This window comes from Rhizobium sp. BR 317 (assembly GCF_047445835.1).
Lineage (GTDB): Bacteria > Pseudomonadota > Alphaproteobacteria > Rhizobiales > Rhizobiaceae > Rhizobium > Rhizobium paranaense.
In genome coordinates, this window is sequence record NZ_JARWLB010000017.1 from 55,918 (window position 1) to 111,770 (window position 55,853).

The window sequence follows — 55,853 nt, forward strand, 5'->3', positions numbered from 1 at the left end:
CATCGTCGACACTGAAACTGCAGCGCTTGTCGAGATCGATCATTCCGGCCGCCGCCATGAGGTCACGAGCCTGATCATGGGCACGCGCGAATTGCACGCGGATGCCGGCGGTGCGCATGGCACTATCGAATTCCATCAAGGCGTCGAGTGCGGAACTGTCGAGATCGAAGCTTTCTTCCAGACTGAGCACCACGGCCTTCAACCCCGCTTCCGCGCGGCTGCGGGCTAGAATTTCGCCAAGGATCATATCGGCATTGCCGAAAAACAACGGCTCGCCGGGGCGCCAGATGGCAATGCCGGGTGTCTCAATCGCCTCCGGATGGCGGCTGAGATCGACAAAATTGTGGCTGCTCCCCAATCGCCCGAGGCGGGCGACATAGGGAGAGGCCAAGCGATGCATCATCGCGACGAGCGAGAGCACGATCGCCAGCAGCATGCCGTTGAGGACACCGAAGAGCAGCACGCCGCCTGCCGCACCCAGCGCGACATAGAAATCGCGATGCAGCCGTCGCAGGCGAAGGATCGGACCGGGATCGAGCGCATGCGTGAGGGCCGCAATCACCACGGCGGCAAGCACCGGCTCCGGCAGCCGCGCCACCAGCGACCCGGCACAGGCAATCAGAATGGCAAGGCCGATGGCGGCAAAGACAGCAGTGGCGCGCGTCTTCGCACCCGCTGCCTCGCTGGCGAAACCCGCGGAAAAACCGGCGCCGACGGGCATGCCCTGGACGATGGCGCTGGCGATATTGGCGAAACCCAGCGCACCCAGCTCGCGATTGACCTCCAGAGGATCGCCATAGCGCAGCGCCAAGGCACGCATCGTACCCCAGGATTCGGCGAAGAGAATGAGCACGAGAGGCACGGTGAACTGCACCAGCCGCGAATAAGCGGTCCAGCCGGCATCGGGCAGCGAAGGCCATTGCGGCAGGACCTCGATCGTCCCGACCAGTTCGACACCATGGCCGCTAAGATCAAAGACAGAGGAGGCGAGGATGCCGGCGGCAAGCACGAGGAAGGCGCCGGGAACGCCCGGGAGCCGCTTCAGCAATAGCAGCGCGGCCAATGCCACGATGCCGACGGCGACGCTTGCGAGGTTCCATCGCGGGATCGCCGCCAACAGCGCGCCGGCATAGTTGAAGATATTGGAGCCTTGTACGGGGACGCCGACGAGAATCGGTAGCTGATGCAGGATGATGGTAACCGCCAGTCCCAGGGCAAAGCCCCGCAACACCGGGCGCGAGATGAAGCCGGTGATGCCGCCGAGGCGGAAGGCGGCTGCGATGACAAAGAGAATGCCGGCCAGCGCGACGGCGATGGTGGCGAGGCCTGCCTTGACGGTGGCATCGCCGGGAACAACCGCCAGCGTCGCGGCAAGGATCGCGGCGGATGAGGATGTCGGCGAGACGATGGCAAAGCGGCTGCGTCCGAAAATGGCGTAGACCAGGCAACCGGCGATGCCGGCGAGGATCGCCCTATGCGGCGGCAGACCGGCGATACCGGCATAGGCGACCGCTTCCGGCAGCATCAGGCCTGCAATCGATATGCCCGCGATCACGTCGGCTTTGTTTATCGCGGGCCAGCCGCTCAGTTTCATCATCGATCACCGACCACAGGAATCGCCAATCTGACTAGGTGTAGAGTTTCGCTGGCAGGCTGCAACAGGAAAGTAAGCATGACGAACCGTTGGCTCATGCGGCCCCGTCAGCCTCTCTCAACGGACACGTTCTGCCGATCGTCTCGCTGACAAAATCCATCACCGCGCGGATGGCCGGCGAGCGGCGCAGATCGGGATAGGTAACAAGCCAGAGGTCGCGCGTGGGTGACGGGATCTCCGTCGGCAGCCGCGTGAGGGCGGCTTCGCTATCACCGAGGAAGGCAGGGAGTGCTACGACGCCGAGACCGGCGAGCGCGGCTTGCATCTGACCGAAGACGTCGCCGGCGCGGAAAACGATGGGGCGGCCCGCAAGCAGGCTACGAAGCCAGGTCTGCTGCGTCAAATGATCGAGCGCCGCGTCATAGCCGATGAAAACCCAGCTATCCCTAGGCGTCGCCGCGACTTCGGGGATAGCATAGAGCCCGAAGCGCATGACGCCGATGCGCCGCACGAGAAGATCGCTTTCCTCGGGGCGTGACATGCGCACGGCAATATCGGCCTCTCCATAATTAAGGGCGGAGCGGCGGGTGACGCCGGCGATCGTCAGCGTGATATCGGGATGTTCGGCGCGAAAGGCGACCGCTTTCGGCGCGATGAGGTGCGCGGCGATGGAGGGCGGCGCGCTGATCATGACGGCGGCGGAAAGCCCCGCAACCGCACTTTTCGAATAGCGCCTGATCGCCTCGACATTGTCCTCCATGCCGGCCACCAGCTCGGCAATCGCCCGGCCATCAGCCGTCAGCGGCGAGGTGCGCGGCCGACGGTCGATGAGCCGCAGATCAAGCGTGCGTTCCAGCGCGGCAATTCGCCGGCCGACCGTGGCGTGGTCGACGCCAAGCTCGCGCGCAGCCGCCGAAAGCGAGCCGGTGCGTGCCAGAGCGGCGAAGTGAAGAAGGTCCTGCCAGTCGATCATCTGTGCATTATTGCACAGATGCAGTGAGTTCATACCGAATTTATTCAGACGCGGCTTTGTGATCAAAAATGCGTCTGAAAGGAGACTGTTCTATGCCTCTAGCCATCGCGATAACCAGCCCCGGCAGCCCTGAGACCATGAAACTCGTTGATCTTGCCATCACCGAGCCAGGACCCGGCCAGGCCCGCATCCGCCAAAGCATCTCTGGCGTCAATTTCGTCGATATCTATATTCGGTCCGGGCTTTATCCCCGGCCGCCCGGCCAGACTGTTCTCGGCTTCGAGGGTGCCGGCGTCGTGGAAGCGATCGGCTCCGGTGTCGAGGGCCTGTCGGTTGGCGATCGCGTCGCCTATGTCGGCCATCCGCTCGGAAGTTATGCCGAAGTGCGCACTTTGCCGGCCTCCCGGCTGGTGCGTCTGCCCGACGATGTCAGCGAACGGCTCGCCGGCAGCACGATGTTGCGGGGGCTCACGGCCCATATGCTGCTCCATAAGGTCCACCCACTGCAGCCGGGCGAATGGGTTCTGGTGCATGCGGCAGCCGGCGGTGTCGGGCAGATCGTAGCGCGCTGGGCCAAGCGGCTCGGCGCTAACGTCATCGCCACCGTCGGTTCGGAAGCCAAGGCCGAATTTGCCTATGAAGCCGGCGCCGACGCCGTTCTTCTGCATACGTCCGAGGATTGGGTGGAAGAGACGCGCCGCATCGCCGATCGCCGGGGCGTGCATCTCGCCGTCGACGGCATCGGCGGCGCGATGCTGTCGCAGACACTCGCCACTGTCCGCCCCTTTGGCATGGTCGCCAGCCTCGGCCAGGCTGGCGGCCCGATTCCTCCGATCCAGATCGAGGAACTGACCGCGCCCCGCGCCATCGGTCTCGCTCGCCCGAGCGTGCTGACCTATGCCAACGATCCCGATCTCTACCGGCAGGGCGCCGAGGCGCTCATGGCGGAATTGCAGGCCGGCCTGATCAATCCGATCGGCGCGGAATATGCGCTGAAGGATGCCGCCAGGGCGCATGCCGACCTCGAAGCAGGGCGAACGACGGCAAGCGTGGTGTTGACGATGTGAAGCCAGGGCAAGGTGGCGCAATCGTCACCTTGCCTCCCTTCCCATGGCAAAAACGCTGACCAGAAGTGGTGCGATCCCCTCGTCCGCTAGGACGCCGAACACAATTGCTTGAACGGGTCATCATTTTTTGCTGCAGAGCAGCAATTTCATTGACCCGACCTCTCCTCGCCTGTTACCAAACTGATCGCGACGTCGCACGGTCGTTCGGCCGCTGCCGCCGCTCCTATCCGGTACGAACCCCGATCCGTATGGCAAACAGTAAGGACACCGCACGCCGGTGCCCGCAGGCGATATCTCGTGAACACTGCCTCCCAAACCATCCAGTCCTCCTCGACCTTATCCCTCCTTTCCATCGTTGCGCTGACCTTCTTCGGCTATGTCGCCATCGGGCTGCCGCTCGCCGTGTTGCCGACCTATGTTGATAGCGGCCTCGGATTCGGTGTCGTCTGGGCCGGCATCACCATCAGCGCGCAGTATGTGGCTACCATCATCAGCCGCGCGCAGGTCGGCCGGCTGTGCGACCGGTATGGGCCACGCCGTTCGGTTTTCCTCGGCTTCTTCGCCTACGGATTTTCCGGCGCCCTGACATTGGCATCGGCACTGGTGGCGGGTACTCCCGCTCTGAGCCTGGCGCTACTGCTGCTCGGCCGATTGGCGCTCGGCGTCGGTGAAAGCTTGGTCAGCACAGCGGCGATCACCTGGGCGATCGGGCTGATGGGATCGCGCGAAACCGTGCGCATCATCTCCTGGAACGGCATCGCCACCTATGGCGGCATCGCGCTTGCGGCCCCCTTTGGCGCTTGGCTGGAGGGGCAATACGGCTTCTTCGCCACGGGCGCCGTGACGATCGGCCTGGCAATTGCGGGCCTGATGCTGGCGCAGACGCGGCCAGCGGTGCCCGGCGTCAAGGAGAAGGGCATCGGCACCGGCCAGGTCTTCAGCCGTATCGCGCCTTTTGGCGTGGCGCTGGCGCTTGCCTCCAGCGGCTTCGGCGTCGTGATGGCCTTCGTCGCCTTGTTTTTCCATAGCCGCGATTGGGACGGGGCTTCGCTGGCGTTGAGCGCTTTCGGCCTGGCCTTCATCGGCGTTCGCCTGGGGTTGGCGCAAGCCGTCGCCCGCTTCGGCGGCTTGCCGCTGGCGCGAGTCTCGCTGGTGCTGGAGATCCTGGGACTCATGGCGCTCGCCTTTGCTCCCTCGCCCACCATTGCCATCATCGGTGCGGCGCTCGCCGGAGCTGGCTTTGCACCGATCTTTCCGGCGCTCGGCAATGAGGCGATGGCGCATGTCCCACCACAAAATCGTGGCGTGGCGCTGGGCCTCTATTCGGTTTTCCTGGATCTGGCGCTTGGGAGCACCGGCCCGATCGCCGGCCTGCTCGCCAATCGGTTCGGCTATACCGCACCCTTTCTCCTCGGTGCCGGCGCCGTTCTGCTCAGCCTTGCGCTGATCATGAGCCTGCGTAAAAACGGCGGCCTATAATACGGAAGCAACGACAAAGGCTCAGCAACCGGAGCCCTTGTCTTTCGGGAGGCGGTGGAACAAGTTCTGATCCACCCGCGCGCCATCTTCCCATAATTATTGCGCGTGGCGGCCGCGACTTGGTATCAGCCATCGCAAGCAGGAGAAAAACACATGGACATCACGCATATCACCATCGACGGCGATACGCCTGGGATCGCGTGGCGGTTGCCTGTGTTGCATTTTGCCGGCAGCAAACCGGATGCGCCGAAGATCTACATCCAGGCGGCGCTGCATGCCGGCGAACTGCCGGGCACGGCGCTGACCCATTTCCTCTGCGAGCGGCTCAGGCAGGCGGAGACGGAAGGCGCGGTTCTGAGCGATATCATCGTCGTGCCGCACGCCAATCCGATCGGCGCGGCGCAATCGCATTTCGGCGAAATGCAAGGTCGCTTCGATTTGGGCACGCGCACCAATTTCAACCGTGACTTTCCGCTGATCTCGGCGCGCGACCGTCACCTGCTGATCGAGAATCTGGAACGCTACCCCGCCGCCGACCGGCTGAAGCGGCAGCTCATCCACATGGCGCTGGGGGCCGATCTGGTCATCGATCTGCATTGCGATGATGAATCCCTGCAATATGCTTATATCGACGAAGCCTTCTGGCCGGAGGCAGCCGATCTGGCGGCGGCGCTGAACATGGACGCCGTACTGCTGTCGGATGGCGAAAGCTCTGCCTTCGAGGAAGCCGTGAGCTTCGCCTGGAAATACGAAGTGCCCGGCGAGAAGAAGGCGCACCTGCCGGGAAAATTGTCGGTGACCGTCGAATTGCGCGGCACCCGCGATGTTTATCCGGAGATGGCGAAAAGGGATGCCGAAGGGCTCTGGCGTTTCCTCGCTGCCCGTGGCGCCGTCCGTGATGATGGCGTGAACCTGTCCAGCTTTAGCGGACCGGCCGTGCCGCTCGACAATGTCGAGATCATCCGTGCGCCGCAGGCCGGCACCGTGCTTTTCCATCGCAATATCGGCGAACGTGTCGGTGAAGGAGACCTGCTGGCGACGATCCTTACCGCGCCCGGCATGCCCGATGGCACGATCGATGTCCACGCCCCGCAAGCCGGCCTCATCGTCACCCGGGTGTCCGACCGGCTCGTCCGCCGCCGCGGCGACCTGATGAAAATCGGCTGCGACAAGCCGAGCGAAGCTACCCGCAAGCCGGGAGCGCTGGAAGACTGAGGCATCTCAGAGGAATCGTCGAACCTTCGCCCCGACTTTCGCTCGTCTCCGCTTGCGTGTTATGCGATGGCACACAGCAAGGAACGGATTCGGCATGACGATCACCATTTACGGCATCAAGAATTGCGACACGATGAAGAAGGCGCGGACCTGGCTGGAAGGCCACGGCATCGCCTATGATTTCCACGACTACAAGGCTGTCGGCATCGACCGCGACCATCTGGAACGCTGGACCGCGCAGGCCGGTTGGGAAACCGTGCTCAACCGCGCCGGCACCACCTTCAAGGCGCTCCCCGAAGGAGACCGCACCGATCTCACCAAGGACAAAGCCATCGCTCTGATGCTGGCCCAGCCGTCGATGATCAAGCGCCCGGTGTTGGAAGCCGACGGCAAATTGCTGATCGGCTTCAAGCCGGAGATCTATGCGGGTGCCTTCGAGGTGGATGCATAAGGGCTGCGCCATGTCCAAAACCACCCGTGCCACGCAGATGCTGACTCAGGCCAAGGTTGCCTTCACCGTCCATACTTATGAGTACGATCCGAATGCCGAGCGTGTCGGCATGCAGGCGGCGGAAGCGTTGGGCGAGGAGCCGCGTCGGGTCTTGAAGACATTGATGGCCGAAGTGGACGGCAAGCCGGTTTGCGTGGTCGTTCCATCAGACCATGAGGTCAGCATGAAAAAGCTCGCGGCCGCCTTCGGCGGCAAATCGGCGGCCATGATGAAGCCCGCCGATGCCGAGCGACTGACGGGGTATCATGTCGGCGGCATTAGCCCTTTCGGCCAGAAGAAGACCGTGCCGACGGCGATCGAGGCACAGGCGATGACGGAAGCCTATGTCTACATCAACGGCGGTCAACGCGGCCTGCAAGTGCGCCTTAACCCGCAGGATGCGCTGAAGCTTTTGAAGGCGAAGGCCGCGCCGCTGATCGCTTGATCGCACCAAAGCGCATCGCGATCTCTGAGAGTCGCTCCGTGCGCTTAGGTATTTGATTTTGCGCATGTCGTGATCGCAAAACCGCTACGCACTTTTGCGCGACAGGCTTTAAAAAACAAAACAGCCTTCATTTCCGGCGCAAACGGGTCTAAGTCTGGGACCGTTGTTCCGATCCTCAGCACGCAGGTTTTGCCATGACGTTCGCCTCCCCCAACCATCATCCCGTCGATCCCGCCAAGCTGGAAAAGCTTGCCGAAGTGGCCGTGAAGGTCGGGCTGCAACTGCAGAAAAACCAGGATCTGGTCATCACCGCCCCGGTCGTGTCGATGCCGCTGGTGCGGCTGATCACCCGCGAGGCTTACAAGGCCGGCGCCGGTCTGGTCACCACGTTCTATTCCGACGAGGAGACCACACTCGCCCGCTACGAATACGGCCATGACGGCAGCTTCGACCGCGCTTCTAACTGGCTCTATGAAGGCATGGCCAAGGCCTATGCCAACAATGCCGCGCGGCTCGCGATCTCTGGCGACAATCCGATGCTGCTCTCCGGCCAGGAGCCGGCCAAGGTCGCGCGCGCCAACCGCGCCAACTCTGCCGCCTACAAGCCGGCGCTGGAAAAGATCTCCAATTTCGACATCAACTGGAACATCGTTTCCTATCCGAATCCCTCCTGGGCGAAGCTGGTCTTCCCGGACGATCCGGAAGCGATCGCCGTTGCCAAGCTCGCCAAGGCGATCTTCGCCGCCTCGCGCGTCGACGTGCCGGATCCGATCGGCGCCTGGGCCGAGCACAATGCCAATCTACATAAGCGTTCGACCTGGATGAACGGTCAGCGCTTCGCCGCCCTGCACTTCCAGGGTCCGGGCACCGATGTGAAGATCGGCCTTGCCGACGGCCACGAATGGCATGGCGGCGCCTCGGTCGCCAAGAACGGCGTCACCTGCAACCCGAACATCCCGACCGAGGAGGTATTCACCACGCCGCATGCGCTGCGTGTCGAAGGCTATGTCTCCTCGACCAAACCGCTTTCGCATCAGGGCACCTTGATCGACAACATCCGGGTTCGCTTCGAAGGCGGCCGTATTGTCGAGGCGAAAGCGTCGCGAGGCGAAGAAGTGCTGAACAAGGTGCTGGATACCGACGAAGGCGCACGGCGCCTCGGCGAAGTGGCATTGGTGCCGCATTCCTCGCCGATCTCGGCCAGCGGCATCCTGTTCTACAACACGCTGTTCGACGAAAACGCGTCCTGCCACATCGCGCTCGGCCAATGCTATTCCAAATGCTTCATCGACGGCGCGACCTTGAGCCAGGAGCAGATCAAGGCCCAGGGCGGCAATTCCAGCCTGATTCACATCGACTGGATGATCGGCTCCGACAAGGTCGATATCGACGGCATCAAGCTTGACGGCTCACGCATGCCGGTCATGCGCGGAGGCGAATGGGCTTAGGGTCATAGATACCCCCGTTTCGATGGAGCGGGGATCAAATATCCAGATCCACCCACACGGCGGCGTGGTCCGATGCGCCCTGCTTCTCCGCCGTCAGCTCCGGATAGACGTCCCAGCGCTTCGGGCGTGAGCCCGGCCACAGGCCCCTGCGGAAAACACCGCCACCTTGAACCCTGTCGAAGAGCGTCGGCGACAGGAAAAGATAGTCGATCTTGCTGGTGGTGTTGCAGAGGCCATAGGTGCCGGGATAACCACCATCATCGAAGTCCGGATGGGTGAAGGCATCCTTCAGGGTGCTCGTCGTCAACGGCTTCAGCGGCTGGCTGTCGGGAAAGTCGTTGAGGTCGCCGATCAAGGCAACATAGTTGACACCTTCCGTCAGCAGCGCCTCGTAGATTTCCCGTGCCCGTTTCGCCTGAGTCCTTCGGCGGGCATCCGACGCTTGCACGCCACCATAGCCTTTGCTTTTGAAATGATTGACCAGAACGACGAGCGTCGCGCCGGCGGGCGTCGTGACGCGATATTCGGCGCAATCCCGTGAGAAGACCAGCGATCCATCCGGCATGCGATCATCGACATGGCTGCGCATGAACCCGATCGGGAAATCTTTCCGCGTCATAAGACCGACATCGATACCGCGCTCGTCATTGCCATCGATCACCATGACATGCGCGAAAGGATCGCCGCCGACCGCCGGCACGATCAATGAATTGAAAGAGGACAGAGCCGGCCGGCTTTCGACTTCGACAATACCCAGCACATCGGCATTGACATCGTTCATGACGCGGGCCGTGTTGCGCATCGCCTCTTCATCCACCGGCTCTTCGCGCAACTCCAGCGAGCCGACCCAATCGGCGCGACCGTCGGCGGTCACGACGACGCCGCCGGTTTTCGGCCGCGTCAACAGCGCACCGCGATTGCGCCGCAGAAGAACGAAGGGACCGATATCGCTTTTCTCCAGGCCAAGTGCGACGATCAATTCCGTCATTCTGCGCCGATCGGCGTCGCTGTAGCTCACCTGGCCGAGTAGGCCCTCAAGTGCGGCGAACTTCTCAAGGATCGGACGGCCTTCCTCCCAGCTATCGAGATTCATCGCCTTGGCGCGATCGAACAGGTTTTCGACGTTGTAAGAGGCCAGCCTCATCGTATGGCCCTCCCAAAAAAACATGGTGTTAGAATAACATACCGTCGCCAAAACCGCATATCAGCCGAATTGATTGCGAATTAGGTACTGGGGATTAGTTAGCTCAAAGCGACAGTGCGGCCAGCGCATTCCTGATGCGAGCGAGATGAGCAAGACGCTTGTCTTCACCGATCCGATCCATGTCGTGCAGGGTCAACATGCGGAAATCGAGCCGCTTTGAGCAGAAGGCGGCGATGCCACGTTTCAAGAGGCGACGCACCGGATTGCCCATATAGAGGTGCACGACCCACCAGGGAGAACCGGTCGTCGTCAGCGCCCAGAACAGGCGGATATTGCTCAACTGCGGCACGATACGACCGCCGGCCGGATCGTGGCGGAAAGCGATGCCGGGCGCGAAGACCCGATCGAAGAAGCCCTTGAGGATGGCCGGAAAATTGAACCACCACTGGGGAAAGACCAGTATCAGCCCATCGGCGGCCCGTAGCCGGGCAATGATAGTCTCGACTGCCGACGTATCATAGGGTTGATCGAAATAGCCGCGCCGCTCGGTTTCGGACAGGCGCGGGTCGAAATCCTCGCGATAGAGATCGAGCAGATCCACCTGATGCCCACCGGCGACAAGCGCCTCCTCCGCCGTTTTCGCCACCGCGGCCGCAAAGCTATCCTCCAGCGGATGGGCAAGCACGAGGAGGATGCGCATCAGAACAGGCTTCCCTGCTTCGGCGGATCGGCAGGATCGGCCGGTTTCGCAACCCGCTTCTTCTGCGGCGGCGTATCTGCCGGCGGCACCGTCGGCGAAGGAGCGGCAGGGCCGTCTCCGGTGACGGCACCGACGCGGCCATCGGCGAATTCGATGGAGATTGCGGCGCCTGTGGTGAGTGCTGCGGCCAGCGAAACGGGCCGGTCGGCTTCGTCGCGCACGACGGCATAGCCGCGCTTCAACACATTTTTGTAGGATAGCGATTGCAGAATCCGCTCCTGGGCCACCAACTCGCCACGCGCCCGCACGAGCTGATGACGTATCGCGGTGTCGGCATGGCGGGAAAGATTGCCGAGATGATCGCGCGCACGACCAGTCTGCGTCGCCAACCGCGATGGCAGCGTGGCGAAAACGGCATCGGCTCGGCCGATACGGGCGCGGGCGCGGTCGATCATCCGCTCGACGGTGCGTTCGGCGCGGCTCATCCGCTCGCCCAGCATCTGCCGGCGCTCGACAATACGGTTCGACAGCACGTCGGGCCGCAGATGCGAGGCGGTGCGTTCGAAGGCACGGCGCTTGTTGAGCGTGTTCAGCTCAAGCCCGCGGCCCAGGCCGGCGGCGGCCTCATCGAAGCGGCGGCGCGGCAGGGCCAGAAGCTGGTCGAGCGAGGGTAGCGCCCGAAGCAGCGCGCGCACCGACTGCCGGCGTTGATCCATTTGCCGGCCGACACCACCCTGCAGGCGGGCGGCCAGGCTTGCGAGCTGCGCCTCGAGTTCAGCCTTGACCGGCACGGCCATTTCCGCAGCCCCTGTCGGCGTCGGAGCACGGATATCGGCGGCATAGTCGATCAGCGTCCAGTCGGTCTCGTGGCCGACAGCGGAGATCAACGGGATCTCGCTCGCCGCGGCTGCGCGGACGACCGCTTCGTCGTTGAAACTCCAGAGATCCTCCAGGCTGCCGCCGCCACGGGCGACGATCAGCACGTCGGGACGGGGAACGGGGCCTCCGGGCATAAATTCGTTGAAGCCGCGGATAGCATTCGCCACCTCATCGCCCGAGCCCTCCCCCTGCACCTTCACCGGCCAGACCAGCACATGCACGGGAAAGCGATCGGAGATGCGGTGCAGGATGTCGCGGATGACCGCGCCCGTCGGGGAAGTGACGACACCGATAACCTTGGGCAAAAAAGGAAGCCGGCGCTTGCGGTCGGCATCGAACAGACCCTCAGCGCTGAGCTTGCGCTTGCGCTCCTCCAACAGGGCCATCAGCGCACCGGCGCCCGCCGGCTCCAGCGTTTCGATGACGATCTGGTATTTCGAGGAGCCCGGGAAGGTCGTGACTTTGCCGGTGGCGATGACTTCCATTCCCTCCTCGGGGCGGAATTTCAGCTTGGAGAATGTGCCTTTCCAGATCACAGCGTCGATGCGAGCCCGGTCATCCTTCAGCGAAAAATAGGCATGACCGGAGGAATGCGGCCCGCGGTAGCCGGATATTTCGCCGCGCACCCGTACCTGATCGAAGGCGCTCTCGACCGTACGCTTAATCGATCCGGATAATTCCGAGACCGAATATTCCGCGAGATTGGTCGGCGAATCACTCTCAAAGAAGCTGCTCATACGGTCTTTTTATCCGAAGTCGCCGCAAATGCGGAGCCATATACCCCTTAAATCGGAATCGATTTGAGGAAAGGATTATGCGCAGATCTAAAGCGCTGATGCGTCTTTGCCCGTCCCAACAGGACGCATGGCACAATGAGCTTCATCATGCGTTAACCTTGTCCACAAAGCCTTTCTTAGCCATCCGCGTGCAATTCTGTGCAAACTTGTTTTTGGTAAAGAGGAGGTGGAGCGATGATATTCGTAACCGCCATGATCATCGGAATTGCGGCCGGCCTGCAGCGTTCGGCGATCGGCTCGATCCTGGGCGCGGCCCTGGTCAGCATCGCCTTCATGGCAGCCGTTGCCGCCTCCGCGGTTCCGCCGCCTCTGATGACCTTGTTCGTTGCGCTCGGCGGCTATAACCTCGGCTTCATCGGTTATCTCGTCACGCTTGACAGGCTTGAGCAGCGCCGGGCCTGATCCGGGCGTTCGTGGCACAAAGCTTTGGCTACAGCCCCCACTTCGGGCCATCTTCGGACAATGTAATCTCAACGGGGTCACCGTTCACCTCGACGGACGGACCGCCGAACGCGTTCCAGCGAAACAGATTGAGATGCCATCCACCGGGGATCAGCCTTGACCGATCGATGATGCCGTCGGCACCGGCTGCTCTCGCAGCATCGGCCGTGCGCCATGAGGGCGGCTCCTCGCCGGCAGCCAATGCAGGGCGCCAGGGTAGATTGGAGGCATTCCGATCGATGCCGAGCCGTTCACATGCCCGCTGATCATGCTGATCGAGCACGAACGCGTTGCTCACCATCAGCGGCACAACAACACGTCGCCGACCGTCTTCGCGCATATAACCTGAAATCGCCATGATCGCCCATTCCGGCGAAGCGCTCATATAGAGGGCTGGCTGACCGAGCCGGTGATACCGGCCTGCACTCGTCTGGTCCGGAGGATCGAGGACATGATCGAGGCGTTCGACAAGCACGGAACGGAAGAAGCACCCGCTCACCTCGCGAAAAATGCTCGACGATCCACTTGCTGGCGGCTGCTCTTCCATAAGGCCTCGTTGATCAGACAGCTAAAAAACACAGGCTATCGGGGCACCGTCAATCCGTCGGTGCGAACCGGAAGAACTGCACATCCGACTTCGCCGCCACTGGGATCGGCTGAAGATAGGCTGGCACATGCCCCTGGCTGAGTTGAGCATAGAGCCCATCCGGCTTCAGCTTGGAAACTTCTTCAACCTGCGGGTCGCTGGGGCAAAAGGCAAGCAAGGTTACATGGGCGCCGCGCAGGAAAGCTTCCGCCTCCTTCGGTTCCGCCAGGCCGATGTGCAACTCGGTCAGCATGCCACCCTGATCGCGATGATAGGGACCGGACAGCACGCGATGTGGCGTGAAGCGCAGGATGGGCGAACCCATGTTGGACGGCGCGGAAACGACACCTGGAGCGAGACCGGCGAGCGGCGCCAGCGCGTCTTTTGTGATGCATACCCCCGTCTCTTCCGCCTTGGCGACCGGCGCGGAGAAACTGTTTGCGATGCCGTTGTTGGCAAGTGCGCCGCCGACGGCCCAGACGGCGGGTGCCGAGAGCAGCGTGGCGGCGACATAAAAGAAGGCTGCGCCCATATCTTCCGTATCGGCGACGGAGATGCGGCGAAGTTCGGCAAGCAGTAGTGCGAGCGGCGGAATGGCGAGCAAATTGGAAAACTCGGCACCGCGCACCTGCACCAGCGCAATGATCCAATTGACGCCCACCAGAGCCAGAAGAACGAAATGCAACCGGGCGCGCTCGCCGCGCATCATGCGGAAGAGGCAGACGACGATCGCCATGAAGCCAGTGGCATAGAAGGCACCAAGCGTTTCCGGCTGATTACGGGACAAGGACAGGATCGACTGCGCCTCGGAGACGCTGTTCAACCATAGCTGAACCAGCAACGGGTCGAGATCGGCGAGCGGATTGCGCAGGCATTGCGGCGCGATCGCCAGTGTCGTGGCGAAGACGACAGCGCCATTGGCCGCCAGCATCGCCAGACGCCAGGGCCGCGACAGACGGCTGGCGAACAGTGTTGATAGCAGCAGGCCGGCGCCGCCGATGCTGATGATGCTGTAGAAGCCCAGCGAGAGATTGTCGCAGGTGACTGCGGAATAGAGATGCGGCGGCACCAGCGCCAAGAATGCAGCACTGACGGCGATCGTCAGCGTCAAGGCGAAGGCGCGGGCAGCGGGCGCGAAAATCTCGCCGTCCCAGGCCCAGAGCCCGGCGACCGCTACGCAGGCGACGGCGACGAACGGCGTCGTCTCCGCTCCGATGCCGAGGGCGATGGCAAGCGCGATGGCCGCGATGACGAAATTACGCGGCCTATAGGTCTCGTCGGCCAGCATGGCGACGGTGAGCGCGACCAGCCCGAGCTGCACATTGTCATGATCGATGGAACCCGGCTTGAAACGGCTCGACACCAAAATGAAGAGCGCCGTCAGACCGAGCGAGAAATGCATGCCTTCCGTGCCGGCGATGCGGCGCCCGGCGAGGCCCATGGAGAACATCAGCGGCAGCACGAGCATGAGCGGCCAAACTGTAAGCGCCGCTGCTTCCGCGCCTTCCGGTGTAAGAAACAGCCGAAAGAAGGCAATCAGGCCGGCGATCGGCAAATCGATGAAACGCGACCAGTGCATCAGCGTGCCGCCATCGAGGCCGAGGCGGTATTGCACCATGTCGAACCAGCCCTGGCCTCCCAGGAAATCGCGCACTTCGACGAGACGCATCATGTCGTCATTGTCGGGCCCGACATAGTCCGTGGCGTGACGATTGAGGATCAGCAGGGCGGCGATGATGATCAGGCTGTAGATCAGCGCGACGAGCCATAGCCGCGACCAGCGCGAAGGCGCCGTCTGCGTGGCCGCCAATGCCGATCCGCGCGATATTCCCACCGCCTGCACCATTTCGATGAAACCCCGTGTTTGAAGGACATGCAAGGGCGCCACGCTAACGGCTGCCAATCAAGAAAGGGTAAAGCCAGGCCGCGCTGCAGCCGATATCACGATAATGTTCCCGCGGAGATCACAACCTGCCATTTTTCACCCGCAGCCATAGGGTCTTATTAACGCGCAGCGGGATAAGTTCTCATCCAAATTATCCGTCGAGGCCTCAAGTGAACGTCATGCGTAAGAATTGGCCAGAAACCATGTGGAGTGAGAACCTGAACATCGCCGTTCTCCTGCCCTGCTACAATGAGGCCGCAACGATCGGCCAAGTCGTGCGCGGCTTTCGCGAGGCGCTGCCAAAGGCTCGCATCTACGTTTATGACAACAACTCCACCGACGGGACGGCGCTGCAAGCCATGCTTGCCGGCGCGACCGTCGTGCGCGAGCGCCGCCAGGGCAAGGGACATGTGGTGCGCCGCATGTTTGCCGATATCGACGCAGACATCTACCTCATGGCCGACGGTGACGGCACCTATGCGCCCGAGGATGCGGAGGAATTGATCCGCACGCTGCTGACCGAAGGTTCCGACATGGTGGTGGGCACGCGCCGTGGTGTGCACGACGATGCCGGCCGGCAGGGTCATGCCTTCGGCAACCGGATCTTCAACTGGCTTTACCGGACGATCTTCGGCACCGACTTCACCGATATTTTCTCCGGCTATCGCGCTTTCTCCCGGCGCTTCGTCAAGAGTTTCCCGGCCGTATCCGGCGGTTTCGAGATCGAAACGGAAATGTCGGTGCATGCCTCGCGGCTGAAGCTGCCCGTCAGCGAATTGGAACTCGATTACGGTCGCCGGCCTGAGGGTTCGCACTCCAAGCTTTCGACCTTCCGCGACGGCTGGAAGATCCTCTGGATGTTCGCGATGCTGATGAAGGAAACGCGACCCTTCGCCTTCTTCGGCATTTTGAGCGCCATTTTCATGGAGGCGAGCATCGGCTTCATGATCCCCGTCTTTGTCGAATATTTCGAAACCGGCCTGGTCGCCCGCATGCCCACCTGGGTGCTGTCCATGGCATTGATGATGATTTCCATCATGATGTTCACAGCCGGGCTGATCCTCGATTCCGTCGCCCGCGCCCGCGCCGAACAGCTTCGCATCCACTATATGAGCTTGGCCAAACCGGTATCCCGGCAGATTGGCGACGAGCAAACGGTCTATATCGCCGAACATGAAAAGCCGGCGAGCCGGCGGAAAAAGGCCAAGGCTGCATGAAGAAGCTTCTGCGCTTCCTGATCGCCGGCGGCGTTGGCTTCGTGGTCGATGCGGGCGTGCTGCATTTGCTGCTTTGGTTCACGCCCTTCGGCCCATTCGTCGGCCGCGCCCTTTCCATACCGAGTGCGCTGCTCGCGACCTGGTTTCTCAACCGCAATTTCACCTTCGGCCGTTCCAATCGCTCGCTTGCGGCTGAAGGCTTCCGCTATGGTTCGGTCGGTCTGACCTCGGCACTGCTGAACTACGCCCTGTTCAGCTCGCTGCTCGTCTCCATGCCGACGCTCCGGCCGATCATCGCGCTGATCCTGGCGTCGGCGGCCGCGACTGCGTTCAGCTTCTTCGGCTATTCACGCTTCGTCTTCCGCCACCGACAAAATCCTTGAGGAACCAACTCACACCGGTTCCCAGCCATCCTTCTCGCTGGCGCGATAGATGGCATCGATGACCTTCTGATTGAGCTTCGAACTTTCGAGCGTCACGACTTCCGCATCCTTACCCAATGCCGCCGAGGCAAAAGCTTCCGCCTCACGCTTGTACTGACGGCTGTCGGGGAAACGGAAGATCTGTGATTCCGAATGGTTGCGATTGGTCAGCTCCAGCTCTTCGGCGCCGTAGCGATCGGCATTGAAGGGGGATTTCACCTCGATGAAACCGTCCGTACCGTGGAAAACCATGACCTGGCGGGCAGCCATCTGCGTCGAGATATAGAAGGTCATTTCGAAATCGCCGAAATCAGCCTTGACGCTGGAGTAGATATCCGTGCTGAATTCCGGATCGCGCTCTGTGACCGCCTGGATGCGCAGGGGCTCGCGACCAGTGACGAAGCGGGTGCTGATCATCGGATAGACGCCGATATCGGGCAGGCCGCCGCCGCCGAGTTCCGGGATGTTGCGCATGTTGCCGGCATCGCGGTTGAAATAGGTGAAGGCGCCCTGAATATGACGCAACCGGCCGATGGCGCCGGCTGCCAGCAGCGAGCGCACTTTCTGCCAGACCGGCGTATAGGTGACCATATAGGCTTCCGTCACCAGCACCTTGTTGCGGTCGCGGGCAGCGATCAGGCTGTCGATCTCATCGGCCTTCAGCGCAATCGGCTTTTCGCAGAGGACATGCTTGCCGGCATCGGCCGCCTTGATCGTCCATTCGACATGCTGCGAGGTCGGCAGCGGAATATAGACGGCGTCGATCTTATCCGAGGCGAGCATTTCCTCGTAGGAGCCAAAAGCATGCGGCACGGAGAAGCGGTCCGCCATTTCGCGAGCGCGTGCAAGGTCACGGCTGGCGATCGCCGTCACCACGCAATTTTCCGCATCCTGAATGGCCGGCACGACCAGTTCGCGGCCGATCTTTGCGGTCGATAAGATTCCGAAACGCAGCATGACTTTTCCTCCTGGAGCACGATCCCGAAGCAAACAACCGCAGGGCAGAAAGCGCAGAGCGGCTTTCGGATAGGACCTTGTGAAAGTGATGGATGGAACGAAACGATGGGTCATCTCGCTCGCGATAGAACCGGAGGCAACTGTATTCGGCCCTTATCCAAGGTGCAATGCCATCGAGCAACCCCAAGCCAGAAACTCGCCATCGTTCTGAGAATTTCGATGGCCGGATTTGTCCTCATTTTGTCCGGCATGTGGCTTTTGTGGCTAGCGCTATGGATCTAGCTTCGGCTATCCTTCAATCACAGGAGATACGAAAATGTCCTATGCCGACACTGCTTTGCTGGTTATCGATGTTCAGGAATCCTTTCGCCAGCGCCCTTACTGGCAAGCGGACGACCTGCCGGATTTCGTAGACCGGCTGCAGGCTTTGATCGACGGCGCCAAGGCCCGTGGCATTCCGGTGGTCCAGATTTTTCATGTCGACGGCGACGATCATTTCAGCCTGGCAAGCGGCTATGTCCGCAAGCTCGAGGAGATTACGCTCGAGGCTGACGCGGTATTCCACAAATCCCGCCATTCCGCGCTCGTGGGGTCCGGTCTCGATGTCTGGCTGGTGGAAAACGGCATCCGCAAGCTCATCGTTTCCGGCATCCGCACCGAGCAATGCTGCGAAACGACGACGCGCCACGCCTCCGACCTCGGCTACGATGTCGACTACGTCACCGAGGCGACGCTGACCTTCCCGATGACGCATGCGTCGGGTACGGTGTTCAGCGCCGACGATATCAAGAAGCGCACCGAGCTGGTGCTATCGGGCCGTTTCGCCCGCATCGCCACCGTGGAAGATGCGCTTGCATCCGTGGCGATCAGGAGTGCTGCATGAACCAAGGCGACAGATACCTCCGGGTCATTCCCGTCTATGTCCTCCTGCCGCCCTACACGCTGCTGATGGATGTCGCGGGGCCGGTGGAGGTTCTGCGCCGCGCCAATATCGAACAGGAGGATATCCTGTTCGATTACCGCTTCATTGCCGCCCGCCCGACGCAGACGACCTCGATCGGCCTGACGGTCGCCGATCTCCTGCCGGTGCCCGATTGCATTCCCGAGGGCGCCCTGGTCGTCGTCTCCGGCAGCGTCACACCGCCATCCGACGCTGGCGACATAGAAGAGGAGAACGGGCTGCTCGCCACCTGGCTGAGGACATCGATCCGCCCGGGCGTCACCCTCATCACCATCTGCTCAGGCGCTGTGCTTGCCGCCCGCGCTGGCCTGCTCGAAGGATACGCCTGCACGACGCACGCAGCCTGTATCGAGGAGGTCCAGCACTATGCTCCCACTGCGCGGGTTCTCGACAACCGGCTCTATGTCGAGGACCGCGAGCGCTATTCCAGCGCCGGCATCTCAACCGGCACGGACCTGATGCTGCACATCGTCTCCAAGCTCACCTCGCCGGTGACGGCGCTGACGATCGCCCGCCACATGGTCGTCTACATGCGCCGCACGGGCGCTGACCCGCAGCTTTCGCCCTGGCTCAGCGGCCGCAATCATGTGCATCCCGCCATTCACCGCGTTCAGGATGCGATCATGGCCGATCCCGCCCATGGTTGGTCGCTCGCGGAGCTTGCCGGCATCGGTGCGATGAGCGCGCGGCATATTTCCCGGCTGTTTCAGGAGCATGCCGGGCTTTCGGTGACCGCCTATGTCAATCTGATGCGCGTCACGCTCGCCCGCGATGTGCTTGCCAATTCGCGGCTGGACATGGAGCGCGTGGCGGAAAAATCCGGTTTCGCCTCGCCGCGGCACATGCGGCGCGTCTGGTCGAAATATAATGAGCTGTCGCCCAGCCATTACCGACGGTCGGCGGCCGAATAAAATAATCGTTAGTGGCATTTCCAATGGTAGGACGATAACTTGCATCGACGTCCCCTCCCTTTCCGGCCTTTTCGATGCCGGTTTTTGCTCAGATAATTTGGAGAGCCACCATGGAAATGCGCAAGCTTGGACGAACCGATCTTTTCACCGCGCCGATCGTCTTCGGCGGCAATGTCTTCGGCTGGACGGCCGATGAGAAGACTTCCTACGCTCTGCTCGACGCCTTCTTCGGTGCCGGCTTCAACACGATCGATACAGCCGACGTCTATTCAAGCTGGGTTCCCGGCAACAAGGGCGGCGATTCCGAGGAAATCATCGGCAAGTGGCTGAAGCGGGGCCGCATCGCCCGCGACAAGGCCATCATCATCACCAAGGTCGGTTCGGAAATGGGTCCCGGCAAGAAGGGGCTGAAGGCGAATTACATCCTGCGGGCGGTCGAGGATTCGCTGAAGCGGCTGCAGACCGACTATATCGATCTCTATCTCTCGCACTGGCCGGACCCGGAAACGCCGCATGAGGAGACGCTCAGCGCCTATGCCAAGCTGAAAGAACAGGGCAAGATCCGCCATGCCGGCTGCTCCAACCTCAATGCGGAGCAGTTGCAAGCCTCGTTCGACGCCGCCGCCAAGGCCGGCCTGCCGCGTTACGACGTGCTGCAGCCGGAATATAATCTCTATGCGCGCGAAAGCTTTGAAGGCCCGCTTGCCGATCTCTGCGTGAAAGAGGAGATCGGCGTCATCACCTATTTCAGCCTCGCGGCCGGCTTCCTCACCGGCAAATACCGCAGCAAGGCCGATACCGAAGGCCGGGCGCGCGAAAACCGCGTCGCGTCTTACCTCAACGACAAGGGCTTCCGCGTTCTCGCCGCGCTCGATACAGTTGCCGCGGAAACCAAGTCGACGCCAGCCGATGTCGCACTTGCCTGGCTGCTGCGCAAACGCGGCGTCACAGCGCCGATCGCCAGCGCCACCAGCCTCAGCCAGCTCGACGCGCTGATCAATTCGGCGAAGCTTTCGCTTTCCGACGAAGCCATGAGCCTGCTCGACAAAGCCGGCGCATAAAACAGACGGGAATGAACCGATGACCGTGGTGATCCGCGATGCCAAGCCCGAAGACGAAATCCGCTGGCGCGAGCTCTGGGCCGACTATCTCGCCTTCTACCGTGTCGGCATCGCGCCTGATATCACCGACAAGACATGGCGCCGGGTCTTCGATCCGGCGTCCGCCATCTTCATGCGCATCGCCGAAGTCGATGGGGAGGTCAAGGGTTTCACGCTCTGCCTGACCCATGAAGGCACCTGGGTGCGTACGCCGGATTGCTATCTGGAAGATCTGTTCGTCGATCAAAGTACGCGCGGTCGTGGCGTCGGCCGGGCGCTGATGGACGATCTCGTCGCTCTCTGCAAAAAGAACGCCTGGGCGCGGCTCTATTGGCATACGGAAGAGAGCAACGCCACGGCCCGTAAGCTCTATGACAGCTACGTCGAGAGCGACGGGCACATTCGTTACCGCATCAGCTTTTAAGGCATGATCTCGAAAAGTGTGACGCGATTTTTGGATAAGATCATGCCCAGTCAAATAACTGGCTTCGGAAGCCCTTCGTAGAGGGCCGAATGATCGCCCTGCCAATTTGCCATGCCGCGCTTGGTCAGCATGCCGCGAGGCCGGGCAAAGCTCTGGATCGTCCGTTGCGGCCGCTCGTGCCATTGGATGTTGACGGCCCATAATTTCGGGAAGAAGCAGAGCGAGGCGTAGGGCAAGTGATCGTGGATCCACCAGGCAAGCTTCCGCCAATCGCCCTCTTCGCGACAATTATCGATCAGCCATGGCACGACGATGCAGACTGCCGCGCCCATGCAGCCATCGAGATCGCGCATATCCCAGATATGATGCGCGGCGGTGTGGGCATTCGTCGAGCAATTCAAGCCGTTCCTGTTGCCGAAGGCATTAACGGCAGGCGCGCGGTAGCCTGAGCGGATATGCAGCCGGCCGAAGGTCGCCTCCAGCGGTTCCAGCAACTCCTCGCAAAGCCGGCTGCCGGATTCGATCGCTAGCTCCGGGTCGTCGGGGATATTCGGAATGCGATAGAAATCGGCGATTTCCGAATGCAGGAAATCGCGGAAGAAGAAGTTCTTCGATAGCCTGACGCGGCCGAGCTCCTCCAGCCCCTTCATCGATCCCGGCTTCTTCATCGTCTCGTCCCTGTTCGTGCGGCTGGTGCTGACATTCTATCTCACACCACGAATCCGAATTCCGTCAGCAGCGGCAGACGGGCCTCACTGCTCTCCTATGGCCCGGTATATTTGAAGAAATCGATGAAAGCCCTGAGTGCCGGGCGCATCTGACGACGACTGGAATAATAGATGCAGAAGCCAGGATAGGGTGCACACCAGTCCTCCAGCACGCGGATGAGCTTGCCCTCATCCAGTTCCTGTTGCACGCGGATATCGAACAGATAGGCGAGGCCGGCGCCATTGACTGCCGCCAGAACCGCGAGCCGATCCTCAATCACAATCAAGGGGCCATCGACGGCTACGATCAGCTCACGGCCGTCCTTCTCGAATTCCCAGCGATAGAGAGAGCCATCGGTAAATCGTCGCTTGATGCAGCGGTGATGGACGAGATCGCGCGGATGCAAAGGCTTCGGATTCTTCTCGAAATAGGCCGGAGAGCCGGCGATGACGGTGCGGATATCCGGCGAGACCTTCACCGCGATCATATCCCCCTCGATGCTCTCCTCCAGCCGAATGCCGGCGTCGAAGCCTTCCTTGACGATATCGCTGAAGCCGTCTTCGTTGGCGATCTCCAGCGTGATGTCGGGATAGGTATTCAGGAAATCGCCAAGCCGCGGGGCAAGCAGCAGGTCGGTCGCAAAACGCGGCGCGGTGATGCGAAGGTTGCCGGCCGGACGCCCACGGGCGGCAAGCGTGTCCTCCAATGCAATATCGATCTCCTCTAGTGCCGGCGCCAGACGCTCCAACAGCAGCTTGCCCTCCTCGGTCGGCGCCACGCTTCGGGTGGTGCGGGCAAGCAGCCGCACGCCAAGGCTTTCCTCCAGGCTCGAGACCGCATGGCTCACTGCGGAAGGTGCGATCGACAATTCCTTGCCAGCGGCACGGAAGCTTCGATGGGCGGCAACGGCGGCAAAGACCGCCAATTGGGAGAGCTGAGTTCTGTTCATTGATCTAATCAATAGAACAGCCCATTTGAGTTTGCATGCATTTTCATTCGTTATCGGCAGACATAATTTCTCTCTCGTCACGCGACCGACGAGAATGGTCGTCGCGGACCAGAATTAAGCTCAAAAGGATACGACTATGAAAACCCGTAAACTTGGCAAGGAACTTTCCGTCTCCGCTGTCGGCCTCGGCTGCATGGGCATGAGCTTCGCCTATGGCGCAACCGACGACAACGAATCCATCAAAACGCTGCATCGGGCCGTCGATCTCGGCGTCACCTTTTTCGATACCGCCGAAACATACGGACCCTTCACCAACGAGGTTCTGGTCGGCCGTGCGCTGAAGCCCGTCCGCGATCGCGTCGTCATCGCGACGAAGTTCGGCTTCAAGCTCGATCCGGAAAAATCCGGCCCGGCGGCGATGATCGGCGTCGACAGCCGGCCGGAGCATGTGAAAGAAGTGGCGGAAGCCTCGCTGAAGCGTCTCGGCACTGATGTTATCGACCTCTTCTACCAGCATCGCGTCGATCCGAACGTTCCGATCGAGGATACCGTCGGTGCCATGGCCGAGCTGGTGAAGGAGGGCAAGGTGCGTGCGCTCGGGCTTTCGGAAGCCGGTGCCGCCACCATCCGCCGCGCCCATGCCGTGCATCCGATTGCCGCCGTGCAGAGCGAGTACTCGCTGTGGAGCCGCGATCCGGAGGAAGAGGTGCTTGCCGCCTGCCGTGAACTCGGCATCGGCTTCGTGCCCTATAGCCCGCTCGGCCGTGGCTTCCTGACCGGTGCGATCCGCAATGTGAGCGATCTCGCAGCCGACGATTTCCGCCGCGCCGTGCCGCGTTTCCAGGGTGAGAACTTCGATGCCAACGCAGCCCTCGTCGCCAAGCTCGAAGCCCTCGCCAAGGACAAGAACGTCACGGCGGCGCAGCTCGCACTTGCCTGGGTGCTGCACCAGGGCGACGACATCGTACCGATCCCCGGCGCCCGCAAGCTGCACCATCTGGAGCAGAATGCCGCCGCTGCCGACATCACGCTCTCGGCTGGCGAACTTCAGGAATTGAGCAACGTCATCCCGCTCGATCTGGTGGCCGGCAAGCGCTATTCGGATACCTCGCTGGCAATGACGAACCTGTAGGAGCGTCAGCCACTCTCGCGCAACATCGACACCGGCGCCCGCCGGTGTCGATGAACACGTAACACATCTATTCGATGACAAACTGAACGCGATCCCCAGCAACCATCGTCATAAGGATGAAACAGACGCTCTGTAAAGCTCCGTACTGCGAAACTAGGCATCGCCCTTTTCTAAAATAAGCTTTTGATTTTGCTTCGCTTGTCCGTACAGAATGACATCTTCGGCACTTGCAGTCCGCTGTGAACCGGATGATTGGGTATTCCTATCGGACGCTCTGTCAAAAGCATTGAAAAGCGTAGACCAAAGTCGCAATTTTTGATCGAAGACATCGCACCAAACAGATCGGTATAGTCGAAATCGCGCGTTTGCATCTCGACGCTCGGTTGACAAATTAGCCCGAAGTTTGAAGAGTGCGGCCAATCGAAACGGGCAGCGTTGGGGGGACTTATGTCTAAGCGCGCGTTTATCGGACTTTCCGCTTTTCTTCTCGCCACCTTCGCCGCTTTGACGCCCGCGAGCGCCGCCGATGCCAAACGGCAAGTGGTCACTACGCCGGACGGCGATTACTTCGGCTTCGATCTGCGCACCGAGCAGAATGTCACGCTGGATCAATGCTCGACGTCCTGCGTCGGCGACAAGTCCTGCAAGGCCTTCACCTATAATCCCAAGGTGAAATGGTGCTTCCTGAAGTCCGATTTCAACCAGCTCAACAGCTTCCCCGGCGCTGTTGCCGGCAAGATCGTCGAAACCGCAGCAGTCAGCGAGCCGGATATCGGCGCCGCACCCGCTCTCCCCTTCCTTTCCGACAATTTCGTACAGAGCGCACGCGATGCGAAGAGCAGGCTCACGCTCGGCAATGAGTTGAAGGGACAAGGCGTCGAAAGCCTGACGGCGCTCGGCCGCATCGAGCTGACCTCCGGCAACGTCAACAACGCATTGAACGCCTTCCAGGGTGCGCTGTCGCTTGCGCCTGACAATGGCGCGCTCTGGGTCGAGATGGCGCGGGCCGCCAACACGATCACGAACGACACGACGGTCGCCACCCAGGCGGCCTATGCCGCCCTCAACGGCTATCAGCTTTCCCGCACGACGCGGAGCCGCGCCGACGCGCTCGCCGTGCTCGCGACCTCGCTGCAGAACGCGCAGAATTATCGCCAGGCGCTCAGCGCCTATAAGGCAAGCCTTGCTCTGGCCGGCTCGCCGACGATCCAGGCCGCCTATGAGGATCTGAGAGCACGCCAGGGCTTCCGTGTCACCGGCAACACGCTGGACAACGACAACGCCTCGCCCCGCGCCTGCCTGCAATTCTCGGAAAAACTGGTGAAGAGCGGCGTCGACTATACGCCCTTCGTGACCGTCAATGGCGCCGCCCCGAAGGGTGTCGATGCCAAGGACAACCAGATCTGCGTCGAAGGTCTCGAATTCGGCCAGCACTACAAGATTTCGTTGCGCCGCGGCCTGCCTTCCTCCGTCGATGAGGACCTTGCCGCACAGGTGGACATCGAAGTCTACGTCAAGGATCGCACCGCCTCGATCCGCTTCACCGGCGACAATTTCGTGCTGCCGTCGACGGCGCGTCGCGGCATTCCCCTGGTTTCGGTCAACACCACCACGGCCAACCTGAAGCTCTACCGCATCGGCGACCGCAATATCGCGCAATTGCTCAGCAATTCGCAGTTTTTGACGCAGATGGACAGCTATAGCGCACAGACCATTCAGGACACCAGCGGCGAACTGGTCTGGCAAGGCTCGATTGATATCCAGCAGGATCTCAACAAGGATGTCGTCACCAGCTTCCCGGTCGACGAGGCGTTGCCGAAGCGCAAGCCTGGCGTCTATGTCCTGACCGCCGTCGCACCGAACTCCGGCCGGGAATGGGATCCGCAGGCGACGCAATGGTTCGTCGTCTCCGATATCGGCGTCACGACCTATGCCGGCACGGATGGCTTGAACGTCTTCACCCGCTCGCTCGGCAGTGCCAAGCCGATCGCCGGCGTCGAGCTGCAACTGCTCGCCAAGAACAATGAAATCCTCGGTACTGCGAAGACCGATGCGAATGGCCGCGCCACCTTCAGTGCCGGCCTGATGCGCGGCACTGCGGGCATGACGCCGGCTGTCATTACGGCGCAGAACGGCGATCAGGATTACGTCTTCCTCGACATGACCCGCGCCGGCTTCGATCTCTCCGACCGCGGCGTTACCGGCCGCACGGCACCGGGTGCGATCGATCTGCTTACCTGGACCGAACGCGGCATCTACCGCGCCGGCGAAACGGTGCATGCCTCGGCCCTTGCCCGCGACGTCAGCTCCATGGCGGTCGAGAACCTGCCGCTCACCTTCGTCTTCCTGCGCCCCGACGGCGTTGAGGATCGCCGCATCGTTACCGATGGCGGCAAGCTCGGCGGCTACAATGTCGACCTGCCGCTACAGCAGACCTCGATGCGCGGCACCTGGACGATGAACATCTATACCGACCCGAAGGGCGCCTCCATTGGCTCGCAGACCTTCCTCGTCGACGATTTCGTGCCGGATCGCATCGAATTCGACATGAAGAGCGACGCCAAGGCGATCGAAGTCGGCCAGCCGACGCCGGTCAATATCGAAGGGCGCTATCTCTACGGCGCGCCGGCGGCGGGCCTTAGCCTCGAAGGCGAAGTGACGCTGAAGCCGACGCGCGAGAGCGACGATTATAAGGGCTACGAATTCGGCCTCGCCGACGAGGCCGCCGGGCAGGACGCCAGCGATAGCGATAGCGACAGCAGCAGCAGCGACAACAAGGCCGAGAGCTCGCAAGTGCCGCTCGAAGACCTGCAGGCGCTGGACGAGGACGGCAAGACGACCTTCGACGTTACCATCGCCGATACGCCCTCGACCACGCAGCTCCTCAACGCCAACATCACCGTCCGCATGCAGGAGGCCGGTGGCCGCGCCGTCGAGCGCTCGCTGACGCTGCCGGTCAAGGCGGACGGGCCGCGGATCGGCATCAAGCCGGAATTTGACGGCAATCTCGGCGAAAATTCGATCGGCAATTTCCACGTCATCGCCGTCAACCAGAACGGCCAGAAGCAGGCCATGCAGGGCCTGACCTGGAAGCTGCTCGCCGTCGAGCGCGACTACCAATGGTATCGTGACGGCAGTAGCTGGAAATACGAGCCTATCGCCTCGACCAAGCAAGTCGCCACTGGCACGATCAATACCACGACGGATGGTGCGGAAATCTCGGTTCCGGTCACCTGGGGCCGCTACCGGCTGGAGGTGGAGACCGCCGATACGAATGGTCCGCAATCCAGCGTCGAATTCGACGCCGGCTGGTACGTCGCCTCCACCTCGACGCAAACGCCGGATGCGCTGGAGATCGCGCTCGACAAGGATAGCTACCATGTCGGCGATACGGCCAAGCTGAAGGTAACGTCCCGCTATGCCGGCCAGTTGATGGTGACGGCCGGCTCCGAAACGCTGATCTCGGTGACCAATGCCGACGTCGGCGCCACCGGCGGCGAAGTCGACATTCCCGTCACCGCCGATTGGGGCGCAGGCACCTATGTGACCGCCACCCTCTTCCGCCCCGGCGATGCGCAGGAAAGCCGCATGCCGATGCGCGCGATCGGCATCAAATGGGCGACCGTCGATCCCGGCGAACGCAAGCTGCAGGTTAAGCTCGATGCGCCGCAGAAGACCCTGCCGCGCCAGCCGCTGAATATCGGCGTGCAGGTGGCGGGCGCAGGCGCCAACGAAGATGCCTATGTGACGATCGCCGCCGTCGACGTCGGCATTCTCAACCTGACGCGCTACCAACCGCCGGCTCCGGACGAATGGTATTACGGCCAGCGCCAGCTCGGCCTCGAAATCCGCGACCTCTACGGCCGCCTCATCGACGGTTCGCTCGGCGCCACCGGGCGGCTGCGCACCGGCGGCGATGGCGGACAGGCGGCCCTACAGGCCAGCCCGCCGACGGAAAAGCTGATCGCCTTCTTCTCTGGTCCGATCAAGCTCGATGCCAACGGCAAGGCCAATGTCAGCTTCGACATTCCGCAGTTCAACGGCACGGCGCGCCTGATGGCGGTTGCCTGGTCAAAGGCCGGGATCGGCCATGCCACGCAGGATGTGATCATCCGCGATCCGGTGGTGGTCACGGCCAGCCTGCCGAAATTCCTCGCTCCCGGGGATAAGGCCAATCTCCGGCTCGATATCGCCAATACCGACGCGCCTGCCGGCGACTACAAGCTGACGGTGGCTGGCAATTCAGCCGTGACCGTCGATGCCAGCGCCGCGCAGCAGACGATCAATCTGAAACAAGGCGGCAAATACGACATCACGCTGCCTCTGACCGGTGGACAACCGGGTGCCGGCGCAGTTGCGATCAACCTGTCCAATGCTTCGGGAATGTCGCTCGACCAGTCGGTCGACATTCCGGTCCGGCCGGCGCAATTGCCGGTGACCGAACGGCGGCTGATCACGCTCGCATCCGGCAAGAGCCTGACGGTCAATGCTGACCTGCTGGCCGACAGCGTGCTGCCGGGCGCTTCCGTTAGCGTCAATGTTAGCCGCTCCAGCGCCTTCGACGTACCGGCTTTGCTGATGAGCCTCAGCCATTATCCCTATGGCTGCGCCGAGCAGACGGCCAGCAGCTCGCTGCCGCTGCTCTATTTCAGCGAGATGGCGATCAAGAACGGTCTCGCCGACGACACTGAAATCCATAAGCGCATTCAGGACGCGATCTATCGCGAAATGTCCTATCAGTCGTCGACCGGCAGCTTCGGCCTCTGGGCTCCGGGTTCCGGCGATCTCTGGCTCGACGCCTATGTCACCGACTTCCTGACCCGTGCTCGCGAGCAGAAATACACGGTGCCGGATCAGGCCATGGTACAGGCGTTGGAGAACCTGCAGAATTCGCTGAGCATCAACACCAACGTCAAGGACCAGGGCAACGAGATCGCCTATGCGCTCTACGTTCTCGCCCGCAACAAGAAAGCATCGATCAGCGATCTTCGCTACTACGCCGACACCATGCTGAACGACTTCCCGACGCCACTCTCCAAGGCGCATCTGGCGGCGGCTCTGGCGCTTTATGGCGATGCGCAGCGCTCGCGCAATATCTTCGTCGATGCGCTGCAGATGTCGCAACAGGCGGCGGTTACGAAGGTCAGCTTCGCCCGTTCCGACTACGGTTCGTCATTGCGAGATGGTGCGGCCGTACTGGCACTTGCTGCCGAAAGCCGCCCGGTGCCGCCGATCATTCCGGAACTGGCAACCGTCGTCGCCAAGGAATGGCAGACAAAGACCTATACCAGCACCCAGGAACAGACCTGGATGCTGCTTGCCGCACGCGCCCTGCAGAATGGCGATGATGGCCTGACACTCGATGTCAACGGTGCTGCCCATAGCGGCGCTTACATGGCCCAGATGACCGGTGACGCCCTGATGGGTCATCCGCTGACCGTCACCAACACCACCCGCCAGCCGCTGTCAGCCTCCGTGACCACCGTCGCGGCGCCGGTGACGCCGCTGCCGGCCGGCGGCAACGGCTTCAACATTGAGCGCAAATATTACACGCTCGACGGCGAAGAAGCGAATGTCACCCAGGCGCAGCAGAACGAACGCTATGTGGTCGTGCTGCATATCACGGAAACCAACGACTGGCCGTCGCGCGTTCTCGTCACCGACCTCTTGCCGGCCGGCTTCGAGATCGACAATCCGAGCATCGTCAACAGCGCGCAGCTTTCGAACTTCGACTGGCTGAGCGATGTGCAGCCGGCTCATGTCGAGTTCCGCAACGATCGCTTCGTCGCCGCCTTCGACCAATCGTCCGACCGCGATCTGAGCTTCGCCTATGTCGTGCGCGCTGTTACCCCCGGCACTTACGACCATCCGGCCGCGAGCGTCGAGGACATGTACCGGCCGCAATTCTCGGCCCGCACGGCGATGGGTCGCATGGAGGTGCTGGCAGCACAGCAGTAAGAGCAGGCAATGAAGACGCGGTGGAAAATTGCGATCGGTGTCGGGGTGAGCGCCCTCTCGGTGGTGGCGCTTGCCTTTGGCCTTGCGGCTGCCGATCACGCCTTTCCGCCACCGCTCGACAAGGCCGGCATCGTTTCGCCTGAAGTGCTGGACGCCAATGGCGAGCTGCTCCGCGCCTTCGCCACGCCGGAGGGACGCTGGCGGCTGAAAACCGATGTTGCCGATGTCGATCCGCAATTCCTGCGCATGCTGGTCGCCTATGAAGACCGACGCTTCTACGATCACCACGGCGTCGACCCGGTGGCGCTCGGCCGCGCCTTTCTGCAGCTCGTCAGCCATGGCCGCATCGTCTCCGGCGGCTCGACGCTGTCCATGCAGGTGGCGCGGCTGATCGAGCCGCGCAGCGAACGGTCGGTGACGGCGAAGCTGCTGCAGATCGTCCGCGCCGTCCAGATCGAGCGACGGCTCAGCAAGGAGCAGATTCTCGATCTTTATCTGACGCATGCGCCCTATGGCGGCAATCTGGAGGGTGTACGAGCCGCAAGCCTCGCCTATTTCGGCAAGGAGCCGCGGCATCTGACGGTCGCGCAGGCAGCCTTGCTCGTCGCCCTGCCGCAATTGCCGGAAAAGCGCCGGCCCGACCGCAATCTCGCGAGCGCCGAGGCGGCCCGCCGTCGTGTGCTCGACCGCGCCGCTGTGTCGGCTGCCGTCGGCGATGGCGAGGCGGAGCGGGCAGCGCTCGTTCCCGTCCCGGCCAAGCGGCGGCAATTGCCAGCCTACGCTGCGCATCTGGCAGAAGCCGCGTTGCGCAAGGAACCCGGGATCGTCCAGCACCACACGACGCTGCGCCGGGATATTCAGCAGGGCCTGGAAGCCGTTGCCGATGAAGCGTCGAAGCGGCTGGGACCGAAGGTCTCGGTCGCCATGGTGATGGCGGATGCGCATACCGGCGAGATCGTCGGCGAAGTCGGCTCGGCCAATTATTTCGATTCCAGCCGCTCGGGCTGGATCGACATGACGCGCGTCCTGCGCTCGCCCGGCTCGACGCTGAAGCCCTTCATCTACGGCCTTGCCTTCGAAGAGGGATATGTCGCCCAGGAAACCATTATCGAAGACCGCCCTGCCGATTTCTATGGCTATCGTCCGCACAATTTCGACATGACCTACCAGGGCGATGTCAGCGTGCGCGAGGCGCTGCAACTGTCACTCAATGTGCCGGCCGTGCGCCTGCTCGATGCCGTCGGGCCGACGCGGCTGCTCGTGCGCTTCCGTCGCGCCGAAGTGAAGCCAGTGCTGCCGCCCAACGAGGCGCCGGGTCTTGCCATCGGCCTTGGCGGCGTCGGTATCACGCTCAAGGATCTGGTGCAGCTCTATGCCGGGCTCGCCAATCGCGGCAAGCCGATGCGGATCGGCGACGGCATCCAGGATAAGCCGGGACCTATCGAAGGCGAGCCGCTGATGGAACCGGTGGCAGCCTGGAACATCACCGATATTCTCTCCGACATCATCGCGCCGGCCGGCAGCAAGCAGCTCGGCATCGCCTATAAGACCGGCACCAGCTACGGCAACCGCGATGCCTGGTCCGTCGGCTATGACGGCGCGCATGTACTCGGCGTCTGGGTCGGTCGGCCGGACAACGGCGCAGTGCCGGGACTAGCGGGCTATGTCTCGGCCGCGCCCATTCTGTTTGAAGGATTTGCCAAATCCGGCGTCGCCATCGCGCCGTTTCCGCCGCCTCCCATGGGCGCGGTGCGCATTTCCGCCACCGAACTGCCAATCAGCCAGCGACGTTTTTCAGTCACCGCCGCCGGTCTGCTGTCGGCCTCGACCCGCGAACCGGCGCCGCAGATCGTCTATCCGCCGGAGGGCGCGCGCATCGACCTTGGCGCAAACAGTGGCGCCAACCCGCTGATGCCGCTGGCGCTGAAGCTGCAGGGCGGCCGCGCGCCGTTCCGTTGGCTCGCCAATGGCAAGCCGCTGCCCGACCTTTCCCGCCGCCGCACCAACCAATGGATTCCGGATGGCGCCGGCTATTCGACGCTGACCGTCATCGATGCCGCCGGCCGGGCCGCCAGCGTGCGGGTTTTCGTGGAATAGGACCCGATAAAATCATTGCGATACTGGGCGTTTTTGCCTGTCTGTGCGTTCATGCTATATTAACAGGCACTCAAATGAGGAACGGCGAGATGTCGGAAGAGCAAGCAATCCGCGCAGTTGTTCACCTCTATGTCGACGGCATGGCATTCGCGAATGAGCCGGCTTTGCGCAAAGCGCTGCATCCACGGGTCGCGATCATAGGCAATTATCAGGGCGCGGTGGAGTGGATGACGCGCGACGAATTCATCACCGCGATCGTCGAAGAAGGTAGCGCACCACCCGACACGGTGCCGTTGATGGAGATCGAGCTGATCGATATCGAAGGCGATGCCGCAAGCGTCAAAGTCGTCGACGAATTCGCCGGCATGCGCTTTTCCGACTATCTGTCTCTGCTGAAGATCGACGGACGATGGACCATCGTGAATAAGGTATATCATTTGCATCGGTGACAGAGCGCTGTCGGTATCTCAAAGCCACCCCTTCTATGCTGAGGTTCTGATACCCCCTCTGTCCCTTTCGGGACATCTCCCCCACAAGGGGGGAGATCGTTGGGGAGTATGCCGCCGCCCTCGTTTCAAAACAACAAACCTCTGTTTCCGCAGGTTCGGTAGTCGTTTGAAATGAGAGGATGCCACAAGTTACCAATCTCCCCCCTTGTGGGGGAGATGTCACGACAGTGACAAGGGGGTGCCGCCCCCACCGCAAACTCTGCAACAGCCGATCGCAGCTTAACCCCGCAAAACCCCACCCGTCGTTTTCGTCACATTGGCGACGATCTTCTGGGTCAGGGCTTCGAAATCCTCATCGGTCAGCGTGCGCTCGGCCGGCTGGATCTGGACTTCGATGGCGATCGACTTCTTGCCGTCGCCGAGCGAGGCGCCCTCGAAAATATCGAAGACATTGACGCCGGTGATCAGCTTGCGGTCGGCGCCGGTGGCGGCGCGAATGATGGCACCGGCTTCCACCGTCTTGTCGACCACGAAGGCATAGTCGCGCTTGACCGCCTGGAAGGAGGAGAGCTCCAGTGCCGGCTTGGTGCGCGTCGTCTTCTTCTTCGGCTCCGGCATGGCGTCGATATAGACCTCGAAGCCGGCGAGTGCGCCGGTGACATCGAGCGCTTCCAGCGTCTTCGGATGGAATTCGCCGAAATAGCCGAGCACGACTTTCGGACCCATCTTGATCGTGCCGGAACGGCCCGGATGATACCAGCCGGGGCCACCCTGCTCGATCTGGATATTGCCCATCGGCACGCCACAGGCTTCGATCACGGCCAGCGCGTCGGCCTTGGCATCGAAAACATCGACCGGCTTGCCGCCGCCCTTGGCAGCGTTCGACCACATGCGTCCGGCGCCGGTGAGCGTGGCGGTGCCGCGACGGATGCCGCCGGCGACACGCCGCTGGCCTTCCGGCCTGTCATTTTCATAGGTGCCGGAGACTTCGAAGAGAGCAACATCGCCGTAGCCCTTGTCGGCATTGCGCTGCGCGGCCGACAGAAGGCCCGGCAGCAGCGAAGGGCGCATGTCGGACATGTCGGCGGCGATCGGATTGGCAAGCTTCAGCTCGTTGGAACCGCCGCCAAAGAGCTTGGCCTGATCTTCCGAGATGAACGACCAGGTGACGGCCTCGAGCATGCCGCGCGATGCAAGCGCGCGCTTGGCGGTGCGGGTGCGGATCTGCAGCGTCGTCAAGATCTTGCCGTTGACGGCGTTGTGGCTCGCAAGCGGCGCCGGCTTGATATTGTCGACGCCGTGGATGCGCATGATCTCTTCCACGAGATCGGCCTTGCCATCGACATCCGGCCGCCATGGGGGCACGGCGACGGAGACACGCTCGCCGGAGCCGGAGACCGTGAAGCCGAGCTTCGTCAGGATCGACCTGCCCTCTTCCATGGAGACGTCAAGGCCGGTCAGACGCTTGACCTCGGAGAAGGGGAAATCGACGATCTTGGCGTCATAACCCTTATAACCTTCGATCTTGGCCTTCGCGGCCGTACCGCCGCAGCAGGCAAGCACTAGCTCGGTCGTGCGCTCGAGACCCGGAGCCATATATTCCGGATCGACGCCACGCTCGAAACGATAACGGGCATCGGAGATGATGCCGAGGCTGCGGCCGGTCTTGGCGATGTTCATCGGGTCCCAAAGCGCCGATTCGATCAGCACGTCGACCGTATTCTCATCGCAGCCGGAATGCTCGCCGCCCATGATGCCGCCGATCGACTCGACGCCATTATCATCGGAGATGACGACATTGCTGGGGTTGAGCTTGTATTCGCGCTCATCCAGCGCCAGCACGGTTTCGCCGTCCTTGGCACGGCGGACAACGAGATTGCCCTTGACCTTGGAGGCGTCGAAGACGTGCATCGGCCGGCCCTGGTCGAAGGTCATGTAATTGGTGATATCGACCAGCGCGCTGATCGGGCGGAGGCCAATGGCGAGCAGCCGCTGCTGCATCCACTTCGGGCTCGGGCCGTTCTTGACGCCGCGCACGAGGCGAAGCGCAAAGCCGGGGCAAAGACGCGCATCGTCCAGCTCGATCTTCAGCCCGGTCGACGTATCGCCGTCGACAGCGAAGGTTGGCGTCAGGCGCGGCTTCAGCGTGCCGAGGCCGGAAGCGGCAAGGTCGCGGGCGATGCCGTAAACGCCGGTGCAGTCCGGACGGTTCGGTGTGAGGTTGATCTCGATCATCGGATCATCGAGGCCGGCATAGGCGGCGAAGCTGGTACCAACAGGCGCATCTTCTGGCAGATCGATGATGCCGTCATGGCTGTCGGAGATTTCCAGCTCCTTTTCCGAGCACATCATGCCGTGGCTTTCGACGCCACGAATATTGCCGACCGCCAGCGTCACGTCGATGCCGGGAACATAGGTGCCGGGAGCGGCGAAGGCGCCAACGAGGCCGGCGCGCGCGTTCGGTGCGCCGCAAACGACCTGAACCGGTTTGCCGGAGCCATTGTCGACCATCAGCACCTTCAGGCGATCGGCCTGCGGATGCTTTTCAGCGGAAAGGACCTTGGCGATGACGAAGGGCTTGAACGCCGCCTTGTCGTCGACATCTTCGACCTCCAGCCCGATCATCGTCAGACGAGCGCAGATCTCATCGAGCGTGGCGTCTGTTTCCAGGTGCTCTTTCAGCCAGGAGAGTGTGAATTTCATTTGCTTTATCCCTTCCTTACACGCTCAAACCGCCGAACAGTGTCGGCATGTCGAGTGGGCGGAAGCCATAGTGGTTCATCCAGCGGACGTCGGCGTTGAAGAAGTCGCGCAGGTCGGGCATGCCGTATTTCAGCATGGCGATGCGGTCGAGGCCCATGCCCCAGGCAAAGCCCTGATATTCGTCCGGATCGAGGCCGCCGTAGCGCAGCACGTTCGGATGCACCATGCCGCAGCCGAGGATTTCCATCCAGTCGGTGCCTTCGCCGAACTTGACGATTGGACCGGAGCGGTCGCACTGGATATCGACCTCGAAGGACGGTTCCGTGAACGGGAAGAAGGATGGGCGGAACCGCATCGTCACATTGTCGACCTCGAAGAAGGTCTTGCAGAATTCTTCCAGCACCCAACGGATATTGGCGACATTCGCCGTCTTGTCGATGACAAGGCCTTCGACTTGGTGGAACATCGGCGAGTGCGTGGCGTCACTATCCTGGCGATAGGTCTTGCCGGGAATGATGATGCGGATCGGCGGCTTCTGCGCTTCCATGGTGCGAACCTGCACCGGCGAGGTGTGCGTGCGTAGCACCTTGCGCTCACCATTCTCGTCCGGCTGGAAGAAGAAGGTGTCGTGCATCTCGCGGGCGGGGTGCCCTTCCGGGAAGTTCAGCGCCGTGAAGTTATAATAGTCGGTCTCGACATCAGGACCTTCGGCAATCGAGAAGCCCATGTCGCCGAAGATGGCCGTGATTTCGTCAACGATCTGGCTGATCGGATGGATGCGGCCGCGTTCGGCCGGCGAAGAACGCACCGGCAGGCTGACGTCCAGCGTCTCCGCCTTCAGCTTGGCATCAATCGCGGCATCGCGCAGCGCGCCCTTGCGGGCGTTGATGGCGTCGGTCACCGAATTCTTCAGCGCATTGATTGCCGCGCCCCGCGTCTGCCGCTCTTCCGGCGACATGCTGCCTAGCGTCTTCAACAGTTCTGAAACCGAGCCCTTCTTGCCGAGAGCGGACACCCTGACGGCTTCGATCGCCTGCTCGTCCGTGGCAGCGGCCACGTCGGCCATGAGTTGGGTTTCAAGAGTATCGAGTTCCGTCATCTTGTCCTGCCTTGCGGAGGGCGGGCTCACCGCGCCGCTATTCCGCAGAATAATTGGTGAACACATACATCAGATAGCTGGTGGCAACGATGAAGCGCTGCAGATCACTACCCATGTGCACGCGGCCAATCAACCGGGCAAATGACAAAAACCCGCCAAGAAAGCGGCTCATGTGCCGAAGTTCGGCCGCCGCCTCCGGCGGCGCACGCTTTGACCAGGCCACATAAGCCGATCGCGCCTGCTGCAAACACAAAACCCGCACCGGTTTTACCGGCGCGGGTTTGCAATGAATACACGAACTACGTGCGAAGCGGTGTTAGCTTACAACAGCTTCGAATTCGTTCTTCGTGCCGGCGTCCTTGAGGTACTCCAGGGCCTTCTTGGAGGCGACAACGAGCGCGCCGAAAGCTTCCGGCTCATGGATCGCCATGTCGGAGAGAACCTTGCGGTCGACTTCGATGCCAGCCTTGTTCAGACCGTCGATGAAGCGGCCATAGGTCAGGCCGAATTCGCGGACGGCAGCGTTGATGCGCTGGATCCAGAGAGCGCGGAAATTGCGCTTGTTAACCTTGCGGTCGCGGTAAGCGTACTGCTTGGAACGGTCGACAGCGGCCTTGGCGGTACGGATGGTGTTCTTGCGGCGGCCGTAGAAGCCCTTGGCCTGCTTCAGAACCTTCTTGTGCTTGGCGTGGGCGGTAACGCCTCTTTTTACGCGTGCCATTTCATGATCTCCTATAGTCTATAGCGTTACGAATAGTCTTAGAGACCGTTCGGCAAGTAGTTCTTGACAACCTTACGGCCATCCGGTTCTGCGAGAACCATGGTGCCGCGGGCGTCGCGAATGAACTTGTTGGTACGCTTGATCATGCCGTGGCGCTTGCCAGCAGCGGCTGCCTTGACCTTGCCGGACGCGGTGATCTTGAACCGCTTCTTGGCAGACGACTTCGTCTTCATCTTGGGCATTTTGCTACTCCTTCGATGCTTCCTGGCGCGCTTTGCTAAAAGCCCTTCCCACAGATCCGGCCAGGCCGGGCTGCAACAAGGTGCCGGAGCGTTTGTTGTTGAACGGCGGATCCGGTGACGAACCGCTCCGCCAGCATTCTGAACTGCCACGGCATGCCCTGCCGGTCAGTTCGGACGCGCGCTTATAACCGCAGTCGCCCATAAGTGCAACGGGCACGGCGGGGATTCTTTTGCAGATCGATGACAGGCGTCAACCTGGCACCACAAAAGGAAAAAGCCGCCCAATCGGACGGCTCCGGCCTCTACCTCACTCGCGCCTCACTTCGGCGCAAGCACCATCATCATCTGGCGGCCTTCGAGCTTGGGCTCGGCCTCTACCTTGGCGATCTCGAGCGTATCTTCCTTGACCTGCTGGAGAAGCTTCATGCCGAGTTCCTGGTGGGCCATTTCACGGCCGCGGAACTTCAAGGTCACCTTCACCTTGTCGCCTTCTTCGAAGAAACGGCCGATCGCCTTCATCTTCACCTCATAGTCATGGGTGTCGATGTTGGGACGCATCTTGATTTCTTTGACTTCGACGATCTTCTGCTTCTTGCGCGCCTCGGCGGCCTTCTTCTGATTGGCATATTTCAGCTTGCCCAGATCGAGGATCTTGCACACAGGCGGTTCAGCATTGGGGGAAATCTCTACCAGATCGAGACCGGCCTCCTCTGCCATTCTCAACGCCTGGTCGGTCGGGACGATGCCCATATTCTGGCCGTCAGCCGTGATGAGCTGAACTTTGGGAATGCGAATTTCCCTGTTGGAACGCGGCCCGTCCTTTACGGGCGCGTCGGCTTTAAAGGGTCTGCGAATGGTCGTACTCTCCACGAATTGTTTCGGATTTGCTGCAGCCTCTCGCTCCCGTCGGCGCAACTGACGGAAATGTCGTAAAAGCTGTGGCGAAGTCAATAGCATGCCGCCAGGAAAAAATCACCTCCCGCGTACCATAACTGTGCTGCGCAGCCGCAAGATGCGCAAAGGACACAGCAACTTCGCAAAATAACGCATAAGCCTTCTTCAGAAACGGGAAGGATTTTTGCGGTTACCCGCGCGCGAATCTGCTTTATAGAGCACAAAATTCCGGGAGTTTCCGATGTCCGAAGCCTTAGCCAATCTTGAACCGACCTTTGTTTCCGTGGGCAGCGTCGGCGATCAACGGCAGATTGCCGTGCAATTGCGCGCCGCCAGGAAGGGTGCAAAAGGCGCGACGTTTATGTGGCTCTCCGGCTATCGTTCCGACATGAGCGGTACCAAGGCGCTGGAGCTCGACGCTCTGGCCGAACGGCTGGGCCACGGCTGCATCCGGTTCGATTATTCGGGCCACGGCCAATCCGGCGGCGTCTTCACCGAAGGAACAATCTCGCGTTGGCTGGAAGAGGCGCTTGCCGTCATCGACTACGCCAAGCCGAAGCACGTCGTCCTCGTCGGCTCGTCCATGGGCGGCTGGATCGCGCTGAGGCTCATCCAGGAACTGCGCAAGCGCAAGAAGGCGCCGATTATCCAGGGCCTTGTGCTGATTGCTCCCGCCCCGGACTTCACCATCGACCTCATCGAGCCGAACCTTTCCGACATCGAACGGAGATCGCTTGCCGAACGCGGCTATTTCGAGGAGCCTTCGGAATATAGTCCCGAGCCGAATATCTTTACCCGCGCACTCATCGAGGATGGCCGCGCCAACCGCGTCTTGACCGGCATCATCGAAACTGGCTGCCCGGTTCATATCCTGCAGGGCATGCAGGATGAGGATGTGCCTTTTGCGCATTCGTTAAAATTGGTCGAACATTTGCCGGCGGACGACGTCGTGTTAACACTTGTGCGCGATGGCGATCATCGGCTGTCCCGGCCACAGGATATCGAGCGCATATTGACCGCCGCCGAGACGCTGGCGCTCCACAATCATCCATAAAAACATATAGATAGCCTTTGAGAGAACCTGCGGATGGCCCCGCCCGCGGGGTAGAATTCGTGTGCGTCCGCTAATCAAAAGAGGCATTGAATTATGGCAGCTAGCCTCTTGATTGTGCTGAAATTAACCATAAAGGCTGGTTCCGCTGTTAACACTTAAGTAACGATTGACTTGGCGCGCCCCCTTACATTAACAATTTGTTAACAAATGCAGGGACGATACAAGGAAAAGTGGGCGTGCGTATTAAGGGCGTATTCGTAGCCTTCGCAGCTATAGTTGCGATGTCGTCGTCGGCCATGCCGGCCCCCCAGAACACCGCTTCGATGACCATCGGCGGCGTCACGTCGCAGCCGATTGGGCACTACGAATTTTGCGAGCGCCATACCGACGAATGCGGCCCGACACGCAATGCCGGCCCGGTCGATATGAACGCCTCCACCTGGGCGCTGGTCAACCAGATCAACCTGCGCGTCAACAAGACCATCACGCCCGCCACCGACATGGAAGTCTACGGCCAGGAAGAATATTGGGAATATCCGAAGACGGCTGGCGATTGCGAAGATTTCGCGCTTCTGAAGCGCAGGCTTCTGATGCAGAAGGGCATTTCCGCCGCCAATCTTCTGATGACGGTCGTGCGCAAGCCCGATGGCGAGGGCCATGCCGTGCTGACATTGCGTACCGACCAGGGCGACTTCATTCTCGACAATCTCGATGACGAGGTGAAGGTCTGGTACCAGACCCCCTATTCCTATCTGAAGCGCCAGGCGAGCTACAATGCCGGCCGCTGGGTCACCATCGAAAACGGCAACGACGTTCTGGTCGGTGCAGTCAAGTAAGCAGCCCAAAAGCAGAATTCATACAGAAGGCCGGCAGACCTGCCGGCCTTCTGTTTTTCCGGAAATGATTAGAACGGTCCCTACCCTTCAGGCATGGACAAATTGAATCGTCATTGACTAGTGATTCTTGCGGCTTTGCTGACCGGCCTTGACATGCTGCTCATGGTTGCCATCACGCATACCGCTCGATTGCTGCTCGCGTGAATCGGAAGACGAAGCGCTACGGGCCTTGTCATTCATGTTCTTATGGCTCTGCTGGCCAGCCTTGACGTGCTGATCGTGGGTTCCACCTTGGTTTGCCATTGGATTATCTCCTTGGGTTTCCAAACGAGGCCAAGAGCGGCCTCGTGGGGCTAACCGGTGGCACCCAGGGGCGTTCCGAATTTTAACATTTCGTGATGGTGGGTTTGTCCTTACCCTCGCATCTTACCCATTTCCGATCAGTATACCTGCGGCAAGCACCAGGGAACCGCCGACGACGACTTGGAAGGCGGCGCGGAGGAACGGCGTCTCCATATATTTGTTCTGAATGAAGGCGATCGCCCAAAGCTCGAAGAAGACAACGATGGCGGCGGTGATGGTGGCCGTCCAGAAATCCGGAATGAGATAGGGAAGCGCGTGACCCAATCCGCCGAGCGCCGTCATGACGCCGCAGGCAAAACCGCGCTTGATCGGCGAGCCGCGCCCGGAAATCTTGCCGTCGTCATGGGCGGCTTCGGTGAAACCCATGGAAATGCCGGCACCGACGGAAGCCGAGAGACCGACGAGGAAGGTTTGCCATGTCTGCTGGGTCGCAAAGGCGGCGGCGAAGATCGGCGCAAGCGTCGAGACGGAGCCGTCCATCAGGCCGGCAAGGCCCGGCTGCACATAGGTCAGCACGAATTTGCGGCGGGCATCAGCGTCTTCTTCTTCCTTCACCGATTGCGGCGTGTGCTTGTCGCCGAGCATACGGGCAATGTCTTCATGCCCTTGTTCCGCCAAGGCCAGATCGCCGAGAAGCTGGCGTGTCGAGGCATCGGCAACCCGCTTGCCGGCCTCGACATAAAAATTGTAGGCCTGCTGCTCCATGCCCTCGGCTTCGGCACGGATGGATTCGAGCGACAGGTTCTTGCGCAGCCAGTCCGGCTTGCGTTCGTAGAAACCGCTGACATGTTCGCGCCGGATCAGCGGGATGCGCTCGCCGAAACGCTTGCGGTGCATGTCGATCAGCGTCTTGCGATGGGTGTCTTCGACTTCGGCCATGTCCTCGAACACCTTGGCGGAGTCAGGATAATTGGCTCTCAGAATGTCGGCATAGGCGAGATAGATGCGCGCATCGTCTTCTTCCGAGGCGATGGCAATGGCGAGAATTTCCTGTTCGGTCAAAGAGGCAAAGGAACGTTTGGGCGAGCGGAAAAACCCGAGCAACATTAAGAATCTCCATCTTTAGAATTATTCTAATCTAAAGTGGCCGATCATACGGGTCAAGCACTAAGGCACGATCCCCAAAGCCGCGATGTGCTTTTCAGACAGGGCTGAACCAACCGCCACTTTGACAGATTGCCGCAACGGCGGCATGACACCTTGGTTGCGCCATGAAAATGCTTAGATAAGGGATCGACAACGCCGTATCTGCGCCAAGTCTGCGCGGCGGCAGGAGCATCACATGGACAGTGACATACAGGGCCGCGCCGCTCATATGGCTGGCATTCGTGAGAGGGCCGAAGCCGAGATGCAGCGCATCGGCATCGATGCCGCCTTCATCGACCGACTTGTCGAAACCTTCTACGGCCGCGTTCAGGCGCATCCCAGGCTCGGCCCGGTTTTTGACGGGCGTCTTGCCGGCCGCTGGCCGGACCATATGGAGAAGATGAAACGCTTCTGGTCGTCCGTCGCTTTCAAGAACGGCGCCTATGGCGGCAAGCCGGTGCAAGCTCATCTCGGCGTCGAAGGCATGGCGGCCGATCTCTTTCCGGAATGGCTGGCGCTGTTTTCCGAAACACTTGCCGACATAGCACCCTCGGACGAAGCCAGGGCCTGGTTCATGGCCACGGCCGAACGCATCGCCAAGAGCCTGACGCTATCGCTCTTCTATAATCCGGCGCTCGACGATCCCGCGAAGAAGACGGTTTAACGCGCACCCCACGAGAGTGTGGAATTCGATGGCAGACGCCACCAACCATCGTGGTGGCGTCCGCGCCAGCTCTGCGCCAAAACCGGGCAAGCTCACCTTCTTGGCACTATCGCCGTCTATTGATGCGGTGCATATCCACAACGCGGCCATCGCGTTGCCGTACGCTAACCTCGAACCGGTTACCGCCCCTCCAGGCACGATAAACGAAGATACGACCACGGCAGTCGATCCGCCTGATGTCCCTAAAACCGCGGTTGCGGAGCAGCCTCTCGCCTTGGCTGCAGCTAATCCCTCTGCCTCTATTGAGATTGGTGCCGACGCTGATGGAGACGTGCGTCTGTGCGCTTGCGACGGTCGGCACGGCTATTGATGTGACGGACAGGCCGACAGCCAGCGCTAATGACAGGAACAACGATGATCTAGGCAAGGTATCCTCCCTTGATAACGAGTTCAAAACCCCACGACGCTTTCCCCGGAGAATTATACAACCGTGGGAGTAGGAGCGATAGAGGGTCGCGCAAGTATAAGCCTCAAGGAGCGAAGCCAAGAGATCGCGATGCGCCTTGCGCTCACCTTTTGGTGGCGAAAATCGTTGCCCCGATGCTGGCGGTGACGACGAGCGCCGTGCCGAACATTTGCGATGCTGTCATCGGTTGCAACAGGATAACGAAGCCGGCAACGGCAGCGATGGCGGGCTCGAGACTCATGAGGATGCCGAAGGATGAGGTCGGCATGCGCCGCAGCGCGACCATTTCCAGCACATAGGGGAGAAGCGGAACGAGCAGCGCCAGACCGGCTATTTCAAAGAGGCCAGAGGCCGTCAGATGAGGGGCGGCGGAAGCAAAGCCGAAGGGTGTCGAAACGACCGCCGCCACCAGCAGCGACATGGAAAGCCCTTCGAGGCCCTTGAAGGCTTTGCCGACCTTCTTCGTCAACAGGATGTAGCAGGCCCAGCCCACCCCCGCACCACAGGCAAAGAGGATGCCCGGCAGATTGCCGATCCATTCTTCGCCGTCATAGGCCAATAGCAGAACGCCGATGCCGGCGAAGACAGGCCAAAGAAGCTGACGGCTCAGCCCGAAGCCGAGGGTCGCGACGAGCAGAGGCCCGAGAAAATCTATGGCGACGGCAAGACCCAACGGAATGCGCGCAATCGCCGAAAAGAAGGAAGCCGTCATCAACGCCGATACGGTGCCAAGTGCCAGCACGCTGATCCATTGCGAGCGGCTGTAGCTCATGATCTTCGGCCGGACGATGATCGCCAATGCGGCTGACGCGAAGACGAGCCGCAGCCACGTCGCGCCGACCGGTCCGTAGGCGTTGATGATCGGAGACGACAAGGCCGAGCCGAACTGGATGCTGCACATGGACATCACGCACATGAGCACTCCGGCAGCAATGCCGCCGGAGGATGGCGCAACATCCGGATGCGGCATCAGCGCCGCGCCGCCATCCGTACCACTTTCGATAAGCGTCTGATCCATGACCTCTCCCATCACGCGGACTTTTTAGAGGTCTCGCCGTATGCTGGCAAATTCAAACTTTTCATCCTGCGATCAGGCGCTTTGATGCAAGACCTTTTCAGGCTTCCAGGCCCTTCAGCACATTGGCGACGTTCAGGCCGATTTCCGGCACGCCGTAGCCACCTTCCATGCAGGTCAAAACCGGCAGGCCGGCACTGGCAACGAGCTTGCCCATGCGAATGAAATCCTCCGAAGTCAGCTTGAAGAAGGAAATTGGATCGCGCTCGAACGTATCGACGCCAAGCGAAAGCACGATCGCCTCTGCACCGAAATCCTTGATGCCGCTGAGAGCATCGGCAAGCGCTGCCGACCATTGTTCCCAGGTCGTGCCGCGCGGCATGGGGTAATTGCGGTTCGTCCCCAGCCCTTCGCCTTCGCCCTCCTCGTCGGCATGACCGAGAAAATAGGGGAAGGCATGGATGGGGTCGCCGTGCAGCGACGCGGTGAAGACATCGCCGCGCCGATAGAAGATATCCTGCGTGCCGTTGCCATGATGGAAATCGACGTCGAGCACGGCCACTTTCTTCGCGCCGTGGTCGCGCAGCCGCTGCGCGGCGACGGCGGCATTGTTGATGAAGCAATAGCCGCCGAAGAGATCGAAGCCAGCGTGATGGCCAGGCGGGCGGCAGAGCGCGAAGGCAAGGCGATTGCCGGCATGGAGCCAATCGGCGCCCGTCAATGCGCAGCGCATCGATGCCACGGCCGCCTCATAGGAACCCTTGGTGATCGAGGTATCGGCGGCGTTGGCATAATGGCCGATCATGCCGACGATGTTTTCCGGCACGCGCTGGCTGGTGCGCCGCACCGGAAAGGAATTGGCGATCGCCTCACCCTTGTAACCGGCCGCGACCCAGCGCTCCCATACTGTTCCCAGGAAATCGAGATAGGCCGGACCATGTACCTTGCGCGCAGTTTCCAGCCCATGCGTCTCGGGTGGAACGACATCGGTGAAACCCGCCTCCTTCACCGCCGCCAGAATCCATTCGGCGCGAAACGGCGCTTCGAAAGGCGTCACGAGCTGGCCATCATGCAGCTCGGTTTTGGCGTCCCTCAGCTTGTGGTCTTCCGAATAGATGACGCGCATGGCAGCCTCCTGTCGCCGGCTAAGTTTCTTCTTTGGTGCATAGGCTTACACGGGTTGAAGGACGGAAAAAAGAACCGCCCGCACTCTTGATCGTCCGGAAAAACAACGCCACCTTCCGCAGGCCTTTCAGTCAACTGGGAGATTCGCGCCGCATGAAAGTTCTGATGGTGGATGTCGATGGCGTGCTGGTGCATGGCCGACCCGACGATGGCCTGCATTACTGCACCTATCTGGAACGCGATCTCGGGCTGCGGCTCGATGTGCTTCAGGAAGAATTCTTCAAAACCCATTGGAGCGATGTCGTTACCGGCCGCGATGATCTCGAACCGCGGCTTGCCAGCGTTCTGGAGAAAATCGCACCCGGGCTCAGCGCCGCAACGCTGATCGACTATTGGTTCGCGAACGATTCCGGCCTGAACCGGACCCTGCTCGCCGATCTCGCCGCGCTCAGGGCAAAGGGCATTCCGATGTATCTGGCGACCAACCAGGAGCATCGCCGCGCCGCCTATCTGATGGAAACGCTCGAACTTTCCTCCTATTTCGACGGCATCTTCTATTCCGCCATGCTGGGATACCAGAAGCCCGCGCCCGAATTCTTTCGCCTGGCGACCGAGCGCGTCGGCATTGCGCCGGACGAGATCGCCTTCATCGACGACTACCCCGCCAACATAGAAGCCGCGCGGCAATTCGGCTGGAAGGCAATGCATTGGGCGCCAGGATCGAGGCTGGAAGACGCCCTTGCGGTATTTTCACAGTGACAATGCCGATCGCGCTCAAGCCGCGATGCGCTTGTAGAAGATAGTCGTGTCGCAGAGCCCGCCCTCGGGCCACATTGCATAATCGGGGATGACGCCGACACGCTGCCAGCCGAGGCGCGGATAGATAGCTTCGGCATCGCTGCCGGTTGCCGTGTCGAGCACCAGCAAGGTCTTCCCAAACCTTACCGCCTCGCGCTCGGCCGCTTCCATCAACAGCCGGGCAAGGCCCTTGCCGCGGGCGCGGCGATGCACCAGCAATTTCTTCAGGTCGCCGCGATGTGGCTGGTTCGGCATCTGCGCGGCGCCGACCTGGACGGTGCCGACGATCTTGCCCTCGATGACCGCAACGAGCAGAAGCGTCGCACCCGCCTCGACGCTGTCGGCCACATCACGCCAATAGGGTGAAGCATCATCGGGTCTATAGGGCTGCATGAAACCGACGGAAGCGCCGCCATTGACGCAATCGGCAAGCACCTCGCAGAGATCGGCGGAGACGGCGCGGGCTTCGGAGGCGGAAAGAAGATGAATATCGGGCATGAAAATATCCTCGATTATGACCGGGGCCGATCGAGGACGACGCAGTAACGCGCCGGCTTGTCGCCCGGATTATAAAAAACGTGGCCGTCGCCGATGCCCATGAACAGGCAGTCGCCGGGCATGAGGCGATGCACGGTCTCGCCGACCGTCATTTCCATTTCGCCTTCGAACAGCCAGACATGCTGGCTCATCCCGCGGCTCGCGGCATTGGGTGGAAAGCTGACGCGGGCGCCGGCGGGAAAGCTGACCTCGACGAGATCCACGGGCGATTGCGTGCCAGCCGGGGAGACAGCCCGGCGGACATAGCCGGTTTCCGGATCACGCCAGACCGGCTGATCGTTGCGGCGGGCGAGCGGCGACACGTCCTTTTCCTCCTCGGCGAAGAAGGCGGAAAGCGACAGGCCGAGTGCCGCGCAGAGCCGAGCGAGCAAGGAAGCCGTCGGGCTCGCCTCTGCCCGCTCGATGCGCGAGATCATTGCACGGCTGACGGCCGAAGCGGTCGCCAGCTCATCCAGGGTCAGGCCGCGGGCAATCCGCAACTCTTTGATGCGTGCGCCAATGGCGCTTTCGAGATCATGTTCCATCATCTTCACCAAAATTCTATCATAGAAGAAATACACGATCAAATGATGGAATCAAGCCGGGTAAGGCCCCCGATCGCGGCAGCACCCCCAAATGCTCTTGGGCATGCGGATATCCCTAACAAAACCCTGCTTTTCCGCTTTGCGGCGCGGGGCGGCGCTGCTATATGGCGCGCATGAGCACCAATTCCACCACTCCGCTTTCGCATATCCGCAACTTCTCGATCGTGGCCCATATCGACCACGGCAAATCGACGCTGGCCGACCGCCTGATTCAGACGACGGGCGGCCTTGCCGAACGCGAGATGTCGGAGCAGGTGCTGGACAATATGGAGATCGAGCGCGAGCGCGGCATCACCATCAAGGCCCAGACCGTGCGCCTGCACTACAAGGCGAACAACGGCGAAACCTACATCCTCAATCTGATCGACACGCCCGGACACGTCGACTTCGCCTATGAAGTCTCGCGCTCGCTGTCGGCCTGCGAAGGCTCGCTGCTGGTGGTCGATGCGTCGCAGGGTGTCGAGGCGCAGACGCTTGCCAACGTCTATCAGGCGATCGACAACAACCACGAACTCGTCACCGTCCTCAACAAGATCGACCTGCCGGCGGCCGAACCTGACCGCATCAAGGAACAGATCGAGGAAGTGATCGGCATCGACGCCTCCGACGCCGTGCTGATCTCGGCCAAGACCGGCCTCGGCATTCCCGACGTTCTCGAAGCCATCGTGCACAAGCTGCCGGCGCCGAAGAGCGCGGGCGGCGAAAAGGCGCCACTGAAGGCGCTGCTGGTCGATAGCTGGTACGACACCTATCTCGGCGTCATGGTTCTCGTGCGCATCATCGACGGCACGCTGACCAAGGGCCAGACCATCCGCATGATGGGCACGGACGCGAAGTATCAGATCGAGCGTGTCGGCGTTCTCACGCCGAAGATGGTGGCCGTCGACAGCCTCGGCCCCGGCGAGATCGGCTTTATCACCGCCTCGATCAAGGAAGTGGCCGACACCCGTGTCGGCGACACCATTACCGAGGACAAGCGCCCGACCGCCGAGCCGCTGCCGGGCTTCAAGCCGGCGCAGCCTGTCGTGTTCTGCGGCCTCTTCCCGGTCGATGCCGCCGAATTCGAAGACCTGCGCTCGGCCATGGGCAAGCTGCGCCTCAACGACGCCAGCTTCTCCTTTGAAATGGAATCCTCGGCCGCTCTCGGCTTCGGCTTCCGCTGCGGCTTCCTCGGCCTGCTGCATTTGGAAATCATCCAGGAACGCCTGGAACGCGAATTCAATCTCGACCTGATCGCGACGGCGCCTTCCGTCGTCTATCAGCTCACCATGACCGACGGCACCGAGATCGAGCTGCACAATCCGGCCGACATGCCCGACGTCGTCAAGATTTCCGAATTCCGCGAACCGTGGATCAAGGCGACGATCCTGACGCCGGACGATTATCTCGGTTCGATCCTGAAGCTCTGCCAGGACCGCCGCGGTATTCAGACCGAGCTGACTTATGTCGGCAACCGCGCCATGATCACCTACGACCTGCCGCTCAACGAAGTCGTCTTCGACTTCTACGATCGCCTGAAGTCGATCTCCAAGGGCTATGCCTCCTTCGACTACAGCCTGACCGACTACCGCGAGAGCGATCTCGTCAAGATGTCGATCCTCGTCAATGCCGAGCCGGTGGACGCGCTCTCGATGCTCGTGCACCGCTCCGCCGCCGAAAAGCGCGGCCGCGTCATGTGCGAGAAGCTGAAGGACCTGATCCCGCAGCACATGTTCCAGATCCCGATCCAGGCCGCCATCGGCGGGCGCATCATCGCCCGCGAGACAGTGAAGGCACTGCGCAAGGACGTGACCGCCAAGTGCTACGGCGGCGACGCCACCCGCAAGCGCAAGCTGCTCGACAAGCAGAAGGAAGGCAAGAAGCGCATGCGGCAGTTCGGCAAGGTCGAAATCCCGCAGGAAGCGTTTATCGCTGCGCTGAAGATGGGCGACGAGTGAGGGCTTCTCAATAAAGAATTATGCGCATATAGTTTGCGCATAATTTGAGGAACGCCCATGGCTCAAACGACGCGCAAAGCCGCAAACTTGTCTCTGGACGAGAGCCTTATCGCAGATGCCCGCGAATTGAAAATCAATATCTCGCGTGCGGCCGAAGATGGCATAGCGCGCGCCATCAAGGCTGAGCGCGAGCGCCTATGGCTTCTGGAAAATGCTAAGGCAATCGAACAAGCCAATGCCTATGTTGAAAAACATGGTCTGCCGTTTGGAAAGTATCGGCAGTTCTGATGGCAAGGTTCCATGTCTATGGCCTCAAGCAAAGTCGAGCTCTCGCGCTGGATCTTCAGTCTGACTTGTTGGAGAGGCTGAGCACACGGATGATGGCGCCTCTGCTTCGCGCAGAAGATGTGTCGACACCAATGGCAAGGCTCAATCCGCAATTCACTATCGCTGGCAAGCCTTACATCATGGCGACCCAACTGATGGCGGCAATACCGCGCACCGAGATCGGGGAGTTGATCACCGATCTGAGTTCGCACGGCGATCAGATTACCGCCGCGACCGACTTTCTTTTCCAGGGCTTCTGATCTCTCAGTTTCCCGCGCCATACTCCTTGATCAGCCCCTCATACTCATTCATCTCGGGCAGCGCGGCATAGCTGTGAACCGCAGGGGTCGTCACCCAGGGCAATTTTTCTCTTGTCCAGGTCTCGACGAAAGGCGTGAACCAGCGGGGATCGTCGAGCATGGTCGGGCGCAGGTTCACGAACCAGTCGAATCCTTCCAGGCGGGTGAACATCCAGCTCATGCAATAGGGGCAGAAATAATGCTTGAGGTTTTCGTCGTGCATCCCGCCGATAACAGGTTCGCCATGCGTGACTTCGAAACCTTCGCTCGGGATCGCGACGCTCAGCGAATAGGCGCTGGATGACATGTGCTGGCAGCCAGTGCAGTGACAGGCCATGGTCAATAGTGGCTTGGCGCTGACCTTGATTCGTATCTGCCCGCAACGGCATCCGCCTTCCCAGGGTAATTCTGGCTGGGTCATGATCTCGCCTCCTCCGGTTTCTATGAAATCTAGTGGCCTTGACGCCGTTGTCAAAGCCATCGTCAACGTCGCTCGGCCGTCATAATCTGACATTGCCTGCCGCTTGTTTTCACGACACCATGGCAGCGTTCGGAGATGTCCCGATGTTGAAACCACGATCGATTGCCATCGCCTTCGCTCTCGCAGTCATCAACGAGGCAGCCGTCGCTCACGCCGATGATCACAGCCGGCTTTACCAAGCGCAGGCAATCGTTACCGGCACTGGCGCCGTCAATCGCGAACTCGGCTTCAAGGATTGCCTGGGGCGGGTACTTATCAGGGTCAGCGGCGATCAGCGTGTGACGACGGAGAATGCCTTTCAAGCGATGCTGCCGCACGCCGGCTCCTTCGTCGCGACCTACAGCTATCGCGATCGCCTGGAAGGTACGCCGATCCATGACGAGCAAGGCACCCACGACCGGCCGCAGGACCTCACTTGCATCTACATGCCCGATACCATCGATCAATTGCTGTCTACGCTCGGGCACAAGCCATGGCTGTCACCGCGCCCGAAACTCGCGATTTTCCTGGTCGTACGCGATGCGCGACGCACTTTCGTGCTGACCCGCGACGGTGACGAAAGCCCTTATATGATCGACGCTTTCGAAGCGGCCGCCAGACCGCTTGCCATGGCAATCATTGTGCCCAACAAGGCAATGCTGGTCAGCCGGGGTATCGCCACAACCGGTTTGGCGGGGACGGCACAGCAAGAACTCGATGCCTTGGCCAAAACCATCGGCGGCGATGTCGCCCTGGCGGGTTCGCTCGTCTGGAGCGACAAGGATCTCGGCTGGGTCGCCGATTGGTCGATGATGGAAAATGGAAAAATCCATCACTGGCGAATCCGCGGCGTCAGCTTCGATGACGCATTCCGCAACGCCGTAGGCGGGGCGGCACAGATCGCTTCCGGCAATGGAGAGCCGCAATAGATGCGCTAGCCGATTGAACCGCTCTATCTCTTTGTTTTCACGCAATTCCGGACGGAAAACCGCTACGCACTTTTCCTGGAATTGCTCTAAGACGCCGCCTGCAGCTTCGCCTCAGCACCAATCGTCCTCACCCAGGCCCGGGCGATCGCCAGCCCGGCGATCTCAGCCGCCGGCGCATGCTGTGCGGCAATCTCGGCATAGCGCTCCAGCCAGCCGGGCTCATTGCGCTCGATCGATGTCTTGAACTCCGTCCGCCAGCCTTCGACGACGGCGGTATTGGCCTCGAAATGGAACTGCGTGCCGTAGGTTGCGCGGCCGATGCGGAAGGCCTGGTTCCCGGTCACCGCATTGGTGGCGAGGCGCACGGCGCCGGCCGGCAGCGAAAACGTGTCCGAATGCCATTGGAAGATGGTGAAATCGTCGCCGAGTTCGGATAGAAGCGGATCGGCCTTGCCTTCTTCGGTGACGCCGACCGTTTTCCAGCCGAATTCCTGGGCTGCGCCGATGAGGTTTTCGGCCTCATAGGCGCGCGCCAGAAGCTGACTGCCAAGGCAGATGCCGAGCACGGCCTTGTCGGCCTCTTCGAACCGGCGCATGAGCCTTGCCAGCTCCGGCAGATAGGGGTGAGTCTCGTCGTCGCGGGCATTCTGCTCGCCGCCGAGCACGACCAGCGCATCAAACACCGTTAGATCCTCCGGAAGCCCCTCGCCGTCCCATGCGCGGAACCATTCGATCTCCGCTCCCGCCTCCTCCAGCGCGATGCCGAGGGCGCCGAGCGGCGTTTTTTTCATGTTTTCGACGATTGCGACCTGCATTCTCATGAACCCCGAAAATAATTCGGGCAAAGATGAGCATGGGCGGAACGACGACGCAAGAGCCCGGCTTGCGGCCGAATAAAGTTGAGCCTAAATGTCAGCAAACAACAAGGAATCCCAGCGATGACCGACAAGCCGCGCATCACCATTCTCTATTGTACGCAATGCAACTGGCTGCTGCGCGCCGGCTGGATGGCGCAGGAGCTGCTGCAAACCTTCAGCGACAGCGTGGGCGAAGTGGCGCTGATCCCCGGCACCGGCGGCAATTTCGAAATCCGTATCGACGGCGAGCTGCTGTGGGAGCGCAAGCGCGACGGCGGCTTCCCCGGTCCAAAGGAGCTGAAGCAGCGGGTGCGCGATATCATCGATCCCGACCGCGATCTCGGCCATACGGACCGTGGGTCGCTGGAAAGCTGACCACAGCGCTCTCCGGCGCACCTCCCTGGCGCGCCGGCCGACATTGCACCGGCTGACATGTGAGAAGGCGGCCCGCCGGCGCGCCTTCGCTCCGTCACTTATCTTTCCTGCCAAGGCTGACCGTGCTGGTAGCCTGCCTGACCAGAGAGCCCGGCTGCTGCTTTACAGCGACGATCTTGCCCTTCTTGGGTTTTCGCGCTTCGCGACTACTTCTCAATTGACCCTTTGCCATTTTGGGCTCCTTGCTTCGCGCGCGACCTTGTGGAAGCGGCGACATCATAGGGACCGCCCAAGTCGCGAGAAAAGCAAGCGATTTATTTTCGCTTACTCATATAGACAAGGCGAATAGATGTGCTCCGCGGCAAAAACGGCGCCAGAGGCCCTCCCATTCAATTGTAGGGAGAGCGGCAGGTCTGGAACCCATGGTGAAGGGTGGTGTAGAGATTGGTGCCGGGATTGTAGGTCCGATAGCGTTCGGCGCACCATATCTGATGCCGGGTGCGATTGTTGACCGGCGCCTCATAGTCGGTTTTCGGCGGGACATAATTGTAGCGCGGCGGGTTATAGACCCGAGGATTGTCAAAGCGATTCCTATCGAGGCTGCGCGGCGTATAGGGAATGGGATAGCCCGGCGGGCGATACCATTGCTGCGAGCCAAAGCCGAAGCAGCCGCGACTGTCGCAAACCGTAGGCCCAACCCTCGGGGGTGGAAGGCCCATCTTCGGGCTGTTCGAGGCCGCATTGGCGAGATCTGGCGGCGACAGCAAAACGAGGCTGACAGCGCAGCCGAACGCGATTTTGCCGAAAACGGTCATGACGGACTCCTGTTTCAGGTCGTGGCGACCCAACACCTTTTCCCGCGGCTCGTTCTATATTTGGGCCTTCGCCTGAGGCAAAACCAGGGTCCCGATGGCAGATATCGGCCGCGACCGATCGGTTGATCCTTTTCCTCGCTTGTTCCATAAGAGGCGCAACCTTTCCGAGGAGATTGCACGTGAGCAGCTTGAAATTTGGAACCAGTGGCCTTCGCGGCTTGTCCGTTGATCTCATGGGACGCGCGTCTGCCCTCTATGCCACGGCCTATGCCCGCCATCTCTTGAAGAGCGGCCACGCGCAGCCCGGCGATCTCATCCTGGTCGGCCGCGATTTTCGCGAGTCCAGCCCGGCGATCTCAGCCACCTGCATCGGCGCGCTGAAGCGTGCCGGCCTCACGCCGGTCGATTGCGGCACGCTGCCGACCCCGGCGCTGGCGCTTTACGGGCTGGAGCTCAAGGCGGCCTCGCTGATGATCACCGGCTCGCATATTCCGGCCGACCGCAACGGCATCAAATTCTACCGCCCCGACGGCGAGATCGACAAGCAGGACGAGCTGGCAATCAGCGCGGAAGCCGCAGCGATCGGCGACGCCGACCTTGACGAGGCGCCCGGCGTCGGCGAAGACCGGACCGCGGCGACCGAAGCGCTGTTCTTCGAACGCAATATCGCCCTGCTGCCCGCCGACAGCCTCGCCGGTCTCACCATCGGCGTCTATCAGCACAGCACCGTGGCGCGCGATCTGCTTGGCCTGGTGCTCGCGCACTACGGCGCCCGCGTCGTGCCGCTCGGCCGCTCCGAAAGCTTCATTCCCGTCGATACCGAAGCGGTTTCCGCGGAAACCATCCGCCTGCTGAAGGGCTGGGCGCCGGAGCATGGGCTGGATGCGATTGTCTCCGCCGATGGTGATGGCGACCGGCCCCTTGTCTCCGATGAAACCGGCGAGCCGCTGCGCGGCGATCTGCTCGGCCTCATCGCCGCGAATTTCCTCGGCGCCGAAGTCGTGGTGACGCCGGTCACCTCCAATTCCGGTATCGAAGCCGCCGGCTCCTACGCCGTCACCCGCACCCGCGTCGGCTCGCCCTATGTCATCGCCGGCATGGATGAGGCGCTGGCGGCCGGCAAGGCCAATGTCATGGGCTTCGAGGCCAATGGCGGCACGCTGACGGCAAGCCGTTTCATCATCGAAGGCGAGCAGGTACGCGCCCTGCCGACGCGCGACAGCTTCCTGCCCATCCTCGCGACGCTTTACGCCGCCGCGCGCGCAAAACAGTCGCTGTCTGCTGTTGCCGCCAACTACCGCCTGCCCTTTGCCGCCGCCGACCGGCTGGAGAATTTCCCGGTCGAAACCAGCGCGGCGCTGATGGCTCACTTACGCGCCTCCGACGCCAATCTCGCCGCCTTCCTGGCGCCGGTCGCCGGCGTAGCATCAAAGAGCGACATCGACGGGCTGCGGGTGACGCTGACCGATGGCCGAATCATCCATTTCCGCCCCTCCGGCAATGCGCCGGAGATGCGCTGCTATGTCGAAGCGGCCGACGAAAACGAAGCAAAGGCCTTGCTGGAACAGGGACTTGGCCTCATCCGCGCCTGGGCGGCAGCCCGGGGTTAACCCGGGCATCAACCGCTTTTTTTCAGATTGCCACGAAAACTTCAAAAACCCTGTTGACACCGGAGAGCCACCCCCTTACATGCGTGTCCGTCGCCCAGATGGCGGAATTGGTAGACGCGCCAGCTTCAGGTGCTGGTACCCGAAAGGGTGTGGAGGTTCGAGTCCTCTTCTGGGCACCAAATTCCCGTATTTGTCGGTCTATGGCTGATCGATGATGCTCCAAAAAGCCCGGTTCTCCGGGCTTTTTTGTTGCTTATATTTCCCCGGCATATCTCATCCCCTGCTTGCATTCCCGCTTTTTGTTGATACTCCTATTGGTATCCTGGCACTGCCAACCCTGATTGCCAGGTGGTAGGAAGAGATGTCACCTACAAATGGACAAATCCGCTCCATAGAGCGATCGGACCCTGGTCGCTGCGGGGTTAGCGCTGCAAATGCAGGACTCCTTAAGTCGACAGTCAAAAATCTACGTCGGACGTCTGTTGCGGGTTTCGATAGATGACAAATCGAGGCGAACTAAGTGGTGCTGAACTCGATCGCATTGGGCACATAGGAGAAAATTTCTTTAGCGGGTTGTGCCTTCGAGCACGTTTGAACTGCAGCAAACTAGAACCGGACAAAACCGGCAAAGATTTCATCGTTGAGTTTGATCTTGCTGAGCCCAACAAAAAAATGTCGTTCGACAAGCGACCGCCACCGATTCAGGTCGTTGTTCAGGTCAAAACCATCCTCGCCAAAAATAAGACTGCGCGCGTTACACTTTCTGTTGCCGAGAGACTCGTCAAGGACAGCCATCCAGCGGTTATCTGCATCTTAAAGATCGACAAAGACGATCGCATTATCAGCATGCATCTGAACCATCTGTTCGACGATCAACTTGGTCGCGTACTAGAACGTTTAAGGCGGTGTTCAAAAAATGGCGACACGAAGCTCCATCTGAAAACGATTACCTTTGCGGCAACAACCGCAAACGCGATCCCTCTCGAAGCTGAAGCACTAAGCCTAGCACTGGAGCGTCTCGCAAACGCGGGAATGCTGGAATACGCCGATGCAAAGAAACGTCAGTGCTCAGAACTAGGATATGATGAATATGGTTTTACGGGACGATTTTCGCTTTCAGACGTTCCTGTCGATGAGGTTATAGACGGCTTCTTGGGGCTGCGTGATTTACCAATCCAACAACTCTTCACCACGGAGCGTCGCTTCAATATCGAGCTGCCTGAGGCCGAAGCCGCATCGGGCACAATACGGATCACTCCGAACGCGCAATTTTCAGCTACAATCGTCATAACTGCGGTATCTACCAAAGAAACCTTAGCTTTAGATAGCGACTTCTTGGTAGTGCCACCCGGCATAACGGGAGCGAGTGGCTATGCCGCTTCCTTCACCACAAAGTTAGGAATCTTCGTACTACGCCTCGGTAAATGGACTTTCACGCAGTCAGGCGGATTTGACCGAAACGCCGAGCATCTGTCAGGGGAATGGATTGAGTTTCTCTTATGCGCAAAGATTCTGTCTTTGGGGGCTATTTCAATCAGCGTTCATGCGAAGGGAAATCGCACTCCGTTTTCGATAGTAACAGACAATCATCCTCAGGCAGAATGGACA

Annotated in this window: 55 protein-coding genes and 1 tRNA gene (2 of these 56 only partly in view); 30 read left to right on the forward strand and 26 right to left on the reverse strand. The window is 61.0% G+C overall.

Features of this window, described 5'->3' with window-relative positions:
* Together QD357_RS23510 and QD357_RS23515 are read right to left on the reverse strand one after the other, a co-directional pair.
* Window positions 1-1,597, reverse strand: the 5' portion of a protein-coding gene (locus QD357_RS23510; protein ID WP_107106711.1) for a SulP family inorganic anion transporter. 38 nt of this gene lie to the left of the window's left edge; the window shows 1,597 of its 1,635 coding nt (coding positions 1-1,597); it begins with the start codon at window positions 1,595-1,597; the stop codon falls past the left edge of the window.
* 91 nt (window positions 1,598-1,688) lie between these two features.
* Window positions 1,689-2,600 (reverse strand): LysR family transcriptional regulator, encoded by a 912-nt coding sequence (locus tag QD357_RS23515; RefSeq protein WP_245407404.1) that lies wholly within the window; start codon window positions 2,598-2,600, stop codon window positions 1,689-1,691.
* 59 nt (window positions 2,601-2,659) lie between these two features.
* On the opposite strand from QD357_RS23515, the gene QD357_RS23520 reads away from it, so the two are divergent.
* From QD357_RS23520 to QD357_RS23545, 6 genes are all read left to right on the forward strand, one after another.
* Window positions 2,660-3,634, forward strand: a complete 975-nt coding sequence (locus QD357_RS23520; protein ID WP_107106710.1) for a quinone oxidoreductase family protein — start codon at window positions 2,660-2,662, stop codon at window positions 3,632-3,634.
* 297 nt (window positions 3,635-3,931) lie between these two features.
* Window positions 3,932-5,113 (forward strand): MFS transporter, encoded by a 1,182-nt coding sequence (locus tag QD357_RS23525; RefSeq protein WP_107106709.1) that lies wholly within the window; start codon window positions 3,932-3,934, stop codon window positions 5,111-5,113.
* 153 nt (window positions 5,114-5,266) lie between these two features.
* Window positions 5,267-6,328 carry a succinylglutamate desuccinylase/aspartoacylase family protein gene (locus QD357_RS23530; RefSeq protein WP_107106708.1) on the forward strand — a complete coding sequence of 354 codons (1,062 nt, stop codon included), beginning with the start codon at window positions 5,267-5,269 and terminating at the stop codon, window positions 6,326-6,328.
* Between the two features lie 94 nt (window positions 6,329-6,422).
* Entirely contained in the window at window positions 6,423-6,779 is a 357-nt protein-coding gene (locus tag QD357_RS23535) for an ArsC family reductase (protein ID WP_107106707.1), read from the forward strand.
* Between the two features lie 10 nt (window positions 6,780-6,789).
* Entirely contained in the window at window positions 6,790-7,263 is a 474-nt protein-coding gene (ybaK, locus tag QD357_RS23540) for a Cys-tRNA(Pro) deacylase (RefSeq protein WP_107107023.1), read from the forward strand.
* Between the two features lie 194 nt (window positions 7,264-7,457).
* Entirely contained in the window at window positions 7,458-8,711 is a 1,254-nt protein-coding gene (locus QD357_RS23545; RefSeq protein WP_107106706.1) for an aminopeptidase, read from the forward strand.
* A gap of 34 nt (window positions 8,712-8,745) precedes the next feature.
* Here QD357_RS23545 and QD357_RS23550 read toward each other — a convergent pair whose 3' ends face one another.
* The 3 genes from QD357_RS23550 to xseA form a co-directional block, all read right to left on the reverse strand.
* Complete coding sequence (locus QD357_RS23550) at window positions 8,746-9,855, reverse strand: endonuclease/exonuclease/phosphatase family protein (protein WP_107107022.1); 1,110 nt, start codon at window positions 9,853-9,855, stop codon at window positions 8,746-8,748.
* A gap of 103 nt (window positions 9,856-9,958) precedes the next feature.
* Window positions 9,959-10,555, reverse strand: coding sequence for an NAD(P)H-dependent oxidoreductase (locus QD357_RS23555; protein ID WP_107106705.1), 597 nt, complete (start codon window positions 10,553-10,555; stop codon window positions 9,959-9,961).
* On the reverse strand, window positions 10,555-12,171 hold the full coding sequence (xseA, locus tag QD357_RS23560) for an exodeoxyribonuclease VII large subunit (protein ID WP_107106704.1): 1,617 nt from the start codon (window positions 12,169-12,171) through the stop codon (window positions 10,555-10,557). Before xseA ends, QD357_RS23555 begins: the two co-directional genes overlap by 1 nt.
* Before the next feature lie 234 nt (window positions 12,172-12,405).
* On the opposite strand from xseA, the gene QD357_RS23565 reads away from it, so the two are divergent.
* The gene (locus tag QD357_RS23565) at window positions 12,406-12,633 is read left to right on the forward strand and encodes a homogentisate export protein (RefSeq protein ID WP_107106703.1); all 228 of its coding nucleotides are present in this window, start codon (window positions 12,406-12,408) and stop codon (window positions 12,631-12,633) included.
* A 28-nt stretch (window positions 12,634-12,661) separates the two neighbouring features.
* On the opposite strand, the gene QD357_RS23570 is transcribed toward QD357_RS23565, so the two are convergent.
* Both QD357_RS23570 and QD357_RS23575 read right to left on the reverse strand, forming a co-directional pair.
* Window positions 12,662-13,219, reverse strand: coding sequence for an RES domain-containing protein (locus QD357_RS23570; protein WP_107106702.1), 558 nt, complete (start codon window positions 13,217-13,219; stop codon window positions 12,662-12,664).
* Between the two features lie 49 nt (window positions 13,220-13,268).
* The gene (locus QD357_RS23575) at window positions 13,269-15,104 is read right to left on the reverse strand and encodes a hypothetical protein (protein ID WP_107106701.1); all 1,836 of its coding nucleotides are present in this window, start codon (window positions 15,102-15,104) and stop codon (window positions 13,269-13,271) included.
* A 242-nt stretch (window positions 15,105-15,346) separates the two neighbouring features.
* On the opposite strand from QD357_RS23575, the gene QD357_RS23580 reads away from it, so the two are divergent.
* Window positions 15,347-16,360 (forward strand): glycosyltransferase, encoded by a 1,014-nt coding sequence (locus QD357_RS23580; protein ID WP_107106700.1) that lies wholly within the window; start codon window positions 15,347-15,349, stop codon window positions 16,358-16,360.
* The gene (locus QD357_RS23585; protein WP_107106699.1) at window positions 16,357-16,743 is read left to right on the forward strand and encodes a GtrA family protein; all 387 of its coding nucleotides are present in this window, start codon (window positions 16,357-16,359) and stop codon (window positions 16,741-16,743) included. Before QD357_RS23580 ends, QD357_RS23585 begins: the two co-directional genes overlap by 4 nt.
* Before the next feature lie 9 nt (window positions 16,744-16,752).
* Here the strand turns inward: QD357_RS23585 and QD357_RS23590 are convergent, their stop codons facing one another.
* The gene (locus tag QD357_RS23590; RefSeq protein WP_107106698.1) at window positions 16,753-17,739 is read right to left on the reverse strand and encodes a Gfo/Idh/MocA family protein; all 987 of its coding nucleotides are present in this window, start codon (window positions 17,737-17,739) and stop codon (window positions 16,753-16,755) included.
* Between the two features lie 316 nt (window positions 17,740-18,055).
* Between QD357_RS23590 and QD357_RS23595 the strand changes: the two genes are divergently transcribed.
* The 4 genes from QD357_RS23595 (at window position 18,056) to QD357_RS23610 (ending at window position 21,135) form a co-directional block, all read left to right on the forward strand.
* Complete coding sequence (locus QD357_RS23595) at window positions 18,056-18,622, forward strand: isochorismatase family protein (protein ID WP_107106697.1); 567 nt, start codon at window positions 18,056-18,058, stop codon at window positions 18,620-18,622.
* Window positions 18,619-19,611, forward strand: coding sequence for a GlxA family transcriptional regulator (locus QD357_RS23600; RefSeq protein WP_107106696.1), 993 nt, complete (start codon window positions 18,619-18,621; stop codon window positions 19,609-19,611). The genes QD357_RS23595 and QD357_RS23600 overlap by 4 nt, the downstream gene beginning before the upstream one ends.
* 110 nt (window positions 19,612-19,721) lie before the next feature.
* A complete protein-coding gene (locus QD357_RS23605) occupies window positions 19,722-20,672 on the forward strand; it encodes an aldo/keto reductase (protein ID WP_107106695.1) in 951 nt (316 codons plus the stop codon).
* 19 nt (window positions 20,673-20,691) lie between these two features.
* Window positions 20,692-21,135: a GNAT family N-acetyltransferase gene (locus QD357_RS23610; RefSeq protein WP_107106694.1), complete on the forward strand. Its 444-nt coding sequence runs from the start codon at window positions 20,692-20,694 to the stop codon at window positions 21,133-21,135.
* A gap of 50 nt (window positions 21,136-21,185) precedes the next feature.
* Here the strand turns inward: QD357_RS23610 and QD357_RS23615 are convergent, their stop codons facing one another.
* Both QD357_RS23615 and QD357_RS23620 read right to left on the reverse strand, forming a co-directional pair.
* Window positions 21,186-21,803: a hypothetical protein gene (locus QD357_RS23615; RefSeq protein ID WP_414125144.1), complete on the reverse strand. Its 618-nt coding sequence runs from the start codon at window positions 21,801-21,803 to the stop codon at window positions 21,186-21,188.
* A 95-nt stretch (window positions 21,804-21,898) separates the two neighbouring features.
* Window positions 21,899-22,792: a LysR family transcriptional regulator gene (locus tag QD357_RS23620; RefSeq protein ID WP_107106692.1), complete on the reverse strand. Its 894-nt coding sequence runs from the start codon at window positions 22,790-22,792 to the stop codon at window positions 21,899-21,901.
* 136 nt (window positions 22,793-22,928) lie between these two features.
* Here QD357_RS23620 and QD357_RS23625 point away from each other — a divergent pair, with 136 nt between their 5' ends.
* The 4 genes from QD357_RS23625 to QD357_RS23640 all read left to right on the forward strand — a co-directional run bounded on the left by QD357_RS23625 (window position 22,929) and on the right by QD357_RS23640 (window position 32,428).
* Complete coding sequence (locus tag QD357_RS23625; RefSeq protein WP_107106691.1) at window positions 22,929-23,924, forward strand: aldo/keto reductase; 996 nt, start codon at window positions 22,929-22,931, stop codon at window positions 23,922-23,924.
* 447 nt (window positions 23,925-24,371) lie between these two features.
* The gene (locus tag QD357_RS23630) at window positions 24,372-29,882 is read left to right on the forward strand and encodes an alpha-2-macroglobulin family protein (RefSeq protein ID WP_107106690.1); all 5,511 of its coding nucleotides are present in this window, start codon (window positions 24,372-24,374) and stop codon (window positions 29,880-29,882) included.
* A 9-nt stretch (window positions 29,883-29,891) separates the two neighbouring features.
* Window positions 29,892-31,979: a penicillin-binding protein 1C gene (gene pbpC, locus QD357_RS23635; protein WP_107106689.1), complete on the forward strand. Its 2,088-nt coding sequence runs from the start codon at window positions 29,892-29,894 to the stop codon at window positions 31,977-31,979.
* An 89-nt stretch (window positions 31,980-32,068) separates the two neighbouring features.
* Window positions 32,069-32,428 (forward strand): nuclear transport factor 2 family protein, encoded by a 360-nt coding sequence (locus tag QD357_RS23640; protein WP_028750888.1) that lies wholly within the window; start codon window positions 32,069-32,071, stop codon window positions 32,426-32,428.
* A 279-nt stretch (window positions 32,429-32,707) separates the two neighbouring features.
* Here QD357_RS23640 and pheT read toward each other — a convergent pair whose 3' ends face one another.
* The 6 genes from pheT to infC form a co-directional block, all read right to left on the reverse strand.
* A complete protein-coding gene (pheT, locus tag QD357_RS23645; protein WP_107106688.1) occupies window positions 32,708-35,131 on the reverse strand; it encodes a phenylalanine--tRNA ligase subunit beta in 2,424 nt (807 codons plus the stop codon).
* A gap of 16 nt (window positions 35,132-35,147) precedes the next feature.
* Window positions 35,148-36,230 carry a phenylalanine--tRNA ligase subunit alpha gene (gene pheS / locus QD357_RS23650; RefSeq protein WP_107106687.1) on the reverse strand — a complete coding sequence of 361 codons (1,083 nt, stop codon included), beginning with the start codon at window positions 36,228-36,230 and terminating at the stop codon, window positions 35,148-35,150.
* Between the two features lie 37 nt (window positions 36,231-36,267).
* On the reverse strand, window positions 36,268-36,477 hold the full coding sequence (locus tag QD357_RS23655; RefSeq protein WP_107106686.1) for a hypothetical protein: 210 nt from the start codon (window positions 36,475-36,477) through the stop codon (window positions 36,268-36,270).
* A 69-nt stretch (window positions 36,478-36,546) separates the two neighbouring features.
* Window positions 36,547-36,951: a 50S ribosomal protein L20 gene (gene rplT, locus QD357_RS23660; protein WP_107106685.1), complete on the reverse strand. Its 405-nt coding sequence runs from the start codon at window positions 36,949-36,951 to the stop codon at window positions 36,547-36,549.
* 38 nt (window positions 36,952-36,989) lie between these two features.
* Window positions 36,990-37,193: a 50S ribosomal protein L35 gene (gene rpmI, locus QD357_RS23665; protein ID WP_028750884.1), complete on the reverse strand. Its 204-nt coding sequence runs from the start codon at window positions 37,191-37,193 to the stop codon at window positions 36,990-36,992.
* 318 nt (window positions 37,194-37,511) lie between these two features.
* A complete protein-coding gene (gene infC / locus QD357_RS23670) occupies window positions 37,512-38,048 on the reverse strand; it encodes a translation initiation factor IF-3 (protein ID WP_181315998.1) in 537 nt (178 codons plus the stop codon).
* 280 nt (window positions 38,049-38,328) lie between these two features.
* Between infC and QD357_RS23675 the strand changes: the two genes are divergently transcribed.
* Together QD357_RS23675 and QD357_RS23680 are read left to right on the forward strand one after the other, a co-directional pair.
* Entirely contained in the window at window positions 38,329-39,141 is an 813-nt protein-coding gene (locus QD357_RS23675; RefSeq protein ID WP_107106683.1) for an alpha/beta hydrolase, read from the forward strand.
* 236 nt (window positions 39,142-39,377) lie between these two features.
* Window positions 39,378-39,977: a transglutaminase-like cysteine peptidase gene (locus QD357_RS23680; RefSeq protein WP_107106682.1), complete on the forward strand. Its 600-nt coding sequence runs from the start codon at window positions 39,378-39,380 to the stop codon at window positions 39,975-39,977.
* A 117-nt stretch (window positions 39,978-40,094) separates the two neighbouring features.
* Here the strand turns inward: QD357_RS23680 and QD357_RS23685 are convergent, their stop codons facing one another.
* Window positions 40,095-40,280, reverse strand: a complete 186-nt coding sequence (locus QD357_RS23685; RefSeq protein ID WP_107106681.1) for a hypothetical protein — start codon at window positions 40,278-40,280, stop codon at window positions 40,095-40,097.
* A 123-nt stretch (window positions 40,281-40,403) separates the two neighbouring features.
* Entirely contained in the window at window positions 40,404-41,387 is a 984-nt protein-coding gene (gene mbfA, locus QD357_RS23690; protein ID WP_107106680.1) for an iron exporter MbfA, read from the reverse strand.
* 235 nt (window positions 41,388-41,622) lie between these two features.
* On the opposite strand from mbfA, the gene QD357_RS23695 reads away from it, so the two are divergent.
* Together QD357_RS23695 and QD357_RS23700 are read left to right on the forward strand one after the other, a co-directional pair.
* A complete protein-coding gene (locus QD357_RS23695) occupies window positions 41,623-42,090 on the forward strand; it encodes a group III truncated hemoglobin (RefSeq protein ID WP_107106679.1) in 468 nt (155 codons plus the stop codon).
* Window positions 42,091-42,118: 28 nt separating this feature from the next.
* Window positions 42,119-42,460, forward strand: coding sequence for a hypothetical protein (locus QD357_RS23700; protein ID WP_181315989.1), 342 nt, complete (start codon window positions 42,119-42,121; stop codon window positions 42,458-42,460).
* A 199-nt stretch (window positions 42,461-42,659) separates the two neighbouring features.
* Here QD357_RS23700 and QD357_RS23705 read toward each other — a convergent pair whose 3' ends face one another.
* Window positions 42,660-43,574, reverse strand: a complete 915-nt coding sequence (locus QD357_RS23705) for an EamA family transporter (protein WP_107106678.1) — start codon at window positions 43,572-43,574, stop codon at window positions 42,660-42,662.
* A 97-nt stretch (window positions 43,575-43,671) separates the two neighbouring features.
* On the reverse strand, window positions 43,672-44,697 hold the full coding sequence (locus QD357_RS23710; protein WP_107106677.1) for a histone deacetylase family protein: 1,026 nt from the start codon (window positions 44,695-44,697) through the stop codon (window positions 43,672-43,674).
* Window positions 44,698-44,849: 152 nt separating this feature from the next.
* On the opposite strand from QD357_RS23710, the gene QD357_RS23715 reads away from it, so the two are divergent.
* Window positions 44,850-45,455 carry an HAD-IA family hydrolase gene (locus tag QD357_RS23715; protein WP_107106676.1) on the forward strand — a complete coding sequence of 202 codons (606 nt, stop codon included), beginning with the start codon at window positions 44,850-44,852 and terminating at the stop codon, window positions 45,453-45,455.
* A gap of 15 nt (window positions 45,456-45,470) precedes the next feature.
* Here the strand turns inward: QD357_RS23715 and QD357_RS23720 are convergent, their stop codons facing one another.
* Entirely contained in the window at window positions 45,471-45,992 is a 522-nt protein-coding gene (locus QD357_RS23720) for a GNAT family N-acetyltransferase (protein WP_107106675.1), read from the reverse strand.
* 14 nt (window positions 45,993-46,006) lie between these two features.
* Window positions 46,007-46,576 (reverse strand): helix-turn-helix domain-containing protein, encoded by a 570-nt coding sequence (locus QD357_RS23725; RefSeq protein WP_107107020.1) that lies wholly within the window; start codon window positions 46,574-46,576, stop codon window positions 46,007-46,009.
* A 164-nt stretch (window positions 46,577-46,740) separates the two neighbouring features.
* Between QD357_RS23725 and lepA the strand changes: the two genes are divergently transcribed.
* From lepA to QD357_RS23740, 3 genes are read left to right on the forward strand one after another with little or no spacing between them, the layout of a single operon-like run.
* Entirely contained in the window at window positions 46,741-48,573 is a 1,833-nt protein-coding gene (lepA, locus tag QD357_RS23730) for a translation elongation factor 4 (protein WP_107106674.1), read from the forward strand.
* A 57-nt stretch (window positions 48,574-48,630) separates the two neighbouring features.
* Entirely contained in the window at window positions 48,631-48,861 is a 231-nt protein-coding gene (locus tag QD357_RS23735) for a type II toxin-antitoxin system CcdA family antitoxin (protein ID WP_107106673.1), read from the forward strand.
* Window positions 48,861-49,160: a CcdB family protein gene (locus QD357_RS23740; RefSeq protein ID WP_107106672.1), complete on the forward strand. Its 300-nt coding sequence runs from the start codon at window positions 48,861-48,863 to the stop codon at window positions 49,158-49,160. The genes QD357_RS23735 and QD357_RS23740 overlap by 1 nt, the downstream gene beginning before the upstream one ends.
* A 4-nt stretch (window positions 49,161-49,164) precedes the next feature.
* Here QD357_RS23740 and QD357_RS23745 read toward each other — a convergent pair whose 3' ends face one another.
* Entirely contained in the window at window positions 49,165-49,620 is a 456-nt protein-coding gene (locus QD357_RS23745) for a GFA family protein (protein WP_107106671.1), read from the reverse strand.
* A 143-nt stretch (window positions 49,621-49,763) separates the two neighbouring features.
* On the opposite strand from QD357_RS23745, the gene QD357_RS23750 reads away from it, so the two are divergent.
* The gene (locus tag QD357_RS23750) at window positions 49,764-50,588 is read left to right on the forward strand and encodes a DUF2066 domain-containing protein (RefSeq protein WP_181315988.1); all 825 of its coding nucleotides are present in this window, start codon (window positions 49,764-49,766) and stop codon (window positions 50,586-50,588) included.
* Between the two features lie 86 nt (window positions 50,589-50,674).
* Here the strand turns inward: QD357_RS23750 and QD357_RS23755 are convergent, their stop codons facing one another.
* Window positions 50,675-51,403 carry a type 1 glutamine amidotransferase gene (locus QD357_RS23755; protein WP_107106669.1) on the reverse strand — a complete coding sequence of 243 codons (729 nt, stop codon included), beginning with the start codon at window positions 51,401-51,403 and terminating at the stop codon, window positions 50,675-50,677.
* A 123-nt stretch (window positions 51,404-51,526) separates the two neighbouring features.
* Between QD357_RS23755 and QD357_RS23760 the strand changes: the two genes are divergently transcribed.
* Window positions 51,527-51,820, forward strand: coding sequence for a SelT/SelW/SelH family protein (locus tag QD357_RS23760; RefSeq protein WP_028750867.1), 294 nt, complete (start codon window positions 51,527-51,529; stop codon window positions 51,818-51,820).
* Between the two features lie 94 nt (window positions 51,821-51,914).
* Here the strand turns inward: QD357_RS23760 and QD357_RS23765 are convergent, their stop codons facing one another.
* Both QD357_RS23765 and QD357_RS23770 read right to left on the reverse strand, forming a co-directional pair.
* Window positions 51,915-52,052, reverse strand: coding sequence for a hypothetical protein (locus QD357_RS23765; protein WP_183938659.1), 138 nt, complete (start codon window positions 52,050-52,052; stop codon window positions 51,915-51,917).
* Window positions 52,053-52,209: 157 nt separating this feature from the next.
* Window positions 52,210-52,635: a BA14K family protein gene (locus QD357_RS23770; protein ID WP_107107019.1), complete on the reverse strand. Its 426-nt coding sequence runs from the start codon at window positions 52,633-52,635 to the stop codon at window positions 52,210-52,212.
* 188 nt (window positions 52,636-52,823) lie between these two features.
* Here QD357_RS23770 and QD357_RS23775 point away from each other — a divergent pair, with 188 nt between their 5' ends.
* The 3 genes from QD357_RS23775 to QD357_RS23785 all read left to right on the forward strand — a co-directional run.
* Window positions 52,824-54,245, forward strand: coding sequence for a phosphomannomutase (locus tag QD357_RS23775; RefSeq protein WP_181315997.1), 1,422 nt, complete (start codon window positions 52,824-52,826; stop codon window positions 54,243-54,245).
* 92 nt (window positions 54,246-54,337) lie between these two features.
* Window positions 54,338-54,424, forward strand: a tRNA-Leu gene (locus tag QD357_RS23780).
* A gap of 319 nt (window positions 54,425-54,743) precedes the next feature.
* On the forward strand, window positions 54,744-55,853 hold the 5' portion of the coding sequence (locus tag QD357_RS23785) for a hypothetical protein (protein ID WP_183940079.1). The gene runs 525 nt beyond the window's last position; only the first 1,110 of its 1,635 coding nucleotides appear in the window; it begins with the start codon at window positions 54,744-54,746; the stop codon falls past the right edge of the window.

Excerpts from the sequence above, each read along its gene's own strand:
- QD357_RS23515 (WP_245407404.1), bottom strand. The coding sequence starts at position 2,600 with ATGAACTCACTGCATCTGTGCAATAATGCACAGATGATCGACTGGCAG.
- QD357_RS23520 (WP_107106710.1), top strand. The coding sequence starts at position 2,660 with ATGCCTCTAGCCATCGCGATAACCAGCCCCGGCAGCCCTGAGACCATG.
- QD357_RS23530 (WP_107106708.1), top strand. The coding sequence starts at position 5,267 with ATGGACATCACGCATATCACCATCGACGGCGATACGCCTGGGATCGCG.
- QD357_RS23535 (WP_107106707.1), top strand. The coding sequence starts at position 6,423 with ATGACGATCACCATTTACGGCATCAAGAATTGCGACACGATGAAGAAG.
- ybaK (WP_107107023.1), top strand. The coding sequence starts at position 6,790 with ATGTCCAAAACCACCCGTGCCACGCAGATGCTGACTCAGGCCAAGGTT.
- QD357_RS23545 (WP_107106706.1), top strand. The coding sequence starts at position 7,458 with ATGACGTTCGCCTCCCCCAACCATCATCCCGTCGATCCCGCCAAGCTG.
- QD357_RS23550 (WP_107107022.1), bottom strand. The coding sequence starts at position 9,855 with ATGAGGCTGGCCTCTTACAACGTCGAAAACCTGTTCGATCGCGCCAAG.
- QD357_RS23555 (WP_107106705.1), bottom strand. The coding sequence starts at position 10,555 with ATGCGCATCCTCCTCGTGCTTGCCCATCCGCTGGAGGATAGCTTTGCG.
- xseA (WP_107106704.1), bottom strand. The coding sequence starts at position 12,171 with ATGAGCAGCTTCTTTGAGAGTGATTCGCCGACCAATCTCGCGGAATAT.
- QD357_RS23565 (WP_107106703.1), top strand. The coding sequence starts at position 12,406 with ATGATATTCGTAACCGCCATGATCATCGGAATTGCGGCCGGCCTGCAG.
- QD357_RS23570 (WP_107106702.1), bottom strand. The coding sequence starts at position 13,219 with ATGGAAGAGCAGCCGCCAGCAAGTGGATCGTCGAGCATTTTTCGCGAG.
- QD357_RS23575 (WP_107106701.1), bottom strand. The coding sequence starts at position 15,104 with ATGGTGCAGGCGGTGGGAATATCGCGCGGATCGGCATTGGCGGCCACG.
- QD357_RS23580 (WP_107106700.1), top strand. The coding sequence starts at position 15,347 with ATGTGGAGTGAGAACCTGAACATCGCCGTTCTCCTGCCCTGCTACAAT.
- QD357_RS23585 (WP_107106699.1), top strand. The coding sequence starts at position 16,357 with ATGAAGAAGCTTCTGCGCTTCCTGATCGCCGGCGGCGTTGGCTTCGTG.
- QD357_RS23590 (WP_107106698.1), bottom strand. The coding sequence starts at position 17,739 with ATGCTGCGTTTCGGAATCTTATCGACCGCAAAGATCGGCCGCGAACTG.
- QD357_RS23595 (WP_107106697.1), top strand. The coding sequence starts at position 18,056 with ATGTCCTATGCCGACACTGCTTTGCTGGTTATCGATGTTCAGGAATCC.
- QD357_RS23600 (WP_107106696.1), top strand. The coding sequence starts at position 18,619 with ATGAACCAAGGCGACAGATACCTCCGGGTCATTCCCGTCTATGTCCTC.
- QD357_RS23605 (WP_107106695.1), top strand. The coding sequence starts at position 19,722 with ATGGAAATGCGCAAGCTTGGACGAACCGATCTTTTCACCGCGCCGATC.
- QD357_RS23610 (WP_107106694.1), top strand. The coding sequence starts at position 20,692 with ATGACCGTGGTGATCCGCGATGCCAAGCCCGAAGACGAAATCCGCTGG.
- QD357_RS23615 (WP_414125144.1), bottom strand. The coding sequence starts at position 21,803 with ATGAAGAAGCCGGGATCGATGAAGGGGCTGGAGGAGCTCGGCCGCGTC.
- QD357_RS23620 (WP_107106692.1), bottom strand. The coding sequence starts at position 22,792 with ATGAACAGAACTCAGCTCTCCCAATTGGCGGTCTTTGCCGCCGTTGCC.
- QD357_RS23625 (WP_107106691.1), top strand. The coding sequence starts at position 22,929 with ATGAAAACCCGTAAACTTGGCAAGGAACTTTCCGTCTCCGCTGTCGGC.
- QD357_RS23630 (WP_107106690.1), top strand. The coding sequence starts at position 24,372 with ATGTCTAAGCGCGCGTTTATCGGACTTTCCGCTTTTCTTCTCGCCACC.
- pbpC (WP_107106689.1), top strand. The coding sequence starts at position 29,892 with ATGAAGACGCGGTGGAAAATTGCGATCGGTGTCGGGGTGAGCGCCCTC.
- QD357_RS23640 (WP_028750888.1), top strand. The coding sequence starts at position 32,069 with ATGTCGGAAGAGCAAGCAATCCGCGCAGTTGTTCACCTCTATGTCGAC.
- pheT (WP_107106688.1), bottom strand. The coding sequence starts at position 35,131 with ATGAAATTCACACTCTCCTGGCTGAAAGAGCACCTGGAAACAGACGCC.
- pheS (WP_107106687.1), bottom strand. The coding sequence starts at position 36,230 with ATGACGGAACTCGATACTCTTGAAACCCAACTCATGGCCGACGTGGCC.
- rplT (WP_107106685.1), bottom strand. The coding sequence starts at position 36,951 with ATGGCACGCGTAAAAAGAGGCGTTACCGCCCACGCCAAGCACAAGAAG.
- rpmI (WP_028750884.1), bottom strand. The coding sequence starts at position 37,193 with ATGCCCAAGATGAAGACGAAGTCGTCTGCCAAGAAGCGGTTCAAGATC.
- QD357_RS23675 (WP_107106683.1), top strand. The coding sequence starts at position 38,329 with ATGTCCGAAGCCTTAGCCAATCTTGAACCGACCTTTGTTTCCGTGGGC.
- QD357_RS23685 (WP_107106681.1), bottom strand. The coding sequence starts at position 40,280 with ATGGCAAACCAAGGTGGAACCCACGATCAGCACGTCAAGGCTGGCCAG.
- mbfA (WP_107106680.1), bottom strand. The coding sequence starts at position 41,387 with ATGTTGCTCGGGTTTTTCCGCTCGCCCAAACGTTCCTTTGCCTCTTTG.
- QD357_RS23695 (WP_107106679.1), top strand. The coding sequence starts at position 41,623 with ATGGACAGTGACATACAGGGCCGCGCCGCTCATATGGCTGGCATTCGT.
- QD357_RS23700 (WP_181315989.1), top strand. The coding sequence starts at position 42,119 with ATGGCAGACGCCACCAACCATCGTGGTGGCGTCCGCGCCAGCTCTGCG.
- QD357_RS23705 (WP_107106678.1), bottom strand. The coding sequence starts at position 43,574 with ATGGATCAGACGCTTATCGAAAGTGGTACGGATGGCGGCGCGGCGCTG.
- QD357_RS23710 (WP_107106677.1), bottom strand. The coding sequence starts at position 44,697 with ATGCGCGTCATCTATTCGGAAGACCACAAGCTGAGGGACGCCAAAACC.
- QD357_RS23715 (WP_107106676.1), top strand. The coding sequence starts at position 44,850 with ATGAAAGTTCTGATGGTGGATGTCGATGGCGTGCTGGTGCATGGCCGA.
- QD357_RS23720 (WP_107106675.1), bottom strand. The coding sequence starts at position 45,992 with ATGCCCGATATTCATCTTCTTTCCGCCTCCGAAGCCCGCGCCGTCTCC.
- QD357_RS23725 (WP_107107020.1), bottom strand. The coding sequence starts at position 46,576 with ATGGAACATGATCTCGAAAGCGCCATTGGCGCACGCATCAAAGAGTTG.
- lepA (WP_107106674.1), top strand. The coding sequence starts at position 46,741 with ATGGCGCGCATGAGCACCAATTCCACCACTCCGCTTTCGCATATCCGC.
- QD357_RS23735 (WP_107106673.1), top strand. The coding sequence starts at position 48,631 with ATGGCTCAAACGACGCGCAAAGCCGCAAACTTGTCTCTGGACGAGAGC.
- QD357_RS23740 (WP_107106672.1), top strand. The coding sequence starts at position 48,861 with ATGGCAAGGTTCCATGTCTATGGCCTCAAGCAAAGTCGAGCTCTCGCG.
- QD357_RS23745 (WP_107106671.1), bottom strand. The coding sequence starts at position 49,620 with ATGACCCAGCCAGAATTACCCTGGGAAGGCGGATGCCGTTGCGGGCAG.
- QD357_RS23750 (WP_181315988.1), top strand. The coding sequence starts at position 49,764 with ATGTTGAAACCACGATCGATTGCCATCGCCTTCGCTCTCGCAGTCATC.
- QD357_RS23755 (WP_107106669.1), bottom strand. The coding sequence starts at position 51,403 with ATGCAGGTCGCAATCGTCGAAAACATGAAAAAAACGCCGCTCGGCGCC.
- QD357_RS23760 (WP_028750867.1), top strand. The coding sequence starts at position 51,527 with ATGACCGACAAGCCGCGCATCACCATTCTCTATTGTACGCAATGCAAC.
- QD357_RS23765 (WP_183938659.1), bottom strand. The coding sequence starts at position 52,052 with ATGGCAAAGGGTCAATTGAGAAGTAGTCGCGAAGCGCGAAAACCCAAG.
- QD357_RS23770 (WP_107107019.1), bottom strand. The coding sequence starts at position 52,635 with ATGACCGTTTTCGGCAAAATCGCGTTCGGCTGCGCTGTCAGCCTCGTT.